The sequence below is a fragment of the Psychrobacter sp. YGAH215 genome (genome assembly GCF_007280595.1).
In the GTDB taxonomy this organism is placed as follows: Bacteria; Pseudomonadota; Gammaproteobacteria; order Pseudomonadales; family Moraxellaceae; genus Psychrobacter; species Psychrobacter faecalis.
On sequence record NZ_VKLR01000022.1, the window covers coordinates 1 to 55113 of the forward strand.

A 55113-nucleotide genomic window follows, 5' to 3' on the forward strand; every position below is an offset into this window, starting at 1 on the left:
CAGAGGTGATTGCGGCTACGGTTGCGATAGCGGCGGTTAATGTTGTTTTACCGTGGTCAACGTGTCCGATGGTACCGACGTTGACGTGTGGCTTGCTGCGTTCAAACTTGGCCTTTGCCATGGGTATTTCCTCTTTATTTGGGGTCAAATATCTAACTGCTAAGAAATACGCAAGCTAAATAATACGGACCACATTAAGATAAGTGTTAAAAGGTTGCACATACTAATGTGCAGATATTATAAGAAAATCGCGACCAATAACAAGTCTTTTAACAAGTTATTGGCGGATTCTTCACTGACAATATAAAGATATGCTTTATATTGTCATTTTATGAGCGCTATTTACTCGTCGTCATCTTTAGAGTTGTACTTAGAGATGATGGTTTCTGCAACTGATTTTGGAATCTCAGCGTATTTTTGGAATTCCATAGAATACGTTGCACGGCCTTGCGACATTGAACGCATCTGTGTGGCATAACCAAACATTTCTGCTAATGGTACTTCTGCACGAATCTGCTTAGTGCCACCAGGAAGATCTTCCATGCCTTGAACCATACCACGGCGGCGGTTTAAATCGCCCATGATATCGCCCATGTAGTCTTCAGGCGTTTCAACTTCTACTTTCATAATAGGTTCAAGTAGCGCTGGGTTTGCTGCCATGAAGCCTTTTCTGAAAGCGATAGAACCAGCCATTTTAAATGATAACTCATCCGAGTCAACATCATGGTAAGAACCATCATACAAGGTTGCTTTAACGCCAACCACTGGGTAGCCTGCAAGTACGCCGTTTTTCATGCGCTCTTGGATACCTTTGTCAACTGCGCCATGATACTCTTTTGGTACCACACCACCGACAACCTCTTCAGCGAACTCGTACATAACGTCGCCTGCTGGATCAAGAGGCTCAAGACGTAACCAAACGTGACCAAATTTACCACGACCACCGGTCTGACGAACGAATTTACCTTCTTGCTCAACCACGTTACGGATGGTTTCACGATAAGCAACCTGCGGCGCACCGATGTTCGCTTCAACGTTAAACTCACGCTTCATACGGTCAACAAGAATCTCTAGATGCAGCTCACCCATACCACTGATGATGGTCTGGCCAGACTCTTCGTCAGTATGAACACGGAACGATGGATCTTCTTTTGCCAAACGGCCTAAAGCAATTGACATTTTTTCTTGGTCAGCTTTAGTCTTAGGCTCAACCGCTAGACTGATGACTGGATCTGGGAATTCCATGCGCTCTAGGGTGATGACGTTGTTTTCGTCACATAGCGTATCACCAGTAGTGACGTCTTTCATACCAACTAGGGCGGCGATATCACCAGTACGAATTTCTTCAAGCTCTTGCTGAGAATCCGCCATCATCTGTACGATACGGCCAACACGCTCACGCTTCATTTTAACTGGATTATAAACGCTGCTGCCTTGTTTGATCACGCCTGAATAAACACGAACGAAGGTTAAGTTACCAACGAATTTGTCATTCATGATTTTGAATGCTAGTGCCGAGAATGGTTCGTCATCAGACGCTTCGCGCTTACCTTCAGTTTCGTCTTTGTCGTCAAGGATACCGCGGATAGCAGGTACGTCCATTGGCGCAGGTAGATACTGAATAACCGCATCCAACATCTTTTGTACACCTTTGTTTTTAAAGGCAGTACCACAAAGTAGTGGAATGATTTCGTTGTCGATGGTCAATTGACGAAGCGCGCCATGAATCTGCTCTACGGTCAATTCGCCATTTTCAAGATACTCATTCATGAGCTCTTCTGATGCTTCAGCCGCGTTTTCTACTAGGTACTCACGGTACTCTTCCGCTTTTTCTTGTAGTTCAGTTGGGATGTCGCGCTCTTCATATTGCATACCCTGAGACGCTTCGTCCCAATAGATAGCTTTCATAGACACAAGATCCACAACGCCTTCAAAGTCGTCTTCTTTACCAATTGGGATAACCAACGGTACTGGCTTACCGCCTAGACGGGTTTTGATTTGGTCGATAACGCGATAAAAGTCAGCGCCAACGCGGTCCATTTTGTTTACGAAGGCAAGACGCGGTACTTTATATTTGTTTGCCTGACGCCATACGGTTTCAGACTGTGGCTGAACGCCGCCCACTGCACAGTAAACCATGCAAGCGCCATCAAGTACACGCATAGAACGTTCAACTTCAATGGTGAAGTCAACGTGCCCTGGGGTGTCAATGATGTTGATACGGTGTTCGTCGAACTGCTTTGCCATACCTGACCAAAAACAAGTCGTCGCCGCTGAGGTGATAGTAATACCACGCTCTTGTTCTTGCTCCATCCAGTCCATAGTGGCTGAGCCATCATGGGTTTCGCCAAGCTTGTGGCTAACACCGGTATAGAACAAAACACGCTCAGTAGTGGTCGTCTTACCAGCATCAATGTGCGCTGAGATACCAATATTGCGATAGCGCTTTAGGGGAGTTTTACGAGCCATAGTGTTTTCCTAGGGAAATTCGTGTATATATTAATGTGTTGTATCTCTACCTCATACTCTATGACAAAGCCATGAGACCATGAACTTTGTTATATAACTTACTGTTTATTGGGCCAAATACGGACAAAAAAAGAGCAAATATTAAGAATAGTGCGGTATCAAATTTAGGAGACTTTTTTAAGCGGTGCATATTTTTTGCAGGCTTTATGAAAAAGCATCCCTTACAAAACAGCATCTTGACAGATGTCCGCCATCTAAATTGTTTAATACATTCTCAGCTTTTGAGGAAAAATTAAACAACCCAATAATGATGACGGCAATCAATAGAATAAATCAACAATATTAGGATTAACTGTTCGAAACCGTTAATCCTAAGCATTTAAACCAGTTTAAAAAAACCAGCTTAGAAGCGGTAATGAGAGAATGCTTTGTTGGCATCTGCCATGCGGTGAACTTCGTCACGCTTTTTCATAGCATTACCTTTACCGTCAGCAGCATCATTCAATTCGCCTGCAAGACGCAAAGCCATTGATTTTTCAGAACGCTTAGCAGCAGCTTCAGCTAACCAACGCATAGCCAAGGCAGTACGACGGGAGGGACGTACTTCCATTGGTACTTGATAAGTTGCACCACCAACACGGCGAGCTTTTACTTCGACCATTGGGCGGACATTTTCTAAAACTTCTTCAAAGAAAACGACTGGATCTTCGATGTTGCGCTTCTGGCCTACTGTCTCAAGAGCACCATAAACGATACGCTCAGCAGTAGATTTTTTACCATGACTCATGACATGGTTGATGAATTTTGCAACAGTTTGGCTACCAAACTTAGGATCCGGTAGGATCTCACGGGCAGCAACGACGCGACGTCTTGGCATAATAATAATCCTTTTCTTCAGGAGTGTCTGACATTCACAACCTCGCACCAATTACATATTGGATGGCGTTATATCGAGTTGTCAGTCAGCCTTACTGCATGGCGGTATGTTATAGTGTCAATTAATAACTTAAAAATACAGCTAACACCAGTCCCATGCACAGTTAATGGGTGATACAAATCAGCTTATTTAATAGCAATTAGCTATTAAACCTTAGGCTTCTTCGCACCATATTTAGAACGACCTTGCTTACGGTCTTTTACGCCTGCGCAGTCAAGTGCACCGCGGACGGTGTGATAACGTACACCTGGTAGATCTTTCACACGACCACCACGGATAAGAACAACACTGTGCTCTTGTAGGTTATGACCTTCACCACCGATGTAGCTTGATACTTCATAGCCTGAAGTCAAACGTACACGACATACTTTACGCATGGCTGAGTTAGGTTTTTTAGGGGTAGTAGTATATACGCGAGTACATACACCACGGCGTTGTGGGCACGCTTCCAACGCAGGAACTTTTGACTTTTCCTTGATGGTTTTGCGACCTTTACGAATCAATTGGTTAGTTGTTGCCATAAGGCATCCTTCTCCCGTTTGGTATAAAACAAAAAAATGGGCTAATGCGCCAGCAATCTGACATTAACGACAGATTTCGGAACACCCATTTTTAGGACAGTGTATTATAAAGAGTTGTTGCTGCTATTTCAACCACTTATGAGCGGTTGTCCTTTACAACATTCGATAGATGTGCATGAGCAAAGATTGTAGCAGACTTAACGGTAAGCAACAGATTTTAAGATGAGCAATTGTTTCATTGCAAGATGGTAAAATCGATGTTTCCTATTAATGGAGTTGGTTGTTTATTTTTCAAGGCAAAATTTGAATTTTAGATACTTTTTTAGCCTTAAAACCCCTTCACAAAAAACACTTACTTATAAAAAAGGCATAAGCCGATTTATATCAGCTTATGCCTTCATACAGTGAATTATAGTTAAACCGCTATAGACTAAAACGTTAATCTTTTTTACCTGTCTGAGCTTTTTTGTAGTTTTCATCTACTGATTCTTCATCGGTGATTTTTGACACCGGCTCTGAGGCGGCTTCTATTTCGCTTTCTGTTTGGTCAGCTTTAGATTTATCGTCGTCAGTCTTAGATTTGTTGTTTTCAGCTTTGGTCTTATTGTCTTTAGCCTTATCTGTGTCTTTTTTTGCATTGTCAGATTTAGGGCTTTGCTCCTCATTCTTACTGTCGGTGTTCTTCTTCACCTGCGCTTCGCTACTGCTATCGTCAGTAATGGCGCGGTTAGCAAGTTTGGCTTCTGGTGCAAATGTCGCTTGTGCCACGCCGATCACCTCATCAATCAGCTGGCTGTTGTAGCGCATACCAACGATGACGGCAGTGGCTGGTAAAAAGCGGCGTACCCATGATAAGTTGATATTATCTAAGTTAATGCCAACTTGGCTGGCAATATTATCTACTTGTTCGGCATAAAAATTGACGTTTTTATTTTTCAGACCAAGGTTTTTAAGCTCATTATGCAAACCATTGCTTTGCGCATTATCAAGCAAGCCTTTACCAATACCGATACCAGCTAATAAAGCCTGCTTTTCTTGCATTTTGCTCAAATCGGCACTTGCCAGTAATTCATAAGCCATTTTGACGCCTTGCTTACCAGTCAATGGCTTATTATAAATAGCGCCTAACTGATAAACAGTACGTAATGAGACAAGTAATAACCACAAAGTATCAGCAAGTAAGCCTGGTAGGCCTGCTAACCCTGTCAAGCCGCCCAATGTCGCCAAAGCACGGTTTTGATTGGCGATATCCGTTGCTAGAGCATAACGCTGCTCATTATCTAAGTTTGCAATATTGGCGAAGCGATGCTGATTTGGCAGGTCAATCTGACTCCAATTGGACGCAAGCTTAGCAATCTGCGCAAAAGCACCATCGACCGTCGAATCAAACAAGCTGTTTGGCACTATTTTCTTGGCATACTTGCCATAAGTAGCAAAACGCGTACCCAATAACTGCTGAGTGGCTTTTAAGGTTTGTTCGCGAAACAAATCCTGCTGATAGTCTTCATCGCCGAGATTTACTGCTTTAAATTGGCGCGGTTTGCCGCTTTTGGCATTGACGCTATCAATCATTGCGCCCATACGTTCCAAATTACCACGAGTAAAAGAACCAACGCTGCTGATGCCTTTAAATAGTGTGCTAGGCTTTGCCATCTTTATATCCTTAATGTGATGAGTGTTTGTTATTAATATTATTTATAAGAGCTATTTAACAGAACTTTGCAAATTGACTGCTATTTTAGCCAACGCTTACGATAAATGTCAGTGCCAACAATGTTATCACTATCGTCAATTTTGTATCAAAAAGTATCGCTTATCTTAAACCATACATGGCGTCAGCATATATTAAATGCGTCTTAGCTGAAAATAATTTTTACTATGTTAACGGAAATTCTACTGCCATTGCTGCTTTAACACGGCCAAAAACTTTATCTGCTTTGATAATAAGTTCATTTAAAAATAAAGACCATTTTGGCGTTATTTTACACTTACGCCAAGATTTTAAATCGTCGATACGTTATTATATGCCATCACTCAAAGTACAGTTGTACTTTTATTTATCGAACAGCATTTAAGCAGCCTATTGTAGGTTTTGCGCACTAAAATGACTGTCAAATAAGCATTTAAAAGCGATTGTTAAAGGTCATTATCAAAAAATCGTTACTCATAAGGAATAGAATATGCGCCGCGTTGTTATCACTGGAGCAGGGATTGTCTCTTGTATCGGACATGATTTGGCGACTGTCACCGATGCTCTTAAACAAGGGCGCTCAGGTATTACGTTCAATGAATCGTATGCTGAGCACAACTTTAAATCACAGGTTAGCGGTAGTATTGATCAAGCAGAACTTGATACCTCGGGCATTGACCGTAAATTGAAGCGTTTTTTTAGTGATGCCAGCCTTTATGCTTATGTCAGCGCGTTAAACGCCATTGAGCAATCAGGCTTGCCCCTTGAGACTATTAACAATAACCCGCGCGTGGGTGTGGTCGCAAGCTCGGGCGGTGCGTCAACTGAAAACATCGTCAATGCCGTCGATGCAATGCGTGAAAAAGGTTTGCGCGGTGTCGGTGCGATGGCAGTACCAAAAACCATGGGCAGCTCGGTATCAGCGGCGCTTGCAACAGGGTTAAAAATCCAAGGGATTTCTTATTCATTGAGCTCTGCGTGCGCAACATCGACGCATTGTATTGGTCATGCCGCCGAGCTTATCCAGCTAGGCAAAGCCGATGTCATACTTGCGGGCGGTAGTGAAGCGGAGCATTGGACGCAGTCGTGTATGTTTGATGCGATGGGTGCGGTTAGTACGCAGTATAATGACACGCCAGCCCTTGCTTCTAGAGCCTACGATAAAAACCGCGATGGCTTTGTGATTGCCGCAGGCGGCGCGATGGTGGTGGTTGAAAGTCTTGAGCACGCCCAAGCGCGCGGTGCCAATATATTAGCCGAAATCGTCGGTTATGGCGCAAGCTCCGATGGTGCTGAAATGGTCGCTCCAAGTGGTGAAGGCGCTGTTCGCTGTATGCAGCTTGCCCTTGCCGAAGCAGGTTTAGAGAGCGTTGACTACATCAATAGCCACGGCACCAGTACGCCGCTAGGAGATGTGACTGAGCTTAAAGCTATTGCCAAAGTGTTTGGTGATGATGTCAGTCAAGTCCCTGCTATCAGCTCAACCAAATCAATGACCGGTCATAGCTTGGGTGCCGTCGGCGCGCAAGAATTGATTTATTGCTTACTGATGCTACAAGAAGGCTTTATTGCCCCAAGTATCAATATTACAGAATTGGACCCTGCTGCCAAAGGCTTTGATATTGTCACTGAAAAGCGTGACGTTGCGCTTAAAACGCTTATGAGCAATAGCTTTGGCTTTGGTGGTACTAACGCCACTCTTATTATTAAAAAGTTTGATGCTTAACTATGCCTCTAGCACCGCCTGTTAAAACTGAGCAGACAGCATCTGTCCCATCGCCAGCTACTCAACCTAGCTGGCGTTTTGGTGGGCTAACTGTTGCCGAATTAATGCCCCATCTACAGCGTTACTTATATGTACAAAATCCTAACGCAAACTGGCAACTGGTTTGGCTGAATAACGATGGCCGACCCATAATTGGTGTATTACCAAAAATGAGCTGGTCGGTTTATCCTCTTTCTAATGATGCAGCAAACTCTAATAAGCCAGCGCCTATTTATAAAGTTGTACAAACTTACCGTGATGGTTTAGATAGCCATGATAAAAACGATCAAGCGATTACTAGCGCCTATATGAGTTATAGCGACTGGCAAGAGGATTTAATTGCTTATAGTCAAGCTTATGACATAGATGATACTTGTGATAACAATTGCTCCTCGACTACAGAAATCGAGCAGCAGCCAAGTTATCAGCATGGCTTGATAGGCTTTATTGGTTATGATATTGCCGCTTATGAGCTTAGCCCAAACGCGCGAATAGAGCTAGCAGCGCAGCCTTGTGCCGCCTTAGGACATTATGATATTTATCTAACGCCAAATGCTGAGCAAACGAGCTGGCAGCTCACTATAAAAGACAGCGTCACTGATACTGATAACGAACACAAAGGCGTACTGGTTAAAATGCTTATCTCATATTTAGATATATTGGATAAGGAATTATCTAACCAAGCTTTAGAAAAACCAGCACTTGAAACGTCCTATAAAACCACGCCTTTATTATTAAAAGCACAATGGAGTAAGCGAGATTATCAGCAAGCCTTTGATAAAACGCAAACCTATCTACAACAAGGTGATTGCTATCAAATCAATCTCACCCAAGCGTGGCAAGGTTCTTTTAATACTCTCAGTACTAATGGTAGCGTGACAAAACTGATTGATTACTTACCTGCTTTGAATCGTAATACCCAAGCGCCGTTTGCAGGGTATTTAGCGGTTAATGATTTTGATAGTGAAATAAGCGCTGATACGCAAGAATATCAATTTGAATTGTTAAGCTGCTCGCCTGAACTGTTTTTTACCTTTGATAAAGACGATACTACTGGCAAACACCATATACGCACCAAGCCTATTAAAGGGACGATGCCGCGTGGGTTAAACACTGCACAAGACAACGCTTATAAACAGCAGCTTATCGATAGCGAAAAAGATCGTGCCGAAAATGTCATGATTGTCGATTTATTACGTAATGATTTGGGTAAATATGCCAAGTTCGGTAGCGTCAAAGTGCCGCAATTATTTGCGATTGAAAGCTTTAGCAATGTACATCATATGGTCAGCACCATTACCGCTGAGCTAAAGACAGATAGTCATCCGCTCAAAGTATTGTTTGGCAGTTTGCCCGCCGGTTCCATCACAGGAACGCCAAAAAAACGCGCCGTTGAAATCATCTCAGAGGTAGAAGGTGCCGCGCGCGGTGCGTATTGCGGTACCCTGGGCTATATGAACTTTGATGGTAGCGGTCAATGGAATGTATTAATTCGTACTTTGCAAGCCGATACCTTATCGAATGATAAGTCAGAACAAGAAAGACATGTCAGCCTATGGGCAGGCGGTGGTATCACGGTTGCTTCTGATTGCAATGCTGAATATCAAGAATGTTTGGATAAAGTTGGCAACTTATTAGGCGTTTTAGCTCAAAACAATATAAAGTAATAAACTTACGCTTTATCTAAAAGGTAAATTAAAAACCAATAAAAAGCCTGCTTAACATAACGTTAGCAGGCTCTTTTATTTATATAACTTGTTATTTTGGCTTCATATTATTAAGGTGTAAATCTTAAACAAGGTATTACTCAACAACATCACTCAGTAACGCTTTCAGCCTCCGTTTGTAGCGATTTTAAGGCATCAATCAAACGCTTATTCTGCGCTGCCGTACCAACGGTGATACGCAAGTACTCATTGATGCGCGGTTTATCAAAATGACGCACAATGATACCTTGCTCGCGTAAATCAGCTGCCACACCTTTGGCATCGCCGTTTTTTGGACGCGCAAAGACAAAGTTGGCGTGCGATGGTAACACCTCATAATCGAGCGCTATAAGATCAGCGCTGAGCGCTTGGCGTAAATCAATGACTTGCTGACAGGTCTGGGTAAAATATTCGACATCTAAGACACTTGCGGTTGCTCCTGCTTGCGCCAACTTATCGAGCGGATAGCTATTAAAGCTATTTTTCATACGCGTCAGTGCTTCGATTAACGAGGCATTACCAAACGCCATACCGACCCGTAAACCGGCAAGCGAGCGTGATTTTGAAAAAGTTTGCGTGACAAGGATGTTATCGCAGTCATTGATTAGGCTAATCGCCGACACTTCTGCATCTGAATCATTTTCTTGTTTCTGCGCAAAATCGATATAAGCTTCGTCAATCACAACCACTGAGTTTGAATGCTCGCCAGCAAGTTTACGAATATCAGCAAGCGATAACAGCATACCCGTTGGCGCATTTGGGTTAGCAATAATGATACCGCTACAAGGCTGACGATAAGCATCAGGGCTGATACTAAAATCGGCTTCTAGGGCGATTTGTACCAACTCAATACCAAAGGTATGAGCGTAAACCGGATAAAAACTATAGCTAATATCAGGCGCTAAAATAGGGCGCTCTTTTAAGAAAAAGCTGGCAAATACCAATGCCAATACTTCATCTGAGCCATTACCGACAAACACTTGATTGATATCAAGGTTATATAACTCTGCTAATGCGGCACGCAAATCATCCGATTCAGGCGCAGGATATAAACGCAGCTCATCGGCTTGCTGCGCTAAGACTTTTGCGATGGCCTCGCCGACTTTTGGTGACGGCGGAAATGGGTTTTCATTGGTATTTAATTTGCACAAATTTTCATGCTGAGGCTGCTCGCCAGGGACGTAAGGTGACAGATTTCGCGCTTTAGATGACCAAAGTCTGGTGTCTATCTTTAACTCACTCATAAGTTATCCTACTCATTAGCCACATAAATGATTAAACGTAAATATTAAAATTAGCTTATTAAAACTCAACTACCTAACTGGATTATTAACTATCTTTTTGGTAGCGATAGCGGGCTGAGCGCGCATGGGCTTCTAAGTCCTCGCGCTGCGCTAAAATATCCGCCGTCGCAGCCAGTGGTTTACTACCCGCCTCACTACAATAAATAATCGAGGATTTCTTTTGGAAGTCATAAACACCGAGCGGAGAAGAAAAGCGCGCGGTACCAGAGGTCGGCAACACATGGTTGGGACCGGCACAGTAATCGCCAATCGCTTCAGGTGTATGACGACCCATAAAGATAGCGCCCGCATGACGAACCTCATTTAGCAGTGCATCAGGATTATCTACAGACAGCTCTAAATGCTCAGGGGCAACGCGATTAATCACCGCCATACCTTCCGCACGGTCTTTGACCAAAATCAGCGCGCCGCGGTTTTTTAGTGAATCACGGGCGATATCAGCTTTTGGCAATTCTGCTAAGGCTTTTTCAATCTCCGCCGCCACTTCTGCAAGCTGCTGTTCACTTGTCGTGACAAAGATAGCTTGGGCAATACGGTCATGCTCCGCTTGCGATAACAAATCCATCGCCAACCAATCGGCGCGATCTTGCGCCTCGCCTTCTGCATAGACCAATACTTCAGAAGGGCCGGCAATCATATCAATCCCAACTTGACCAAATACCGCCCGCTTTGCCGCAGCGACATATTTATTACCAGGACCAGTGATTTTATCTACGGCTGGTATGGTCTCGGTACCGTATGCCAAGGCCGCAACCGCTTGTGCTCCGCCAATGGTAAAAACGCGGTCAACTTGTGCCAAATGCGCCGCTGCCAACACTAATGGATTGAGCACGCCCTTTGGCGCTGGCACCACCATGACTACCTCGGCAACACCAGCCACTTTGGCAGGAATCGCATTCATCAATACTGAAGATGGATAAGAGGCCAAACCGCCGGGTACATAAATGCCGACACGATCAAGCGGCGTGACTTTTTGACCTAAACGATTGCCAAGCTCATCTTCATATTGCCAAGTTTCTTGCACTTGGCGCTCATGGAATGTTTGCACGCGTGTCGCTGCTGTCATTAACGCCTTTTTTACCTCATCATCAAGATTGGCAAACGCGTCAGCAAGCGCTTGTTTAGACAGCTCTAACTCTTGTATCGCCTTCGCTGGATGCTGATCAAACTCTTGAGTCAACGCCAGTACCACACTATCGCCACCACGACGTACCTTTGCAATGATATCGTCAACGGTTTTTAATAATTCAACATCGTTGACGGTTTCAAAAGCAAGCAGTTGGGTCAGTTGACTGTCAAAATCAGCATCTTGAGTACTTAGTTGGCGCATGACTTAATCCTATAGTTGAGCATGAAATACGGCTATAAAGAATAGATGGGATAAAAGGGCAATTGGGAAAATAAAAAAGGCTGGTATCCCAGCGTATTTATGGATGGCTGACTCAGATTATACTGAGCTTTTATTTTCTGGCAAGCAGATACAACAAAACCAGTTTAGCACGCTATATCTATCCTAGAGCGCCAAACTGGTTAAAAATTTTGTATAACCGTGCTTGATATTATCAATGATTGCTAGCGTTTAATAACAGTGTTTTATCAAAATTAAATAAACGCTCATTTAAGAAGCGCTAGCAATACTATTTTTAAAACTGTCTAAAATCGGCTCAAGCAGAGCAAATTTACGTTTGTAGCTGACTTGATTAACAATAAGGCGTGACGACACATCACAAATATGGTCGCGCGCTTCCAGTCCATTGGCGCGCAGCGTATTGCCGGTATCGACGACGTCAACAATCAAATCGCCCAGACCAACCAATGGCGCAAGCTCCATCGAACCATACAGCTTAATCACATCAACTTGCTGTCCTTGGCTGGCAAAGTAAGCGCGGGCAACATTGACGTATTTGGTCGCGATACGCAGACGACGATTTGGCAGCGGCGCACCTTTAACCCCAGCGGTCATCAGCTTACACTGGGCAATCTGTAAATCGAGCAATTCATAAACGTGATTGGCGCCATGCTCAAGCAGCACGTCTTTACCCGCCACGCCAAAATCAGCAGCGCCGTGTTCAACATAGGTTGGTACGTCACTGGCGCGTAAAATTAATACGCGTACATTTGGGTTAGAAGTTGGGAAAATAAGCTTGCGCGACGCTTCAGGGTCTTCTAACAATTCAACACCAGCAGCGCGCAGTAAAGGCATCGTCTCTTCTAAGATACGACCCTTTGATAGCGCCAGTGTCAAACCTGAAAACGCCTCATTTACTTCGTTTAATAAACCATCATTTGGTAAGCTGTTACTTGCTTCAGTCATAATGACTCGTGTCCGTGTACAGTTAGCTGCCTTAGTTAACAGGCATTATTAATTTGTTATATGTCCATACTAATAACAATGGTTAGTGAATCAATTTAGTCATTGGTATTAATACGCTCGATATTGACCCCAAGCGCGCGCAGTTTTTCTTCGACGTGCTCATAGCCACGATCAATATGGTAAATACGATCAATCAAGCTCTCGCCTTCAGCAGAAGCCGCCGCCATGACCAGTGACATCGACGCGCGCAAATCTGTTGCCATCACTGGGGCCGCAGTAAAATGCTCGACGCCTTTAACCACAGCTGTATGACCGTCTACTTGAATGGAGGCGCCCAAGCGGTTGAGTTCTGGCACATGCATATAGCGATTTTCAAAGATATTTTCGATAAAGGTGCTGGTACCGTCAGCGAGGCAGGCAATCGCCATGACCTGCGCTTGCATATCGGTTGGAAAACCTGGATGTGGCTGGGTACGAATATTGACTGGTAGTGGGCGACCTTGCATTTGCGCGCGAATCCAATCATCGCCTGTAGTGATAATCGCTCCCATGTCTTCAAATTTTTCTAACACAGGCGCCAATAAAAGTGCCGAAGTGTTTTTGGTCAGCACATCACCGCGCGTCATCAAAGCACCGGCAAGATAGGAGCCGGTTTCGATACGATCGGGTACGACTGAATATTCACAGCCATGCAAGCGCTCAACGCCTTCGATGGTCATAGTTGCCGTACCAATACCGCTGATTTTAGCACCCATCGCTACCAGCATATTGGCCAAATCGACCACTTCTGGCTCAAGCGCACAGTTACCGAGTACGGTCGTGCCTTTTGCCAATGCCGCGGCCATAATAACGTTTTCCGTACCGCCAACCGTCACCATATCAAATGAAAAATTACAACCGATAAGCTTACCGCCTTTTGGCGCTTGCGCTTTGACATAGCCATTTTCGACGCTTATCTCAGCACCCATGGCTTCAAAGGCTTTTAGATGCTGGTCGACAGGACGTGAGCCGATGGCACAGCCGCCCGGCAAAGACACTTCGGCTTCGCCAAAACGCGCCAGCAAAGGGCCTAAAACCAAAATCGAGGCGCGCATGGTTTTGACCAAATCATACGGCGCATAAAAATTGTCGATATTCTTGGTATCGCAAACGACAGTGTCACCCTGCTTTTGAATATCAATGCCCATGCCAGCGATCAATTCAATCAAGGTGCGCACATCTTGTAGCGATGGCACATTATGTAACGTCGTTGGGGTCTCGGCTAAAATCATAGCAGCGAGTAACGGCAGAGCGGCATTTTTGGCGCCTGAGATGGTGACTTCCCCTGCGATACGACTGCTACCGGTGATTAAAAATTGATCCATAAAGGTGACAACCTAGCGATAAATATAAAAAATATGAAAAACCAGAAATGATAAAACCAGCAATATCCATTGCCGGTGCGACAAATTCTAGTCATAAAAAAGCCTAGCCTTGCGATTGAACTTCCCATTCGGCAGGCGTTAACGCTTGAATATTGAGCGCATGAATATCACCGCTGGCAATTTTGTCATTGACCAATGCGTAAACGGACTGCTGGCGTTGTACTGCGCGTTTACCTTCAAAACTGGCATCAACTACCCGTACATCAAACTTAGTACCTTGATTGGCAGCTTGAATAAAAGCATCAGGAAAGTGAGTTTGTAAAAATGCAATCAAATCGTCAGCGTTCATGCTCATAGAATATTCTGCCTTAAAGGTTTAATAGGTGGATATAAAGTTAGCCATTATAACAAGAGTTTGACCATCTTACAGTACTGTCTTCTACAACTGCCTTTAACTATTGCAGCGTTAACTATTACAGCGTTTTATCCAAATAGCTGAGCACTTGCGCACGTACATTATTGACCCAGCGTAAAGGTGGCGCCATCGCCCCAATACTGGTGGCATGGCTAGCACCTTTAATTTCGCCTGTTTCAACCTTAACGCCCGCCGCTTTTAACGCCTGTGTCATTTTAACAGTGTTGCTTATATGGACGACTTTGTCTTTTTCAGCAGTCAATAATAAATATGGCGGCTGTGCGCCTTTGATATTGCGGTCTGGCATGATGTTATCGGGCGTGGCGTTTGCCCCAAAAGCGCTGGCACTACTGAATTTACGAAAGTCATAACTATAAGGCCCTGCGATGCCAATCACAGCGCTAATATCGTTTGGTTTTACCCCATACGGCGCTAAAAAATCTTCATTAGCGACGGCAGCAACCGCGTTAAATGCGCCAGCAGAATGCCCTATCACCGCCAAGCGCTTGGGGTCAGCATGTAAACTTTCGGCATTCTTATAACTCCAAGCGATGGCCTGCGCGGCATCTTGCACGTAATCAGGATAAACGTGCTCAGGTGCTTTACGATAATTAATCACTGCCGTGACATAGCCTGCTTGTGCCAAACTCTGGCCAACAAAGGCGTATTCGTCCTTGTTTCCACTTTCCCACGAGCCGCCATGGACGAAAACCACCATCGGATAGCTGTCGTTAATAGCGTTATCAGCAGTCGCTTTTTTTGACTGCATGGCTTTTGCTAAAGGTTTGGGATAATAAATATCTAAATCCTGCAAAGGTTTGTCGCCATACAAGATATTTTTACTGACACCAACGCCGCCATTTAAGGTGATACTATTCACAACAGCCAGTGCTGATAATGCTTGTGCTTGTGCTTGCTGAGTCGCGAGCGCAATACCGCCGACAGCCAATGCTGCTGTCACACCTACGCTGATAGGTTTAGGTAGGCGATTTTTTCTTGGTGCAGGCTGTACGGTTGCTTTACTTAAATCCTTCATCGCCAGTATTCCTATTATAAGCTTGTCGTTGGGTCATGGTTGATTAAAACTCAATAGTAGAGTCACGGCTTTTTCATGTTTTATTATTTTAATTAGCGCGTTTTTGGCTAAAGCCACACTTCTACTTTTTACGTTTTATATCTTACTGGCAGACTGGGGGTTTATCGTTCTGTTCCTGTTATGAGTGTTTAGGTTTCTTGTGTTTATTAGCGAGACAAGACTTTTGATAAAGGTAAACATAGCAACTTGATAATGGCAACTTAATAACGGCTAATTAACGGGCGCGCCATTCTCGTCGACGATAATCGGAGTAGCATTGATGGCTGGTGGCTCTACCGCACTTGTAACCTCAGGTACTGCCCGACTATTGAACGCTGGCCCTCTGGTAGGATTGGCCAAATTCTCTTCATACATGATATCGTCCTCGCCTATCTTCACCCCTCTATCGTCAACGACGGTGGTCAGCAGCACCAGCTCTGTGATGCCGACGGTATTATTGGCAATATCAATCAGGTGGCTTTGCTGCGTCGGCGTCATGCGACCCATAATATAAACCACGCCATCATTGGTGACCGCCTTTATTTGCGAGGCTTTCACACCGTTACTAGAGGCTATTTTTGCCAGTAGTTTGGAGGTAATATAACCATCGTGAACGGTTGAGCTATAGCCCCTTGAGGCGCTCACATTAAGCTCATTATAAACATGACGAACATCTGGCATAGAGCCAACCACTTTTTCAATTTCTGTCTTAATTTCTTGCGTTGGCACCTCACCGGTGAGCAGCACCTCACTATTAAAACTATCAATGCTCATACGGCTGATTTGCTGCAAATTTTCTTGCAGACCATAGACGTTAATCTTGACGGTATGCTCGATACTGCGGTCGAGCAGGCGCTGCGGAATGGTGCGCTCGGTCATCGGTACGCCATACGTTCCTTCTGTGCTATTGGTCAGATAGTTGGTGGTACAACCTGTGGCGACGATGCTGGTCAATAGCATAACGCCAATCGCCTTACGGCGTGATGAACCAAAAATAGCAGTGCACAAATGCATCCGTGTCATGATTTACCTCTTAGAACATGATGTAGTGATTAACTGGTGAGTAGCTGGTAATTAATAGTGTGACGCTTGATAATAATGGTGATAGCTTTATGTAGTTAATGACTTTTTAATGGCGCTACTTTACTGAATATTTACCCGAGGCGTTTAGGCTTTTGGTAACGGTAACTTGATACGCTTATTTATTTTACTTTTTTAGCTGAGTTATCGGGCTTAATTTTTTAAAATACTCACGCTAAAAAAACCTATTACCAAGCCGAGGCAATAAAAGCCCCTTGCAGCCATTCTGGTTGAGTGTTTTTTGACGTCGTTTCTTTAACGTCCCTGCTGTTATTTTTAGTATTGGTATCATAAGCTATCACATCAAACCGGCACTCATAATCATTATATTCAGGATGCTGCTGCAAAAAATAGCGGGCTGCTTTGATAATTTTATACTGCTTACTTTTCGTCACGCTAAGCGCCGCATTACCAAATCCTGAACGCTGCCGCTGCCGCACTTCAATAAATACCAGTATCGACCATGCCTGCCCTTTTTCTAGCATAATTAGATCGAGCTCACCCACTTTTGGTTGTTGCCAATTTTGCGCAATCAATATCAAGCCTTGCGCTTGTAAAAACGCACACGCCTGCTGCTCAAAACGGCTGCCTTGACGCTGGGTCGGCGAAGTCAGGGTTAGAGGTTTGTCATTTACCATCACGGGCTTTTATTATCATGGCTATCGATCAGCGGAACATTTGAGAATTATCATAGCACATCATGCTAAACTAACCACTTTCGCGTTTTCATAATCGCTTTTCATATGCGTTTTTAATGTTCTTTCTTAAGATAATTTCTTAATACTCCGAGGTTTTCATGTCTAGCCCTACCGCGATGCCAGCTTGTCTTTATATCGTTGCCACGCCGATTGGTAATTTAAGCGACATGACACCGCACGCAATCGATGTTTTAAAGCAAGTTGCCATCATTGCCTGTGAAGACACCCGCACCTCAGGCAAACTGTTATCGCATTTTGGCATTAATACCAAAGCCAATAAGGTTGAAGATAGCGAAGAAGGAACGGCTTATTATAATAGACATGACGCCGAAAACGAGTCTGATGGCGCTGCCAAACAAAAAGGTCATCATAAGCTTTGGGCGTATCATGAACACAATAGTGCCATTCAAACGCCCAAAATCATTGAGATGATTCAGCAAGGTCATTCGGTTGCGCTGATTAGTGATGCTGGTACGCCGCTGATTAGCGATCCCGGTTATCAATTGGTGCAAGCCGCCCATGCCGCTGGCGTTCGCGTCTCCCCTATTATTGGTGCCTCTGCTGCCATTGCCGCGCTATCGGTTGCAGGATTGCCATCAGACCGCTTTAGCTTTATTGGTTTTTTAGCGTCCAAAACCCACGGGCGCCAAAAACACTTAACGGCTCTCCATTCACGTACCGAAACTTTGATATTTTATGAAGCGCCGCATCGTATTGTCGCTAGCTTAGAAGATATGGCGGCTATATTTGGGGCAGAGCGTGAAGTGACGTTTTGCCGTGAATTGACCAAAACCTTTGAAACCGTGCATAAAAGCACGCTTGGCGAATTGGTCGAATTTGTCAAAGCCGATGACAATCAGCAACGCGGTGAAATCGTCGTGGTCGTCGCCGGGGTAAATATGGCGCAGGACGATGATGATATCAGTATCCACGATAAATTATTGCAACGTTTATTAGAGGACTTATCGGTTAAAAAAGCCGCCGCTTTGGCCGCTGATATCACAGGCGTCAAAAAGAACGCACTTTATCAACGCCTACTTGAACTGCAAGCAGAATAATTTTCAGCTAAAAATATAGGTTAAAAACTGATAAATTCATTGAGGAGAAAAACAGTATGTACGATGTGATGGCGATAGGTAATGCCTTGGTTGACCACGAATATCTGCTGTCAGATGCAGCGCTAGAAGAAACTGACCTGACCAAAGGCAATATGACGCTAGCAGGAATCGAAGAGCAGCAGCAGTTATTGGCATATTTTAAATTGGCAGAGATTAAGCCATCAAAACAAGCGGGCGGCGGCTCAGCGGCCAATGCAATGTATGCCTTTGCAAGCTTAGGCGGCAAACCTTTTTATGCTTGCCGCGTCGGCGATGACAAGCAAGGCGAGTTTTACCTAAAAGACTTGCACGAAGCGGGCGTCGCCACATCCCCGCAGTCGATTCATGCAGGCGGTGTGACTGGCTCATGTGTGGTAGCAGTGACCGAAGATGGCGAGCGTACCATGCAAACATTCCTTGGTACCTCAAGCGATATTACTGCGGATAACGTCGATTTTGAAGCATTAACGCAAGCAGGCTGGTTATATTTAGAAGGTTATTTGGCGATGTCCGAAGGGATTCAGCCTGCGATGACCAAACTACGCCAACAAGCTGGTATCCATGGTGCCAAAATTGCCGTCAGCTTTGCTGATCCTGCGGTCGTAAAGTTTGCCAAAGAAGGCTTACTCAACATGCTTGGCAATAAAGTCGCGGTGATATTTTGTAATAGTGAAGAAGCAAAATTATTCACCGATAAAAAACAGCATAAGGCAGCAGCGCGTGCCCTACTTGAGCATTGCCAAACGGCGGTGGTTACCGATGGTCCCAATGGCGCTATCATCGCCCATAAGCCAAATGATGAGTCTGATATTGAGATTTATGAGATTCCGACGCCAGTTGTTACTAATGTTATTGATACCAATGGTGCCGGCGATAACTATTCTGGCGCGTTTTTATATGCTTTATCACAGCATTATAGCTTGCCAGAATGCGGACGACTTGCCAGCGAAATCGCTGCCCAAGTGATTCAGCAATTCGGCCCACGTTTATCATCGCAAGAGTATCAAGATATCTCGCGCCGCGTTTTAACGGTTTAGTGGCTGGATTATTTGATTACTAAAGCGCTAAAATCTAAGTTTCTAAGTGTCTGAGATGGCGTTTCTAGTTTACTCCTAATAAAAGATAGTGCTGCTGGGATAAATTTTGCGCAGCCTCTGGAGCGACGAAGTCGCACAGCAAGCAAGGAAAATTTGTACCAGTAGCACTTTATAATATTTTCGCGCTTTTATTTAGGATTGCCTACAAAACTTTAGCATCTAATAAGCAAAAGCCCATGTCATCGGATATGGGCTTTTTAGTATTCATTTATAAAACAAAATAATCGCTCAATTAAACAGCGGCAAGTGCTTGCTCTAAATCAGCTTTGATATCTTCAATGTGCTCAATCCCAATTGACAGACGCACCATATCCGCACTAACACCCGCGTTCTCTAGCTCTTGCTCGTTAAGCTGACGATGGGTCGTGGTCGCTGGATGACAAGCGAGCGACTTAGCATCACCGATATTGACCAAGCGCGTAATCATTTGCAGCGCATCAATAAAGCGCGCGCCTGCTTCGAGGCCACCTTTTACTCCAAAGGTTAAAATAGCGGATGGCGTGCCTTTCATATATTTTTTAGCAAGCTCATGCTCAGGATGGTCTGGCAAACCAGCATATTTTACCCAGGCGACTTTGTCATGGTCGCGTAGATATTCAGCAACTGCTTGGGCGTTTTGGACATGACGCTCCATACGTAAACTTAACGTCTCCATACCTTGCATGATACCGAAGGCATTGAGCGGGCTGATTGCCGCGCCGGTATTACGCAGTGGCGCGACACGAGCACGGGCAATAAATGCCGCTGCGCCGACGTCTTTGACAAAGTTTACGCCGTGATAGCTTTCATCTGGGGTGTTTAATAATGGGAAGCGCTCAGGATAATCGCCCCAAGGGAAAGTTCCGCTATCAACAATCGCGCCACCAATCGAAGTACCAGTACCGCTCATATATTTGGTCAATGAATGAATGACGATATCAGCGCCAAACTCAAATGGACGGCACAGCGCTGGCGTCGCAACCGTACTATCAATCACCACTGGCACGCCATATTCATGGGCGATGTCACTCAGAGCTTGGATATCGACGATATTACCCAGTGGATTACCGATACTTTCTGCAAAGACCATTTTGGTTTTATCATCAATTAAATCACGAATCGCTTCAGGGTTTTTATGGTCAAAAAAACGGACTTCGATACCTTGACGCGGCAGCGCATGGGCGAATAAATTATAAGTGCCGCCGTATAGCGTTGATACGGCGACGATATTATCACCTGCTTCACAAATGGTTTGAATCGCATAAGTAATAGCCGCCATACCTGAGGCAACCGCTAACGCCCCGATACCGCCTTCAAGTGCTGCAACGCGCTCCTCTAACACCGCCGTCGTCGGATTCATGATACGGGTGTAAATGTTGCCAGCAACTTTTAAATCAAATAAATCGGCGCCATGCTGGGTATTATCAAAGGCATACGAGCTGGTATGATAAATAGGCACGGCGACCGCTTTGGTGGTTGGCTCGACGCTATAGCCAGCGTGAATGGCTAAGGTTTCAAGGCGCTGAGTATTCTGCTTGGCTGGTTGTCCGTCACTCATAAGGTGCTCCTAAAATTTTATGGGATATTTACAGGGGTATTAATAGGTTATTAAACCCATATTTTTTTATCAAAATTAGTTATAACAAAAAGTCATAAAAAAAGCTGAGTTAATCATAACCCAGCTTCTTTATTAAAAGAATAGCAAATTTTTCATCTCTTAATGACAAATATTCATAAGCAATTTTTATAAACAAAGAAACTAATAAGCATATTCTTAGATGATATCGGCACTATTTTTTATAACGACTTGTCATTTTCTATTTATAATAAGCGTTTTCTGTACGTGTATGGTCGGTTTCATCGATGACTTGCGTCAGCTCTGGAATTTGTTGTTTCAGCTGCACTTCAACACCTTGACGTAAGGTCATATCAACCGCTGAACAGCCTTGGCAACCACCACCGAATTTCAGTATAGCAGTCAGACCAACGCCTTCTTCTTCAACCAATTCAAGCAGCTGGACATCACCGCCGTGAGCGGCCAAGCTTGGATTAATCTCCGACTGTAAGACATAATTGATACGTTCTTCGACACTGGCATCGGCACCAACTTTTGGCACTTTTGAGTTTGGCGCACGGAACGTCAACTGCCCACCAAAACGGTCTTTATTATAATCAATCACCGCATCTTCTAAATAAGGCACGGACGCCGCTTCAATAAATGCCGAAAAATCGTCATAAGTCAGTTTTAAATCAGCGCTGTCTTCTTCGCCCGGCTGGTTATAAGCCATACAGCATTCGGCACGCGGTGTACCTGGATGTTCGACGAAAATACGCACGCCGATACCATCGGTATCTTGCTTCGCCAGTAAATCTGCCAAATACCCTTGCGCCGCTTCAGTGATGGTAATGTTACTTTTAGCTTCGGTTTGCTCAGTATCTAATGCTGACTCGTAATCGGCAGTAGGGTCTACTTGAGTATCAGTTGGATTGTGTTCACTCATAATGCTTCCTATGTGTTATGACACAAGCGTTATATTGTCCACGTCTACTGTGTCGTCTATGTGAGGTTGGGACTAATGAAATCACCATCATTTTGGCTTATCGTTTTAATGCTTTGACCGTGATGAAAATTTCTTTATGGCTCTTTATGGTGTCTATTATAGCGCACTTAACGCATAATTCCGACTAGGCTAGTGTGAATTGGTAGTAGCGGTTTTTAAGCGCTGAGGTTTTAAGCGATGGCTATTTTTAATAAGGCTTACCTATAGTAAGCTGCCTTTATCTTCATAGTATATAAAGACGGCGTGCAGACTTATCAAGTCTAGCGGGCGTAGAATGCACTAAAGAGCTTATGAAAATTTTAAAAGAATAAATATCAGAATCTTAACTATTTTGAGAGAGCAGTATGTTGACTGAGAATCTAAATTTTGTGACCACCAAAGATGCCGTACAAATCGCTATTTGGGAAGTTTTTGATAATGAAAAAAGCCATCAATTATCTATCGTTAATGCGCATCAAGGACAAAATATCTTCTTAACCCATGGCACTTTTTCAGACAAAAAAACCTGCTTAAGAATCGCTGAATACTTAGCTGAGCTTGGACATCATTGCTATATCATGGAATGGCGCGCTCATGGCGCAAGCTCAAACCCCACAGACCAATTCAATTTCGAAACCGTCGCCACCTATGATTTTGCCGCCACTTTTGATTATTTATTTAACGAATTAAAGCTCAGCAATTTACACTGCGTCACCCATAGTGGCGGCGGCGCTTGCTTAACGATGTTTCTCATTCAAAATCCGCAGTATATCAATAAAATAAATAGCATCAGCATGTTTGCTTGCCAAGTGTACGGCGCCATCGTCAATCTGAAGAACTATTTTAAAATAGTCGCCGCCAAGATGTTTACCCGTCTATTTGGCTATATACCCGCCAGAAAACTCAAACTGGGACCCATCAATGAAAACCATCACACCATGAATCAATGGTATGAGTGGAATTTGCATAAAAACTTCCACAGCAGTTTTATTAAACAAAGTGATATAAATGCGAATGGTATTCAGAAAAGTACTTTTGATAGCCACACTCGCCAGCAAAATACTCCTGAAAGTGCGATTTTTGATTATCGGCAGTATATGCCGAATATTACCGTACCCATTTATGCTATCAGCGCCAAGGGTGATAAATTCATCTCGCCAACTCGAGGTTGCCTGTCACTTTTTAACGACTTTAATCGCTCGCTCAACAAAAACTCTGCTAACGTTTTTCGTGAATACGCGCGAAGTCATGGTGACTTGGATGATTATACCCATAGCCGCATTTTAAACAGTCGTACGGCTGCCAAAGAGATCTGGCCAACGGTGGCGGCATGGATTGAGCAACATGCAGGATGACGCATGCAAGATAAAGTTTGCATGATAATGCTACATCTCCTAAAACTAACTTCACATAACATAACTGACTTGGCCAGATCGGCTGTTTAGACTGGATTGAACGCCATAACAAATTCAAAAGAGTAATTTATGCAGTTATATGTCATACCAGGAACTTGCGCCGTTGTACCGCACACCGCCCTCGAATGGACGGGCGCAGATTACGAGCTCAAGCTATTAGATCATGATTCGGTTAAATCAGAAGAATATCTACGTATCAATCCGCAAGGCGCGGTACCAGCTATCGTCGATGGCGACACTATCATCACCCAAAACATTGCCACCCAAGTCTATATCGATGCCAGCTATCCAGATGCCAATATCTTTGGCTCAGATACCTCACCGGCTGGTAAAGGTGAAATAATGCATTGGCTAGGGTTTTTGAATGCGGATCTGCATAAAGTCTTTGCCCCGCTCTTTGGCCCTGATGGCTTCGTTGAAGGCAATGCTGCACAAGAAAACTTAAAGCAAAAAGCCAAAGAAAAAATCGCCCATTTGCTTAGACTGCCCAACGAGCAGCTCGGTAAAACTGATTATCTAACAGGCAGTAAAACCACGGCTGATATTTACTTATACATCACCCTAACGTGGGCGAAAAAGTTTGAGATCGATCTATCAATCTAACGAAAGAGGACTCCACCCGACGCTAGGGTGGAGGTGAATTTCGTATAGCCTAACTCTGCTGATTTTGAATGTATTGCTTAATAATCTCCAACGGCGCTCCGCCACATGAGCCGGCAAAGTAAGAGCGTGACCACAAAACAGGCTTATTATAAGCCGCCCTTAAGTCAATGAAGTTGGCTCTCATGCGCCGGCTTGTGACCGACTTTAGATTATTAACCATCTTACTTAGTTGTACCGTTGGTGGGTATTGAATCAGCATGTGAACATGATCGCCTTCACCGTTACATTCCTTGAGTTCCGCACCAAAATCCTTGCATATCTCAGCAACAACTTCTTTAAAGTATTGACGATGATTATCAGCTAAAACCTTTTTGCGATACTTAGTGATGAATACCAAATGCACATGCAGATTATAAGCAGAATGACGGTTTTTATATATCTCACTCATTATAATAAATACCCTTTATTGTTTATGTTATATAGTATAACATGGTATAAATAACGAACACACTGACCAATAAAGCATCCATTATGAAAATTAATAAAGCGTACAAATTTAGGCTTGAGCCTAATGCAGAGCAAGAGGTTGTCTTGAACAATCTTGTTGGTTCTGCACGTTTTGTTTGGAATCAAATGCTTGCGATATCGTTTGAGATGTTTGCTAAAAATGAGTTTATTAATGCAACCAATTTGGTTAATAAAATCATGGATATTAAAGCAAATCCTGAGTTTGCCTTCTTAAAAACAAGCTCTAACGCGGTGTCTTTACAACAAAAAATTCGTGATCTCGCTTCTGCTTGGTCACGCTTTTTTGACTCTAAAGTTCATGCAAGACTGAAAGAGAATAAGAAAAAACCTAAAAAGCCTAAGTTCTTCAAGCTTGCTGATGGCACAGAAATCCAATTACGCCCGCTTATGCCGCGCTTCAAGCGCAAATCAGATGGGTGTGATTCAATACGCTTGGTACAGTTTGATAAATATTGCCGTGTTGAAGGCAATCGTGTCAAACTACCGAATGGTGTAGGTTTTGTAAAGTTTAGAAAATCTCAAGACATTCTTGGGATAATTAAAAACGTCACCATCAGCAAGAAATCCGGTCATTGGTACGTGTCGTTTGGCACTGAGCGAGAGTTGGAACAGAACCCAATTCACCCTTCTAAAACCGCCATTGGTATTGATTTAGGTGTCAGTAAATTAGTTACCGGCTCAAACGGTCAGTGCTTTAAACCTAAGAGCAGCTTTAAAGCCAATCAAGGCAAACTAGCAAAGCTACAGCGCCAATTAAGTCGTAAGGTCTTATTTAGCCAAAATTGGAAAAAGCAAAACCGTAAAATCCAAAAGCTTCACCATCACATTGCCAATATTCGCCATGACTACTTGCATAAAATCAGCACTGACATCAGCAAAAACCACGCCATGATTGTCTGTGAGGATTTAAAAGTAGTTAATATGTCGGGATCTGCAAGCGGGACTCTTGAAAATAAAGGTCGCAATGTCAAAGCCAAGTCAGGATTGAACAAATCAATTCTTGATCAAGGATGGGGCATGATGATTGATATGCTTGAGTACAAGCAGCACTGGCACGGCGGGTTACTCATCAAGGTAGACCCGCGTTATACAAGCCAAACCTGCTTTGAATGCAAGCATGTTGCAAAAGAAAATAGACGTACCCAAGCAAAATTTGAGTGCGTTGAATGTGGTTATATTGCGAATGCAGATGTTAATGCAGCTCGTAATATTCTTGCGGCAGGACATGCCGTTTTGTCTGTCGAGGGAGGATGCAGTAAAGGTCGCCCGTTGAAGCAGAAAACTTGCGACGGTCGTGAGAAAGTCGCCTAAGAGCTTTTGCTTTTAGAATCCCCCGCTTGAGCTTGTCGAAAGTGGCGGGAGTATGTCAACTGACTATAAAAACCTTGATACCTTTGTCAAACGTATTGAAGAAGATAAAGGTTTGACCGCCGTCATTGAGCAGCAAGGCTTAGAAAAAATCAAAACACTTGAGATTTGATATTATTAATGCTTTGAGCGTTTGCAAAAACCTTTCTAACCTTAACCTTTCTAGCCTTTAGAAGGGTTTTTGCTTTTATATCTATAAAAACATTATCCTTTAAAATAACATTCATGGCGCAAAAACCAAGCGCTAAAATTCGTTAAAGCGATAAAGTCACGGCACTAAACATCTTTATACTTGTCAGCCAGATATAGGCTGTGTCAGTATTAGCCTCTTTGAGACATTTTAAATTGATAATTAATAGCAGTAAGTTAGGAGTTGGCCGTTATGAGTGAATCAGCAGAGCAAGGTTCGGATAAAAGCTCGGATAAAAATAACAGTAAAGACTACCGTTATTTGGTGTTTATTGGACGTTTCCAGCCGTTTCACTGCGGGCATAAGGCAGTGGTCGATGAAGCATTAAAACGTGCCGATAACGTCATTATGCTGATCGGTTCTGCCAACCTGCCGCGCAGTCTGCGTAATCCATTTAGTGTCGATGAACGGGCGGCGATGATCAAGAACGCCTACTCGCCAGCAGAAGCGGCGCGAATTCATTGCGTCGGTCTCGACGATGCGCTCTACAATGACACGCGTTGGCTGCAATATGTGCAGACGGGCGTCAAATCCGTCACCGGCGACTTACAGGCTGATATTGGGCTGATTGGTCATTCAAAAGACAGCTCATCTTATTATTTATCCTTATTCCCAAATTGGGCGTCGGTTTCTGTGCCCAATTATCACAATTTATCCGCCACCCCTATTCGTGACAGCTACCTGATGGGTGCCACGCCAACGCCTGAGCGCACCCCTGAGTCGACCCGCAACGTCCTCAATGACTTTAAAAAGACCGATATTTATCAAAACCTGCATGAAGAAGCGGATTTTGTCGATAAATATAAAAGACAATGGGAATCTGCGCCTTATCCACCGACCTTTATGACCGCTGATGCGCTCGTCGTACAATCAGGGCATATTTTATTGGTTGAACGCCGCAGTATGCCAGGACGCGGGCTATGGGCATTACCGGGTGGTTTTTTGAATCCAAAAGAAACACTCTTTGATGCCTGTATCCGCGAGCTACGCGAAGAGACGCGCTTAAAAGTGCCTGAACCGGTGCTACGCGGCTCTTGTCATAGTCAGCATACCTTTGACGACCCGTATCGCTCAGCGCGTGGGCGTACGATTACCCAAGCCTTTTATTTTCAGCTAAAAAACGACCCAAAAGGGTTGCCAAAAGTCAAAGGTGGCGACGATGCAGCCAAAGCGTTTTGGCTGCCACTCGCTGAGCTTGATGCCACCATGATGTTTGAAGACCATTATGCGATTATCGCTAAAATGGTTGGTTTGTAGGCTTTTATCAGGCGACTGTGCAATTTTTATTAACCTTTTTTCACGCCAGCGCCGATAGACGGCAATGGCTCACCGCCGCAGCGGTTATTAAAAAACAGCTGTGGCATCTCAAAGCAGAGGAGTTCTGTGATGTACACCAGCAATTTAAACAATTTAATCTTAAATAGCGACAGCTATAAAACCTCCCATTGGGTGCAATATCCAAAAGGTAGCGAGTATCTATCAAGCTATATCGAAGCGCGTAAAGGTGACTACGATGTGGTATTTTTTGGCTTGCAAGCCTTTATCAAAGAATACCTTAGCACGCCGATTACCCATCAAGATATCGATGAAGCCGAAACGGTCATTCAAGCCCATGGCTTAACCTTTAACCGTGCTGGCTGGGAGCTGTTAGTCGATAAGTATGGCGGCTATCTGCCACTGCGCATCGAAGCCATTCCTGAAGGCAGCGTCGTTCCAGCATCCAATGTGGTCTGCCAAATTATTAATACTGACCCTGAGTTCTATTGGCTACCAAGCTATATCGAAACGGCATTGCTACGGGCGATTTGGTATCCCTCAACCGTCGCTAGCGTCTCGCACTATTGCAAAGGCATCATTCGTCAGGCACTAGAAAAATCTGCCGACAATACCGAGTCGCTGATTTTCCGTTTGCATGATTTTGGTTCGCGCGGTGCGTCTAGTCAAGAATCTGTCGCCCTTGGTAGTCTTGCGCATTTGGTGAACTTTGCTGGTACCGACTCGATGACGGCCTTGGTTGCCGCCAGCCGCTGGTATCACATGGACAAAGAAATAGCTGCTTTTTCTATCCCTGCTGCTGAGCATAGCACCATGACGGCGTGGGGTCGCGACGGAGAAACTGCCGCCTTTGCCAATATGATTGAACAATTTGGCGGCGCTGGTAAAAGTTTTTCTGTGGTATCTGACAGCTATGATTTATGGAATGCCATTGATAATATTTGGGGCGGTAGCCTAAAAGACGACGTCAAAAATATGGGCGGAACTTTGGTTATCCGTCCAGATAGCGGCGATCCGGCAAAAGTGGTGCGCGAAGCCTTAGAGCGCTTGGCGGTAAAATTTGGCACCACCATAAATAGCAAAGGCTATAAAGTGCTGCCCGACTATGTACGCATTATCCAAGGCGATGGTATCAGCCCGCAAAGCTTAGGCAAAATTATCGATGTGGTCTTAAACGCAGGTTTTAGTGCCGACAATATCACCTTTGGCATGGGCGGCGGGCTACTACAGCAAGTCAATCGCGATACCATGAGTTGGGCGATGAAAGCCAGTGCCATCTCTATCGATGGCGTATGGAAAGATATCTATAAAGACCCTGTCACTAGCCGCTCAAAACGCTCAAAAAAAGGCCGTTTGGCACTCATAAAAAATAGCAAAGGCAACATAGAAACCATTAAAGCGGATGATTTAACGACAGCTGAAGATAACCTATTACGCGATGTATATATCGATGGTAAATTACTTATTGAAGATAACCTCACTACGATTCGGGAGCGTGCAGGATGGTAGCTACTAAAAAAATGCAAAATAAAATAGCCGCTGCTGCCAAGGACGTGCTGCTTGCTCCTGTTTACCTTTATCAAGGGCACAAAATCAAGCGTGATACTGTACGCCTACCTGAGCCAAATGGCGAGCGTCATGGACAGGTTCAGCTCAATAACTCGCCTATTACCTCAAAGGGTAAAAGCAACAATATATTGAACCTGATGGTCGTTGGTGATTCGGCAGCGGCTGGCGTCGGTAGTCAGACCCAACAAGAGGCGCTGGTCGGTCATTTGATACCTATTTTGACTGAGCAGGCAGCTATCCAAAGCGCTTTTGATACCTTAAACTGGTCGTTACAAGCGACCACGGGTTATACCAGCTTTGATATTTTGCGCAGGCTTTATGTGTTGCCTGCACCGAGCCAACCTATTGATGTGATGGTATTAAGTGTCGGCGTTAATGATACTACCTCCAAAGTCTCTGCGGCTCAATGGCAACAGCAGGTTGAAAATATCATTGCTATCGCCCAGCGTAAATTCGGCGTACGCGAGCTGGTTTTTTTAAGCTTACCGCCGATGGCTCAAATGCCTGCGATACCTGCGCCATTGAATAACTTCGTTGGTGCCAAAGCCGCTATCCTTGATAATAGCTTGCAGCAAATTTGTGCCGCTCATGACAATGTCACTTACATGGCAACGAACTTTGCACGCATGATAGAAGAACACTCTAACGGCACGCCGATCGATATCAGAGTGATGTTTGCCAGCGACGGCTTTCATCCAAGCAGTTTGATGTATGGTTATTGGGCGCAGCAAGTGGCAGAATTGATTGTGAAGTTGCTAGATTCGTCGACTACTAAGTTAAGTAGCTGAGTAGTGCAAATACTGAACATTAAAATTTAGATAAAAAAAACCGCTGAATAATCAGCGGTTTTTTTATGGCTTAGCAAAAGACTGCTTCGCGACATATATTTATACCATAAGTATAAATTATTCAGCAGAATCAGCAGCTTTCTTGCTACGGCCACCAAACGCACCAAAGCGTTTGTTGAAGCTTGCAACACGGCCTTCAGTAGACGTTTTGCGTTGTTCGCCAGTATAGAATGGATGCGACGCACTTGAAATATCAAGTGGGTAGTATGGGTATTCTTTACCTTCGTATTCACGAGTAGCTTTGGTATTAACGGTTGAGCGAGTTAAGAAAAACACGTCAGCGTTGGTATCATGGAACAAAACTTCTTGGTAATTAGGATGGATATCTTTACGCATAATAAACTCTCTATGTCCGATGTATGGTAAGCATTTTGATTAATAGCCTCTTTAGCTATTAAGCACGCTCACATACGTAACTGAGGCACTAAGGACATCTGTCAGTCTGGCAATTACGTCACTGGCTTATTCCAGCACCCAACACCACACCGCTGCTCACTTAGCCTTTCCCCAGCGGGAAAATCAAACCGCGATTTTAACGGTTTTTGTTGCTCGATGCAAGCCGCTTCTACGATAAAACCACGCCATGAACTCGACTTAACGCCATTATGCTGAGTCGAAAAACCCCATAAATAATCATAAAAAAGCAGCCACGCTAGCTGCCTTTTTTATAGAAAACTTATTTTTGGAAAACTTACTTTTGGAAAAATGGAAACTTATTTGGTTTTTACGATATGCCAAACGCCAAGTTTGTTATCACCATCTTTATCGCCAACCTTGGTATCATTGGCATAAAAGTATAACGGCTTACCATTCATCGCCCATTGATATTTGCCATCTTCACGTTTAAAGGCGGCAAACTGCCCTGACGCTTTGGCATTGCTTGGTGCCAAAAACGCTGGCCAAGCAACCAGACAAGCTGAGCCACATTCTGATTTATTCATAGAGTCTTTATCAAAAGTATATAAGGTCATATGATTGGTTGCATCGACCAACATGCCATTTTTACTGGCAACTGGCGCGGTATTTTTAGTGGTCGCTTGCACCTCATGCATGCCAGAATCGTCCTTTCCCAGCATGTTGTTAAACGTAGAACAGCCGCTAAGCGCTAATGCACCAGAAATGACAGATAACATAAGTATGTGTTTCATAGTAACGTCCTTGTTAATAGTGATTTCTTTAATTGCTTCTTTTATATGGTTTTTTGTGGTCTGCAAACCTATACCTTAAAGCAAAAAACGGCTTAAAGCTGACCATAAGTATTTTTACTATAGCACAGACATAAAATCAGTTATTTTTCGCACCATATAAATTTACAGAAGCGTATAAAGTTTACAAATTAAATAAAGTTTGCTCTTCGATTTTCTAAAAATGCTTTTATAAAGCTGTGTTTTAGTCGCTCCTTGTTTGCCATCCTTTGACAAAACTTATGCATCTACTTACGTTTTTGCCATGCTAATTTGAGTAATTTTTTCGTAGAATAATCCATCTAAATTAAGAACTACTACACAATAAGAAATATGACTATAGCGGTTTAAAATGACTGTTGAACTTAGGGTTCGCTGTACGCATATCGGTAGCCTTGCATGAAAAAACACGCATTAGAAAAACATGTTATTTAACATATAAGCGCGGCGAATATAGAAAACTTAAGAGAAGAAACTTAGCAACGAATTACTTCACAAAGACGCCGAGCCATTCCTACTAATTGAAGATAGGAATGCGACTAAGGATATAACAACGACAATGACTCATTCTGTTATGAACAATCAAGTGCCTGCTAGCAAACGGGTTGGTATTCTCGGTGGCGGTACAGCGGGTGCAACCATCGCGATTCGCCTTGCGGCATTGGGCCTTGAAACGTATTTATTTGAAAAAAATACCTCGCTAATTGACGGGCCGCCGATGTGTCATTTGCATGCCGGTGGCAACCTATATCGTGAAATACCTGATGAAGATTGCGTTGCCCTGCTCAAACAATGCATAGATATTTTGCGCCTTTATCCTTATACCATTGATGTACGCCCGACGGTATTTGCGGTGCCGACGCGCGATGAAGGTTTGCCTGAGGATTTATTGCCACGCTTAGATATCTTGACTGACGCTTATCGTGAGCTTATCGCCGAAGACGCCAATAATAAAGTGCTTGGCGAACCTGAAAACTACTATCAGCTCTACAGCCATGAGCAACTGATTGCCTTATCTGAGCGCGAGCAAGTCGCGGTGCCGCGCACGGTTGATGAATGGATGATACCAGTTGCTAAGTATTTGGATTTAAACAAGGTCAAATTTCCGCTGATTGTCGTACAAGAATACGGCTGGAATATCTTCCGTTTGGCAGCGTCTGCACAATTGGCTTTAGAAGGCTATGAGCACGCGCATGTCTTTACCGATACGCAGGTAAAGCAAGTGATGCCAGTCGATTGTGAAAACTGCTCAAATGCTGACCATCATGTGACCAAATGGCGCATTGATTATCAACAAGCAGCGAGCTCTGATACTGATACTGAAGCCAAAACCGATTCTATCGAAGTTGATTATTTAATCAACGCTTGTGGTTTTCGTACCGGCATTATCGATGATATGGTCGGTGTCAAAGTCACGCGTATGGTCGAGTTTAAATCGTCTTATATCACTCATTGGGGCGATACTGGCGGTCAAATACCAGAAATTATCGTTTACGGTGAGCGCGGCACACCGGAAGGCATGGCGCAGCTAACGCCCTACCCTGATGGTTATTTTCAGATACATGGCATGAGTAAATTTATTACCCTATTTGATGATGGTTTGGTTGCTTCTAACAAAAATAGCGCCCAACCGAAATTGCCGTCGCAATACCTGCATTATATCGAAGACGGCTGGGATAAAGCGCCACTACAAGCGCGCAGCCAGCAAGCGATTGATTACGTGGCTGAATTCGTCCCGACCTTTCATAGCGCGCGAACAGTTGGCAATGCACTCTATGGCGGGCAGCAAATACCTGGGCAAGACGATACGCTGCGCGTTGCCGATGTGAGCTTATACTCTAATATTCGCTATGCGCGGGCAGAAAACGTCAAAGCCTCATCGACGCTGATTGCTGCCGATCAAATCGTTGATGAATTGACGACGCTTGGTTTGGTTGCTGATGAAGCGCCAGAAAACCATCAGCGTTATGCGCATGAATGGGCGTATTTGGCACAAAATGATAGCGTGGCGATTGATAAAATTGCGCGTTATTTAGCGCAAGAACGCGGCTTTCCAATGGCAATGGCGGGCGTAAATCATGGTATTTGTGAAACGAGTTAAAATGATTTAAATGTTAATAAAGTCAAAGCAAAAAAGAGAGCAAGGCTTAATGTTAGCCTTGCTCTCTTTTTTATTTAAAGTTATTGATAAAGATAACCGCTGCTAGTTTCCCGCCATTTTCTCAGTATCAACGGCGTCATCTATTTTTACGACGGTCTTTAGCATATCAATCGCTTCGCCAATGGTATTACAAACGACCAAACGCTCAAGGTCTTGTTGCTTCATAAAGCCTTGCTCAGCGGTGTATTGTAAATGTTCAATCATACAGTCATAAAAACCATTGATATTAAGAATAATCATCGGTTTTTCATGCTGATATAGCTGACGCCAGGTGGCAATTTCCATAATTTCCTCTAGCGTCCCAAGCCCGCCCGGCAACGTAATAAAGGCATCGGCGTACTCTGCCATCACCGTTTTACGGGTATGCATGGTATCGGTCAAATGCAGGCGCGTCAGCTGCTCATGAGCAATTTCATGCTTGAGCATAAAGGTTGGAATCACGCCGACCGCTTGTGCGCCACCTCGGATGACCTCATCAGCGACTGCGCCCATCAGCCCGATGCTCGCTCCGCCATAGACCAAACCCATGCCATTATCAGCAAGCGCACTGCCAAGCTCACGCGCCGCCTGCTCATAAACGTCATTATTGCCCAAACGTGAGCCACAATAAACCGCTACCAGTGGCATGGTGAGCGCTGATTTATCCACGGCTTTTTCAATATTGGTAATGTCTTGACTGGTAATGACTTCATAAGTGTCATTGTTAATTTTCATTTGCATAGAGTTTCCTTAATTTTATATACATTGTTCTTATTAAATACTTAACTATTAAAACATGATTAGTTATAGATGTTGTTTTTTTGATGTAGGTTAATTGCTCAAAATATACAACGTCGAGCTTGCTCATAGAACTTAGAAGTCATTTTTGCCTGCCTTCCTCACTAAGATTTATTTTACCATAAGCAGTGTTACTGCAAAGTCATCATGCGGTGATCACCCAGCTAAGCTATAAAGTAAGCAACCAATCACGGCTTAATGACTGCACGCTTAATATTGATTATTAAACGCTGTGCGCCTAGCAAGCGTTTTTATTTACCCAAAGTCTTTACTTATAAGAAAACTCTTACTCATAAAAATGACAAAAATACATGAAGGTTAAACCATGGAAAATCCGCACAATCAAACAGATATTTATGCCCTAAGCATCATGACTGAGCGCAATCGAGCATTGGCAGCGACCGTTTATCGCCCTAGAGACGAAGTAAAAGCCGCAGTCATGATCGCGCCGGCTACTGGTATCAAACGCCAGTTTTATCATAATTTTGCCACTTATTTAGCAGCAAGCGGCTTTGGGGTCATAACCTTTGATAATGAAGGTATCGGTGAATCGCTATCGTCTGATTTGACGAAATGCGATGCTTCTTTAATCAGTTGGGGTCGTCATGACATGCCAGCCGTCCTTGATGCCTTACAAGACGAATTTGCCGATGCCACTTATCATTTGATTGGACATAGCGCCGGCGGTCAGCTGATAGGTTTGATGCCAAATTATAAGGCGCTTACTTCAGTATTTAATGTTGCTTGTTCATCAGGGCAAATCAAAAATATGGACATGCCTTACAAGCTCAAAGCGATGGGTTTTATGGACGTCTTTATTCCGCTCACCAACTTAACGCTAGGCTATACGCCAGCGGATAAAATCGGCATGGGCGAGCCACTACCACGCGGCGTCACTCGTCAATGGCGCGAGTGGTGCAATGGCGCAGGCTATATTAAAACCGCGTTTGGCAAAAGTATTCATACCCATTTTTATGATGAGATTGATATACCTGCGTTGTGGCTCGGCTTTAGCGATGATGAAATTGCCAATAGCAAAAATATCGATGATATGATTCGCGTCTTTAGCAAAATGCCAGTCGAAAAACGCTATTTTGACCCCGAAGAATTTGGCTTAAATAGTATCGGTCATATGCGCTATTTTAGCAGCAAAACCAATGCTAAAGCCCCGCAGCTTTGGCAAATGGCAATCGATTGGCTAGCCAAGCAGTAATAAGCTTTGTTTAGTGCAGCTATTCAAGCGCATGCCATTCAAGCGCAACTGTATTTAGTCTTGCGTGATTTTTGCTGCTTGTTCTGCTTGCACACGCTTGGTCAACGCAGAATACAGCGACGGCTGCATATTATGAATGTTGCCTAGCATCCATTTTACGTAGCTAATTGGCACGTCTTTAATCAACGTACCCTTATGTTTGCCAAAGGGCATTTTGCTCAGTGGATTGGCTTTATTGGCGATAGCGTGCGCTGCTGCAAAATCTGTCGGCGCAATCTCTAGGCGCTCGCAGCAGGCCTGATATAGCAGATAACACATGCGCGCATCGCCCAGCGCATCATGAGCAGCAATCGTCATTTTACCTGCCTCGCCTTTACCTAATAATTGCTCGATACATTTCGACTGCCCATAGGCGCTCCATTCTGGAAAGGCCACGCGCGCCAGCCGCACCGTACATATTAGCTTAGCAGACGGACTGCCAATCACCCGCCAATCAAAGCGCACATTATGCCCAATCAAATACTGCGGCAACTCAAATTGCTCAAGCTCAAAGCGCTCAAGACCGGCAACATCGTCATCGGTGATACCATGGATTCTAATCACGACGGGCGATATCGGGCGCCCACTATTAAAGTATTTCATCCACTCAAATCCTGTCGCCACATTAATAGTCGCCACTTGAATCGGACGCGGATCACGACCTTGGTCGGTTTCGGTATCGATAATCAGCGCAGTGTCGGTCATAAAGATTTGGCCATCATTATTTGAAAATAGGTAGCAATATCAGTTTTCTATATATACCTAAAAAATAGGTGATTTTTAAAAACTACGTTATATTTATGGGGATAAAAGCTAAAGATAACAATGGTATACAAAGAGTAGAGATATTAACTCTTATACTACCCATTAGAGTTAACTCAAAAAAAATAAAGAGATATCGATGTTAGCAGATGGTAATAAGCTTCCGCCAAATCCAAATTCAAAACCAACCTTTTTACGCCGTGTAATAAGTATATTCATCAAGGCGGCGGTATTACTGATGCTGTTATTTGTCTTTGACAAGCTCTTACCGAGTATCAGCAAGCAAACTCAGTCGTTTGTACTGGCAAAATGGCAACAGCTCAGTTTATTACAACAAGCATTACCGACAGAAAATAGCTTACCTAGCCCACTGCCCGAACAACACTTAACGGATACATGGGGCGCGGCGCGTAGCCAAGGTCGTTCTCACGAAGGCATCGATATATTTGCCAAGCGAGGTACGCCGATTCAGGCAACGACGCAAGGTATCGTCAGTAAAGTCGGCGAAAACAGCTTAGGCGGTCGCGTGGTGTTCATCATTGGACCGGGCGGCGCAGGACATTATTATGCGCATCTAGAGGATTACGCTGATATTAGCCCAAACGACTGGGTCAATGCTGGCGATATCATCGGTTACGTCGGCGACAGTGGGAATGCCAAAGGCACGCCGCCGCACGTCCATTATGGGATTTATATCAATGGCAGCGCGGTCAACCCTTATCCACTTTTGCAAAAGCCTGAAAGCTAGCGTTTGAGTTTTTGGCCTTTAAAACCTGACCCCTTTAAAAATAAGACCTTAAACTTCCAATATAAAATTTAACGGCCCATCATTGATACTTGCCACTTGCATATCAGCGCCAAACTCACCAGTTGCTACAAGGGGATGTTGGGTTTTGGCATAAGTAATTAGTTGCTCGAACAATACCTCTGCAGCATCGGGTGCCATCGCGCCGCCAAAGTCAGGACGGCGACCTTTATCGGTTTTTGCCATTAAGGTAAATTGTGACACCAATAATAAACCGCCGCCTACCTGCTGGACATTTTTATCCAATTTACCAAACTTAGCAGGATCATCGTCATTCTCAAAAATGCGATAAGTGAGGATTTTATCAATCATACGCTGCGCACTTTGCAAGTTATCCTCATGACCCAAGCCAATATAAGCCAAGATTCCATGCTCAATCGCACCAACGCAGTGCGCATCGACAGTGACGCTGGCGCGCTGCACCCTTTGTATCAGTGCTCTCATTTACAGCCTTCCTTATTTATAAATCGCTTACAGTTTATGGTCATACAATCATACCCTGACCATGATAAAATACCGCCATTAACTTGCCTATTAATAATTACATCGAACCCTATTTTGGTAACCTTATTATGAATTTATTTGCCACCCTTCAACAATTTGTACCGCAGCAGCAGCTGAGTAAAGTCGCTGGACGTCTGGCCGCCAGTCGCCACCCTTATGTCAAGCGTGCGTTTATCCGCAGCTTTGCCAAAGCTTACAATGTCAGCTTAGATGAATACGAGCGCCAAAGTTTCAATGCTTATGAAAGCTTTAATGACTTTTTTACCCGTGAGCTAAAAGACGACGCGCGGCTCATTGATAGCCGCGCAAATGGAATTGTCAGTCCTGCCGATGGTGTTATCTCGCAGTTAGGGCAAATCCGCGACCATAAATTACTGCAAGCCAAAGGTCGTCATTATGACATCGGTCAACTACTCGCTGATAGCGAAGATGGCAGTTATTTTGCTGATGGTAGCTTTGCCACTGTATATCTCGCGCCGAGTAACTATCACCGCGTGCACATGCCATTTGCTGGTACCTTGACCAAGACCCGTTATATACCGGGTACCCTATTTTCTGTCAATAATGTCACGGCGGCAAACGTGCCGGATTTATTTGCCCGTAATGAGCGTTTGGTCTGTTTATTTGATACAGAGTACGGCAAAGCGGCGGTGGTCATGGTTGGCGCTATGATTGTCGCTGGTATCGAAACCGTCGCGACGGGGAAAATCAGCCGCACTGAGGATATCCAAGAAATGGTTCACAATATGAGCTTTGCCAAAGGCGATGAGCTTGGACGCTTTTATTTAGGTTCAACGGCGATTGTCGTTCTACCAAAAGGCGCAAAAGCCGATTGGCAAGACAGCTTACAAGCCAACAGTATGGTAAAAATGGGACAGCTATTGGGTGTTGCGAATAAATAGCAGTTTTATAAAGACTCTAGAAACTTCTACGTATAAGCCTAGTTAAGCCACTCAGCTTAGCTAGGTTTTTTATTAGACGTATTCAATCTAGTACCGAAAGTGCTTGTGAATAGGATACGCAAATAAGATGTTTTCTTCTTGCGTTCCGCGTCCGATATTATGAATAATCAACGGCGAGCCATCAGCGGCGACTTTATTAGAAACGATGCCCATATGCGGTAAATTGCCGTTCGGCAGCCGCCACGTCACTATATCACCGGCTTGAAAGCTAGATTTATCAGTGATAGATAATGTTTGACCATGACGGCTAAAAAACACCTCAAGATTCGGCACACGGCGGTGATCGATATTTTTATCGGTTGATTTTAGTCCCCACGTCTTTGGATAGGCCGACCAATTGGACTTCATATCTTGATTGACCAACTGCTGTAAATCGATATTTTGCAGACGGTATGCCCGTACGACAACATCGGTACAAACGCCGGTTTCTATCGGTACATCGCCACGCGGAAAATCCAGCTGACGATAGGTAGGGTCATAGCTAGTGGTCACACCTATCTGTTTTTTGGCATCATAGGCCAATTTATCGCCCTTACCAACAGACTCGGTCGCCTGCGCCAATTGCGCCAAACTTAGTACGCCAAGAAAAACCAGTGATTTCGCGGATGTTTTATAAGTACCAGCTATTTTCATGTGACCGTCTCTTTGCGTGATTGTCCCTAATATAAAGGCTTTAGTGCAGGAAGATAATGAGTAATTTGTAAACAGCTGACAGGCAAAAAAAACTTTTAACCACTTATCTATCAATCAGCCAGCCTTGCTCGGTCGCATACTCAACCTGTTCCAATAGCCATTGATGAATACTCGGAAAGCTGTCTTTAATAAACCTTAGGACGCCAGTCACTTGCGAGCGTGTCACCTCATGATCACTCCATGTTTTCCCGCCTGTATTTAAATTTAACAAAAATGGCAAAATTCGATCAATCACTCTCAGCAGCTCAGCCTCTTTGCTCCTGCCCGTTTCTTGCGCTTCCCAAATCTCACTTAAGTTTTTGATACCATTGCCGCGCTCAGCTCGTAATCGAGCGATGCCCTCGCGCTCTCCAGCGTGAGCGTCAGCTCTACTATTGGCAAATAAAAATGTATCACCGGCATCAACTTCACCCAAGTCATGTATTAATGCCATCTTCAGCAATTTTTCATGATTAACATCAATCTCAAACTGTTCAGCAATTGACCAACAAGCCATCGCCAAATGCCAAGAGTGCTCGGCAGAATTCTCCAACCGATTTGTTTTCGTCACATAACTGCGCCGATTGACGCGTTTTAGCGCATCCAACTCTAATAAAAAATGCGTTACATCGTCAATATCAATATTTGCAGCAGTCGCAGGGTCGGTCAACGGTGTATGGTTGACACCATTAGAATAGGGTAACGTCATGATTCTCTCTAAATAACTGATAAATTTGAGCGCTGTCTTTTCACGCAAAGGCAGATATTATAGTAAATATTTAAGCACTGCGGCATTGATAGCCGTTATAAAAACCGTAAACAACTTGCTTCAATATAATTTTTCGATAAAAAAATAGCGCCGATAGTATTGAGCGCTATTTTATTTTTGAGAGTTATTAAGAAACTATTTTTAATAATTAAATTTGCTTAAGCATGATGCTTAATTAGGCTACTTAATCAAATTACTAATGGTCTTAAAAGCAGGGTCTTTACTACTGCGACATAATTCAAAAAGAATGGATTCTACCGTACTAATCACGCCACCAGCGCGGCGGATACGGCGAATCGCTTGCTTCTTATCATAAGGAAAGCGCGAGCCAACCGCATCACCAATAATCACTGGCTGCATGCCATTATCGAGCAAATCAAGCGCCGTTTGCATGACACAGACATGCGCCTCCATCCCAAATAATAGAACAATGCTACGATTTTGTTGGGCTAGATAATGCCACGAATCGTCATTATCACAAGCGCTAAAAGTGACTTTCTCAAAGCTTTTGGCATTATCACCTTCTAGCACATCACGTATCTCAGGCAGGGTATCGCCAAGTCCTTTTTTGTACTGCTCATTGAGCATAATAGGAATATCAAGCGCTTGCAGCCCTTTGATTAGCGTGACGGTCTTTTTGACAATATTTTCATGGTCATAGATATGCGGCGTTAAGCGTTCTTGAACATCGATAATCATCGCTTGGGTATTTTCACGGGCGATACGATAAGTGCGATCGGTAATCATGGTAGACATAGTACACTCCTTGTACGACAGATATTAATAGGTAAAGGCGACGCTATATTTGGCCTCTATATCATTATTATTAAACCTAGCTCTTATTTAGTCATAGTTTGCTGAGGGCGTCAATGGAGATAATTTTTATTAACAACTTATGAACGTTGCGTCATAGATACCTCGTTATTGTTTATAAATAAAAAAGCCACCAATCGCTTGATTGGAGGCTCTTTTTAAAATGCTAAAATATTGCAAAGCTAATACAGTCTAAAAATTACACACGCTCAATAATCGTCGCGATACCTTGACCAAGACCGATACACATGGTTGCTAGACCAATTTCAGTATCTGACTGCTCCATGGCGTTTAACAAGGTAACGGTGATACGAGCACCTGAACAGCCTAGTGGATGACCTAGTGCAATCGCGCCACCATTGATATTGACGATGTCTTGCTTGTCCGACAAGTTCAAGGCTTTAAGTACTGACAAGCCTTGCGCTGCAAACGCTTCGTTTAGCTCGATGGTTTGCATATCATCGATGCTCATGCCAGCGCGCTTAAGTGCTTTTTGGGTAGCAGGTACAGGACCGTAACCCATGATAGCGGCATCACAACCAGCAACAGCCATGCTACGAATACGAGCACGAGGCTTAAGACCTAAGTCTTTGGCTTTTTGTGCGCTCATGACTAACATTGCTGACGCACCGTCAGATAATGCAGATGAGGTCGCAGCAGTGACCGTACCGCCTTTAGGATCAAAGGCTGGACGTAACTTTTGCATTTGCTCCATCGTTGCATCTGGACGAATCACTTCATCAACGGTACATAGTTGCAAGCGACCAGCAGCATCATGACCTTCGATACCGATGATTTCATTGTCAAAACGACCTTCAGTCGTTGCAGCCCATGCGCGGCGATGTGACTCAAGACCGAAAGCATCTTGCTCTTCACGAGTGATATTGTTCATACGACCTAGCATTTCAGCGGTCAAGCCCATCATGTTTGAGGCTTTTGCATAGTGCTTTGACGCTTCAGGGTTGAGATCAACGCCATGCATCATGCCAACGTGACCCATGTGCTCTACACCACCGATGATGAAAACTTCACCTTGGTTGGTCATGATTTGCGCGGCAGCAGTGTGTAGCGCCTGCATAGATGAACCACATAGACGGTTAACAGTTTGGCCGCCAGCAGTCTTTGGAATACCAGCCAGCAGACCGATATTACGACCGATATTCAAACCTTGCTCTAAAGTCTGGTTTACACAGCCCCAGATGATGTCTTCGACGTCGCGTGGGTCAAAGTCGTTACGCTCAACTAAGGCACGGACCAATTCAGCAGAAATGCTATCAGCGCGAACGTGGCGGAACATACCGTTTTTAGATTTACCCATTGCTGAGCGTACGCCATCTACGATGACCACGTCTTTTGGACTTAAAGTTGTCATACTATCTTCCTTTTCAATTTTTATTGTCAGTGGCAATACCTTAATGCTCGTCATATTTGATGTAAAAGATTATTGATAATAAATAAACCATCAATAACCTTATCAAGCATGGGTACAGCACTTCATCCTAGTAATGACCGACCATTACGCAGTGGCGTAAAAAGTCTCGCCTGCGGCTGCCATATCGCGAATCTTTTGCGGCGCTTCATAGGCTTTACCAAGGTGCGCATATTTTTCGCATAGCGCCAAATAGTTATCTAGACCCATTTGGTCGATATAACGGCAAGGGCCACCACGGAACGGCGGGAAACCAACGCCCATAATCATCGCCATATCGGCTTCAGATGGTGTGCTGACGATGTTGTCTTCTAGGCAACGTACGGTTTCATTACAGAACGCCAGCATAGTGCGGTCGATGATGGTTTGATCATCGAAGGTTTGCTTATCGCTATCCGTTGTGGTTTTTAGTAGCTCATAAGTCGCTTCATCCGCCACTTTCTTTGGCTTACCGCGTTTGTCAGTCTCATACTTATAGAAACCAACGCCGTTTTTCTGACCTAAACGATTGTTTTCATATAAATGCTCAATCGCGCCTTTATAATCAGGCTTCATGCGGTCAGGGAAACCTTCTGCCATCACTTCTGCGCCGTGTACGCCCGTATCTAAACCAACCACGTCGATTAGATAAGCAGGACCCATTGGCCAGCCGAATTTTTCCATGACTTTATCGACATGAGCAAAATCCGCACCTTGCTTAAGCAGCAAGTCAAAAGCACCAAAGTATGGAAACAACACACGGTTGACCAAGAAACCTGGGCAGTCATTGACGACAACCGGCACTTTGCCCATTTTAGACGCTAGCGCAACTGTAGTTGCAATCGCTTCTTCTGATGATTTTTCACCGCGGATAACTTCGACGAGTGGCATACGATGTACTGGGTTAAAGAAATGCATACCGACGAAGTTTTCTGGACGCTCAAGTGCTTCTGCTAAATAAGTAATAGAAATCGTCGAGGTGTTTGACGCTAGGATACAATCGTCTTTAACCAAACCTTCAACTTCTTTAAGTACCGCACGCTTCACGTTTGGATTTTCTACGACTGCTTCGATAACGATATCAGTCTCTGCAAAATCACCATAGTTCAAAGTTGGACGGATACGGCTTAAGGTTTCACCCATTTTCGCTGGGGTCATCTTTTTGCGTTCGACCATTTTACCAAGTAGCTTGCTAGCTTCGCCCATACCAAGGTCTAATTGCTCAGACTTGATATCTTTCATGATGATTGGCAAGCCTTTGCTCGCTGCCTGATACGCGATACCGCCGCCCATGATACCGGCGCCTAGTACGGCTGCTTCAGTAATTTCATGTGCTTTTTTGCTGTGCTGCTTGGCAAGTTTTTTGACCAATTGATCGTTTAAGAACAGACCGACCAAGCTTTCTGCTTGTGGGGTTTTCGCCGCTTTGGCAAAACCAGCCGCTTCGACTTCGATTGCTTTATCACGTGGCAAATTGACGTGTTTTTCAATGGTTTCGATAGCGATTGCTGGCGCTGGGTACTGCTTAGGATTGGCTTTGGCAAAGATCATACCTTTGGCACTGTTAAACGCCATCGCTTGCTCAAGCTGGTTTAGCTTTACAGGATTCAGCTTCTCTTCACGCTTCGCTTGCCAATCAAGCTCACCTGAGATACATTTTTTGACTAGGTCAATGGCGGCATCTTGCAAGTCATCGGCAGGAACAGTCGCATCGACTAGGCCTAATTTTAGCGCATCAAGTGGTTTTTTTGGCGTACCAGTGGCAATCAATTCAAGCGCATTGTCGATACCAATCACACGCGTACTACGCACCGTACCACCAAAACCTGGGAAGATACCGAGCTGGGTTTCTGGTAGACCGATAATGGCTTTGTCGCTCATGACACGGTATTCACAAACCAAGGTCATCTCACAACCACCGCCAAGCGCTGCGCCATTGATGGCCGCTACTTTTGGAAATGGCAGGTCTTCAAAGCGGTTGAAAGCGTCATTGATATTAACGACCCAATCTTTGATTTCGTTTTCTGGATTCTTAAATGAACCGACGAATTCTGTTATGTCCGCCCCAGCGATAAATACACCTTTGCTTGAGGTGACGATTAAGCCTTTCACGTCATCCGCTTTTTCTAGCGCTGTCACAACTTCAGCAAATTGCTTATTGGTTTCAGCATCAAACTTGTTCACGCTCTCATTTTCGGCGTTGTATTGCATGTTGGCGATGCCATCCTCTAGCATTGTCACCGTAATGCGATTTCCTTGGTATACCATTTGAAACTCCTTGCTATATAACGAAAGCTACGTTTTAAAATTAAAAGCTTTAAAATTAAAGGTCATAGTCAGTTATTGTTAGTAAAACGAGTAATAACACTGCCAACATACTGCTTTAAAAGTCAGTATATGAGCAGTGCAGATGTCTTTATTATCCAGCGCTCATGTTTGTATTCATTTTTTGCAACGCTATCAGGTAATAGCAAATATGAATACGGCGCTTCATTTATATACGTTTGTTACCGGTACTGATGTTATAAACACTGACTGAACATTGAGATGATCAGTCACTTAAATCAGGCTAAAAACCTATGCGCTAAGTGCCAGACCATTTTCACGCCAATTAGTGTAGGGGATTATGCCCCCGACTGTCACAAGCTAATACCATACTCGCAAGTCACTCTTAAGTCGACACCAACCCTTTACCTTGCGGCCAAGGTGCTTTAGGTGTCCGCCTGTATACTGAGATTTAAGATAAGAATTAGCCTTTATTATCAAAACACATCTAACCGTCAAGTTAAATCAATAATAGGTAACAAGGGTTTGTTGCATATTACACCTATTCAACGGGCTTTTTTACGCCAATTTTTAACATTAAACCGCCAAAAATATGTCATTGATAATACTCGTAGCATAAGGAATATAATCTATCATGCTACACTAGCGCTATTTTTATTATTCACCTGATTAATGGTTGGATTATGACTGTTTCCCCTGCTTCTACTTCTATGCCAAGCCCTATGTCTTCAACAACGGCTTCAAACACTGTTTCAACAACGGTACCTTTTGCGAGCTTTAATAATAATACTGAGCAATTTCATAGCGCCGTGCGCGCGCAACTGGCGCAAGATATCGAGATGCTATTTGCTTACGCTGAGCTGCCAAGTCCGCTGCTTGATGCCTGCCGTTATGTGATGACAGGTACTGGTAAATTGGTACGGCCGTTATTGGTCGCCAGCGCCTTTGATAGTGTCAATCGAAGCAATGCGAATGACGACGTTAATAAGGCTGATGAATATGTTGATAAAAGCACGGATAAAGAAGCTAAGCAAATTCAGCAAAATAGCGATTTAGAATCACTACTAGAAAACGACTCCGATTATGATATGGCGCGCCGTGCAGCATTGGCGGTAGAGCTGTTGCATACCTATTCATTGGTGCATGATGACTTGCCATGTATGGACGACGATGAGCTGCGCCGTGGTCAGCCAACTGCCCATATCGTCTTTGCAGAATCGACCGCCCTGCTCGCCGGTGACGTGCTACAAACGCTTGCTTTTGAAGTACTAACCGCTGATCTGCCAACCTTTGCGCCCTATGACTCTGCTATCGCAAGCCAGCTGATCGCGATATTCGCGCCGCGTGCCAGACGCATGGTTGCTGGGCAAATGCTCGACCTCAATGCCGAAGCCAGCACTGATATCACGCAAAGTGATTTAGAAGCCATCCACCGTGACAAAACAGGTGCGTTGATTGAAGCGGCGATGCTCATGGGCGGCATCTGTGCAGGTGCGACGGCGCCGCAGCGTATTGCTTTGCAAGATTGCGCCCAGCATATTGGTCTGGCTTTTCAAGTCCAAGACGATATCTTAGATGTGACCACCAGCACCGATACCCTCGGCAAACCTGCGGGCAGCGATGAAAAGTTAGACAAATCTACCTATGTGAAACTGATGGGCGTCGAGCAAGCGACCCACTATGCGCAATCGCTATTTAATGACGGCCGCGCAGCGCTTAATCGTGAATTAAATAGTCGTGAGTTAAGCGCTAATAAGGACACCAACGCCTTATTGGCACTCATTGAATGGCTATGGTCACGTAAAAAATAAGCTCAGCAATAAACATTAAAAACGATAAAGGGTGGTCAACATGGAAAGTACCCCTACTCAGCGTATCTACCTCGGCACGGGCGGCTATAGCGATACCGATCTGCTTGGTACGCTGTACCCAACTGGCACCAAAAAGACCGACTTCTTACGCGAATACGCCAAGCAATACGGCGCGGTCGAGATTAATAGCACTTTTTACGCACCCATCGGACAAAAAGCCTTTGCTGGTATGGTTGATAAAGCCTACGTGCAAGCAGACAGTGAATTGAAATTTGCCGTCAAGCTGCATCAAGACTTTACTCATGCACGCAAGGGCACAAGCGAGCATGCGCAAGCTTTTATTACTGCCCTTACACCACTTATCGAAGCCAATGCTCTCGCGCCATTACTACTGCAATTCCCACACGGCTTTGATCGTACTCGCGAGCATCGTCTTTATTTAGCAAATCTTGTGAGTTGGTTTAAAGACTATCCGTTAGCGGTTGAGTTTCGTCATAATGGCTGGCACACGCCGCAAGTGGTCGATAGCTTTATCGAGCAAGGGCTAATTTGGTGTAGCGTCGATTATCCTAAAGTCAGCGGCCTACCGCCGTCACGGCTGATATTTACCGAGCGCACAGGCTATCTGCGCATGCATGGTAATAATCTAAACTGGTGGGATGCGATGAGTGCCAGCGATCGGCATGATTATCGCTACTCTGAGGCTGAAATGAACGATTGGGCGCAAGCGATTGCCAATCAGCGTCAGCACTTTGATACGCTTTATATCTTCTTTCAAAATACCGTCAACGCGCATGCTTTTTATAATATTGCGATGTTACGTGAAGCGTTAGGTAAGTTTGGGTTTGAGGTGATCTGAACAAGTTGAATGTTAAAACGTGGCGTGTCCCCTACATACCAACGATTGTTTTAACCTTTGTTTTATATGAATAGCAGAAGGCCCTTAAGATATAGGGTATTTAGTTTGAGAATTTGCTTTTATAAATGGTGCGCAGGGCACACCCTACAGAAACTAATTTTTGATAACAGTAAACCAAAAAAAGGACGCCTCTCAGCGTCCCCTTTTCTACTTATAAAGTAAATCAAATACTTAATGACTACAGATTATTTCTCAACACCCGCATCTTGACCTTTATATTTTGCATTTGCGTAGTCCCAGTTTACGAGCTTGTCTAGGAACGTATCTACATAGTCAGGACGACGGTTACGATAATCGATGTAGTAAGCGTGCTCCCATACGTCACAAGTCAATACCGCGACTTGGTCATGTGCAAGTGGCGTATCAGCGTTAGCTGTTTTGGCGATAGACAATTTGCCACCGACTTTATCAGCCACTAGCCATGCCCAACCTGAACCGAACTGAGTCAATGCTGCGTTTTTGAACTCTTCGCGGAACTTGTCATAGCTACCAAAATCTTCTTCGATTTTCGCTTTCAAATCACCAGTAGGTTCGCCGCCACCATTGTCAGGCGTCATGCAGTTCCAATAGAACGTATGGTTCCATACTTGCGCTGCTTGGTTAAACATGGTTTTTTTGCTGTCATCTTTCGCAGTCGCTACGATGATTTCTGGCAATGTTTTGTCTTCTAGACCAGAACCCGGTAGCAATTCATTTAGCTTATTTACATAAGCGGCATGGTGCTTATCATGATGGTATTCTAGCGTCTCAGCACTGATATGTGGCTCGAGCGCGTCTTTTGCATAAGGTAGGTCTGGTAAAGTAATATTTGACATAGTTATTTTATCCTTGCTGGTTTAGCCATTAGTATTAGGTATAGCTTAAATCAACGCTATAAATTATCGGACTAAATTGGCTTAGTTTATTGTTAGTGAAAGTCATTACTCAATATGCTGTACATATTGCGGTAAACCTAAAAGGCTTGCATGCTAAAATTATCTTAAGCGCGCATCACTTATTAGTTAATGTACTTATAAATATATAATGGGCAAAAACCATGATAGATATTTATAAGAATTATTAACTAAAAGTTCACAAGCTATAAGATATAATTCACTGTAGCTTGTCGCCTATTATAGCAAGAGTGGTGACAAATATCAGTTACCAAATGTTATGAATCAACGATTCGTTATGCTAATTGGTAATTTAGCTCATGCTAGCCTAGAATATAGCAGTATCAGTGAATCAATGACGGACAGAGAATATGACACAAGCCAGCAGCGCAAACCTGACTCTACAAGAGCATTTAACGCAAACAAAGCTTGCCAATCAATGGATGCTTGCCAGTAATAATAAAGGCAAACTTGCGGAGTTTAAACGCTTATTTGCAGCGGCAGATTTGGCTGTGACGATTGTGCCGCAAGGTCAGCTTGATATCGATGATGCCATCGAGGACGGTTTAAGCTTCGTTGAGAATGCCATTATCAAAGCGCGGCATGCCAGCCGAGCAAGTGGCCTACCGGCGATTGCGGATGATTCAGGACTTTGTGTGCCCGTATTGGGCAATGCGCCCGGTATCTACTCTGCCCGCTATGCCGGCGAGCATGGCAATGACGCCAAAAATAACGCCAAGCTTATCGCTGATCTGCAGCCTATTCGTGCAGCCAAGCCAGATAGCCCTATCAAAGGCATGTTTGTGTGTATACTCGCCATGGTACGCCATGCCGATGACCCACTACCGATTATCGCTCAAGGTTTATGGCACGGCGAGATTTTAGATGCGCCGCATGGTGATGGTGGTTTTGGTTACGATCCGCTATTTTGGTTGCCAGAATTACAAAGGACGGCGGCAAGTCTCAGCGCTGCGGACAAAAACAGCATCAGTCATCGTGGTCAGGCCATTGAGCAGTTATTGGCGCAATTGCCGCTATAAGCGTATTTATAATAAGTAGGCTATTACAATGATAGCTAAACCTATAAATCCTCGACGGGGCGATTAAACAGATAATTTTTACTTTAATAAACAGATAGATTATACTGTTCTACTTTTAAAATTTTGTTGAAAGCCGTTATTTGTCTGTATAATTGAGCAAAAAGCGTTATTATGCGGGCGATTAGCAGTTAATATTGATATCTGAGAGCGTTTATTTAGAATAAAGCGTTTCATATTTTTGTGTCGGCAGCGATTGCTACGCTCACAGATTGCGAAATCGCGCGCTAGCAATATCCCCTATTTATTCCAACGGCAACCAGTAGCACACGCGTATTTTGCAGCCTGGTTGTCTATTTCTATTTAATCCTAAAGGTGTAACGAACATGGCTACAGATTTACAAGTCACAACCAACAAGCTGTCTAACAAAGAAACTCAGCTAACGGTTAAAGTACCCGTTGAAAAAATTCAAAACAAAGTTGAAGGCCGTATCAGCCAAGTGGCGAAAACCGCCAAGATTGACGGTTTCCGTAAAGGTAAAGTACCGATGTCGCATATCCGTTCACAGTACGGTGCCGGCATTCAGCAAGAAGTCATCAACGATGTGATCCGTGATACCGTATTTGAAGCGATCAAATCTGAAGATATCCGTGCTGTTGGCATGCCAAACATCGACGACGTCAAACTTGAAGACGACTTCTTGGTTTATCAAGCGACTGTTGAAATCTTCCCAGAAATCGATGTCCAAGGTATCGATGAAATCGAAGTTGAGCGTCACACAGCGACCGTCAGCGACGAAGACGTTGACACCATGATCGAAAACTTACAAAAGCAGCGTCAAGAGTTCGTTGAGAAAAAAGGTAAAGCGGCCAAAGACAACCAAGTGACCTTTGACTTTGAAGGTTCAATCGACGGCGAAAAATTCGAAGGCGGCTCTGCTGAAGACTTCAAGTTGGTTATCGGTAGCAATCAGATGATTCCAGGCTTTGAAGATGGTATCAAAGGTATGAAAGCGGGCGAAGAAAAAGTCATCGACGTCACCTTCCCAGAAGATTACCAAGCTGAGAACTTGGCTGGCAAAGAAGCACAATTTAAAATCAACGTAAAATTGGTTGAAAAATCAAAACTCCCTGAAATCGACGACGAGTTCCTTGAGCTATTCGGCGTGAAAGAAGGCGGCGTTGAGAAATTAAAAGAAGACGTACGTAAAAACATGGAACGCGAAATCAAAAATGCCGCGCGTAGCCAAGTAAAACAAGCGACCTTTGACGCACTATTAGAAAAGAACGAGTTTGACGTACCAAACGCCATGCTAGAGCAAGAAATCGATCGTCAACGCAACATGATGATGCAACGTTTTTCTCAGCAGTTCGGCGCCAATGCAGATAGCTTCGATAAAGACATGCTGCCAAATGAGCTGTTTGAAGAGCAAGCGCTACGTGCTGCCCGTCTTGGCATCATCGTTGCTCGCGTTATCGACACCAAAGGCTTAGAAGTCGACCAAGAGCGTGTTGAAAGCTTTATCAAAGAAGCCGCTGAAAACTACGAAGACCCAGCGGAAGTCATCGAATACTACACCAATGACAAGCAGCAACGCGCTAACATTGAGTCAGTAGTGCTAGAAGACCAAGTGGTTGATTATCTAATCGAGCAAGGCAAAGTAACGGACAAAGAAGTGAGCTACCAAGACCTACTAGCCGCTCAGCAGCAACAAGCCATGTAATCATGTAATCTAGCGCTTTGCCAGTCAATACGGACTGGTTTAATACCTAGCATTACCAAAAATGCCCTGACACCTTTGTTAGGGCATTTTTATTGCCCGTTTATAAACTACTGTCTTAATATAGTGAGTGAAAAGTAATACTGATACATCACACACTGCTGATATCAATTTTTCTTGCTTGCTGTGCCTGCGCAGACAGAGGCTACAAAAAATTTATATCAGCAATACCGTAGCGTGTTTAGAATATTTTGAATATAGCATTTTTTATAAACAGATTATTCATGCTGCCCTTGATAAGTGCGCACAGACGCCTTATTAATAGGGAGTCGTTTATCATTTGTCACATTAAAGCGTTATTATTGCTGTGATAAAAAAGTTACCATTGGCTCACTTATTTCTAGCGGCGACCATTATTTATTAGCCACTATTTTAGCAGGCAGAGCCAATCTGCTTGATTGAGTATATTTTGGCGCCGGATTAATTTAATAAAATAAAATGTATGCGCGAATAGGTTTTATTTTCTAGTAGGTTTTATTACCAAGCGATAATGTTTACAATGATAATCATCAATAACAATGTAGCCAACAGCTAGCTTCTATTTTTTATTTTATGGACTTATAAACAGGACATCTTTATGACAGATTATGATCGCATCATTGCTAACCCGCATTTTGATATGTTGATGAGTGCGCATGACAATGTACAAAGCACGACTCAAGCCGCATTGGTTCCAATGGTGGTTGAGCAATCAGCGCGCGGTGAACGCTCGTTTGATATTTTCTCACGCCTATTACGTGAGCGCGTTATCTTTTTGACCGGTCAAGTTGAAGACCACATGGCCAATCTTATCGTCGCCCAGCTATTATTTTTAGAAGCCGAAAACCCTGATAAAGACATTCATTTATATATCAACTCGCCAGGCGGTTCAGTGAGTGCTGGTTTGGCTATTTTTGATACCATGAACTTTATCAAACCTGAAGTCTCAACCATTTGTATGGGCGGCGCGTATAGCATGGGCTCATTCTTACTGGCAGCGGGCGAAAAAGGCAAACGTTATGCCCTAGCCAACTCGCGCGTGATGATTCACCAGCCTTCAGGTGGTGCGCAAGGTCAAGCAACCGATATCGAAATCAATGCGCGTGAAATTCTAAAAACCCGTGCTCGTTTGAACGAGATTTTAGCTGAGCGTACCGGTCAACCGGTTGAAAAAATCGAAAAAGACGTTGAGCGTGACTATTGGTTAGATGCTAAAGAGGCCAAAGAATACGGCTTGGTTGACGAAGTATTAGAGCGTCGCCCTGATTCTTTATAAGCTTTAATTTCTTTATAAGCTTTGATAATAGACGTTTAAAGGACTTTAAAACATCAGTGGCCTAAATGCGCTAAGATAAGTGAGAATATATCCATTGCCCTACGCTTTGGCGCTGATGTCCATAATCAAAACATTGATAAGCATTAAATTTTAGGAGTGCCTGTATATGGCAGAAGATAACACCCCGCATTGTTCGTTTTGCGGCAAAGAAAAAAGTGAAGTAAAGCAGCTGATTGCCGCTGACGACGCCAATATCTGTAATGAATGTATCGAGCTATGTACGGACCTGATTGCTGATAGCGCCGAAGATGGCGACGACGACAGTGACATTGATACCTCTTGGGTCAATAAAAAACTACCAACGCCAAAAGAGCTGCGTGCCAAGCTTGATGAATATGTCATCGGCCAAGATGCGGCGAAAAAAGCCTTAGCGGTCGCAGTTTATAACCATTATAAACGCCTAAAAGTCAGCCAAACGTTGGCTAGAGATAGCAAAAAAGCCAAAATCGGTGCTGATGACGCCATGGTTGAGTTGGCAAAAAGTAATATCTTGCTGATTGGCCCAACGGGTTCTGGTAAAACCTTGCTTGCGCAAACACTCGCACGCTTACTTGATGTGCCGTTTGCGATGGCAGATGCGACGACGTTAACGGAAGCCGGTTATGTCGGTGAAGATGTTGAAAACATCGTGCAAAAGCTCTTGCAAGCCTCCGACTATGATGTTAGCAAAGCTGAGCAAGGCATCATCTATATTGATGAGATTGATAAAATTAGTAAAAAAGGCGACAACCCTTCTATCACTCGCGACGTGTCGGGCGAAGGCGTACAGCAAGCGTTGCTGAAACTTATCGAAGGCACGGTTGCCGCTATCCCGCCACATGGTGGTCGTAAGCATCCACAGCAAGAGCTGATCCAAGTCGATACCAGCAATATCTTGATTATCGTTGGCGGTGCGTTTGCCGGTCTTGATAAAGTCATTCAGCAGCGTACGGAAAAAGGCGGTATTGGTTTTAACGCCGATGTCAGCTCAAAAGATGACAGCCGCCGCAGCTCAGATTTGCTGCAGCAAGTTGAGCCAGAAGATTTAATCAAATTTGGTCTCATTCCTGAATTGATTGGTCGTCTGCCTGTACTTGCAGCGCTACAAGAGCTTGATGAAGAAGCTTTGGTACAGATTTTGACAGAACCGAAAAACGCCTTGGTAAAACAGTATAAATATCTGTTTGAAATGGAAGGTGCTGAGATTGAGTTTACCAAAGAAGCGCTTGATGCGATTGCCAAAAAAGCCATGGAGCGTAAAACTGGTGCCCGTGGTCTGCGCTCTATCGTCGAAAACGCTCTGCTTGAAACCATGTACGAGCTGCCATCGATGAAAAATGCCAAAACGGTATTGGTTGACGAGCAAGTGATTAACGAAGGCAAAACCCCTAAAATTGCATAAGTGATGATTGGGTAAAAGCGCTTCATCAAGTTTGACGGGCTATATGCTTAACAGGCTATTGATTTAAAAAGCGTCTGATAGTTATTCAGGCGCTTTTTTATGTCTGTGTTTTATCATTATAATCTGTTTAAAAATGACAGCTGCGTTTATCAATCGATAGCAGCCACAGGGACAAATCATGCTAAGGTAAAGCGACTTTTATACGTTATCCTTATCGACCAACAAACTCTTCAAATCAATGATACAAAGGACTGTTTATCATGCTTAACCACGTTTCTAGCAATGTCTCAACTATAGCGAATTCACTGCGCCAATATCTACCTTTTACCTCGCAGCAAGACCACGATATTACCCCTTATTATGCCAATCATGTCGCCGCTATCACTGGCGCAGGTTCTGGCATGGGGCGCGAGCTTGCCCTGCATTTAGCAAAAATGGGCTGCCATCTGGCGTTATCGGATATCAATCCTGAACAATTGGCGCAGACCAAGGAGCTACTGGTCGGCTATGATGTCAAAGTTACCACTACCGTACTCGACGTCTCGGACAATAAAGCTGTCGAAGCGTGGGCGGACAGCGTGATGGCGGAACATGGTAAAGTGAATTTTATCTTTAATAATGCAGGCGTGGCGCTCTACTCAACGGTAGAAGGCAGCAGTATTGGCGAGCTTGAATGGGTAATGGATATCAATTTTTGGGGCGTGGTTTATGGCACCAAGGCGTTTTTACCTTTGATTAAAAACAGTGTCAAAGAAAGTGAAATTGATACTGGTAAAAAAGACAGCAAAGCACGCCATTTTAACGAGCATGGTCATATCATTAATATCTCAAGCCTGTTTGGTTTGACCGCGCAGCCGTCCCAATCTGCCTATAACGCCAGTAAATTTGCGGTGCGCGGCTTTACCGAAAGCTTGCGCCAAGAGCTAGACATTCAGCGCTGCGGCGTGTCGGCAACTTCTGTGCATCCCGGCGGTATCAAAACCAATATTGCCAATAGCGCACGCGGTAACGACAGTATCAGCGACCTCGGTATGCGTAGCGGTAGCAAAGCCATTCGTAGCTTTAATAAATTCTTAAAATTCGATGCCAGTAAAGCGGCTTGGATTATTTTACATGCCGCCGCCACCAACCAGCCACGCTGTTTAATTGGCAACGATGCCAAAATGATGGATGCCGTCCAGCGCGTATTCCCGTCTCGTTATGGTCAGGTACTCAATAATATCAACAAATTATCACGTAAATTAAAAGGCAAAAAACGCGCGAAAAGTGCCAACCGTAAAGCGGTATCTACTCATTAATATAGTGGCAAATACACGACGATAAGTTAAATTATTAAAGAAACATTCTTAGCAAAAAGCGCGTGAATACTTCGCTATTCACGCGCTTTTTTAGTAGAAAACAACATATAGTCAAAATATCCTAAAAACGCGACGGTATTGCTGATATATCGATATTACTTCCCACTCACTATAGATACTTTGGTTTGCGCTTCAGCTTTCTTTAACTTGGTTTGTCACGTTATGTTTTATTTTCAATTTAAAATAACTTTACGTATTTGTATTTGATACCATCATGTTACTGATTGATTACCCCGTAGTTTTTGATGAACAAAGTGGAGCGTATACGCAAAGTCATGCTGTCGTTTTTATCTAAACCACATCATAAGTGCTGCCATCATTGCTGCTAAATTGACACATCGATAGATTTTTATATATTATACCCCACTCTCAACTTCGAAAGTGATTGAAAAAAGAAGAGCACCTCACTAATCTATTGTTTTCGACCAAGAATACAA

The 55113-nt window shown here is 44.0% G+C and carries 48 protein-coding genes; 21 read left to right on the forward strand and 27 right to left on the reverse strand.

Annotated elements, in window-relative coordinates; all coding sequences use genetic code 11:
- From FOR85_RS09655 to FOR85_RS09675, 5 genes are all read right to left on the reverse strand, one after another.
- Positions 1 to 121 (reverse strand): GTP-binding protein (locus FOR85_RS09655; RefSeq protein WP_010200604.1); only part of this gene is annotated, 121 nt, incomplete at its 3' end.
- Positions 122 to 342: 221 nt separating this feature from the next.
- A complete protein-coding gene (gene fusA, locus FOR85_RS09660) occupies positions 343 to 2469 on the reverse strand; it encodes an elongation factor G (protein WP_144297763.1) in 2127 nt (708 codons plus the stop codon).
- Positions 2470 to 2872: 403 nt separating this feature from the next.
- Entirely contained in the window at positions 2873 to 3346 is a 474-nt protein-coding gene (gene rpsG / locus FOR85_RS09665; RefSeq protein ID WP_144297764.1) for a 30S ribosomal protein S7, read from the reverse strand.
- A gap of 206 nt (positions 3347 to 3552) precedes the next feature.
- Entirely contained in the window at positions 3553 to 3927 is a 375-nt protein-coding gene (gene rpsL / locus FOR85_RS09670) for a 30S ribosomal protein S12 (protein ID WP_011281154.1), read from the reverse strand.
- Between the two features lie 438 nt (positions 3928 to 4365).
- Positions 4366 to 5580 (reverse strand): EcsC family protein, encoded by a 1215-nt coding sequence (locus FOR85_RS09675; RefSeq protein ID WP_223808601.1) that lies wholly within the window; start codon positions 5578 to 5580, stop codon positions 4366 to 4368.
- Positions 5581 to 6107: 527 nt separating this feature from the next.
- Between FOR85_RS09675 and FOR85_RS09680 the strand changes: the two genes are divergently transcribed.
- Positions 6108 to 7343: a beta-ketoacyl-ACP synthase II gene (locus FOR85_RS09680; RefSeq protein ID WP_144297765.1), complete on the forward strand. Its 1236-nt coding sequence runs from the start codon at positions 6108 to 6110 to the stop codon at positions 7341 to 7343.
- A gap of 2 nt (positions 7344 to 7345) precedes the next feature.
- The gene (locus FOR85_RS09685; RefSeq protein WP_144297766.1) at positions 7346 to 9049 is read left to right on the forward strand and encodes an anthranilate synthase component I family protein; all 1704 of its coding nucleotides are present in this window, start codon (positions 7346 to 7348) and stop codon (positions 9047 to 9049) included.
- Positions 9050 to 9198: 149 nt separating this feature from the next.
- Here the strand turns inward: FOR85_RS09685 and hisC are convergent, their stop codons facing one another.
- From hisC to FOR85_RS09725, 8 genes are all read right to left on the reverse strand, one after another.
- Positions 9199 to 10332, reverse strand: coding sequence for a histidinol-phosphate transaminase (hisC, locus tag FOR85_RS09690; RefSeq protein WP_144297767.1), 1134 nt, complete (start codon positions 10330 to 10332; stop codon positions 9199 to 9201).
- Positions 10333 to 10417: 85 nt separating this feature from the next.
- Positions 10418 to 11722, reverse strand: a complete 1305-nt coding sequence (hisD, locus tag FOR85_RS09695) for a histidinol dehydrogenase (protein ID WP_144297768.1) — start codon at positions 11720 to 11722, stop codon at positions 10418 to 10420.
- Between the two features lie 288 nt (positions 11723 to 12010).
- A complete protein-coding gene (hisG, locus tag FOR85_RS09700) occupies positions 12011 to 12706 on the reverse strand; it encodes an ATP phosphoribosyltransferase (RefSeq protein ID WP_102077686.1) in 696 nt (231 codons plus the stop codon).
- A 95-nt stretch (positions 12707 to 12801) separates the two neighbouring features.
- Positions 12802 to 14070, reverse strand: coding sequence for a UDP-N-acetylglucosamine 1-carboxyvinyltransferase (gene murA / locus FOR85_RS09705; RefSeq protein ID WP_144297769.1), 1269 nt, complete (start codon positions 14068 to 14070; stop codon positions 12802 to 12804).
- Positions 14071 to 14173: 103 nt separating this feature from the next.
- Positions 14174 to 14425 (reverse strand): BolA family protein, encoded by a 252-nt coding sequence (locus FOR85_RS09710; RefSeq protein ID WP_082894293.1) that lies wholly within the window; start codon positions 14423 to 14425, stop codon positions 14174 to 14176.
- A 118-nt stretch (positions 14426 to 14543) separates the two neighbouring features.
- Positions 14544 to 15521: an alpha/beta hydrolase gene (locus tag FOR85_RS09715; RefSeq protein ID WP_144297770.1), complete on the reverse strand. Its 978-nt coding sequence runs from the start codon at positions 15519 to 15521 to the stop codon at positions 14544 to 14546.
- 270 nt (positions 15522 to 15791) lie between these two features.
- Complete coding sequence (locus FOR85_RS09720) at positions 15792 to 16583, reverse strand: BON domain-containing protein (protein ID WP_144297771.1); 792 nt, start codon at positions 16581 to 16583, stop codon at positions 15792 to 15794.
- Between the two features lie 245 nt (positions 16584 to 16828).
- Entirely contained in the window at positions 16829 to 17278 is a 450-nt protein-coding gene (locus tag FOR85_RS09725) for a YraN family protein (protein ID WP_190295542.1), read from the reverse strand.
- Between the two features lie 158 nt (positions 17279 to 17436).
- Here FOR85_RS09725 and rsmI point away from each other — a divergent pair, with 158 nt between their 5' ends.
- Positions 17437 to 18396 carry a 16S rRNA (cytidine(1402)-2'-O)-methyltransferase gene (rsmI, locus tag FOR85_RS09730; protein WP_144297772.1) on the forward strand — a complete coding sequence of 320 codons (960 nt, stop codon included), beginning with the start codon at positions 17437 to 17439 and terminating at the stop codon, positions 18394 to 18396.
- A gap of 56 nt (positions 18397 to 18452) precedes the next feature.
- The gene (locus tag FOR85_RS09735; RefSeq protein ID WP_144297773.1) at positions 18453 to 19472 is read left to right on the forward strand and encodes an adenosine kinase; all 1020 of its coding nucleotides are present in this window, start codon (positions 18453 to 18455) and stop codon (positions 19470 to 19472) included.
- A gap of 292 nt (positions 19473 to 19764) precedes the next feature.
- Here FOR85_RS09735 and FOR85_RS09740 read toward each other — a convergent pair whose 3' ends face one another.
- Together FOR85_RS09740 and nfuA are read right to left on the reverse strand one after the other, a co-directional pair.
- Positions 19765 to 21069, reverse strand: coding sequence for an O-acetylhomoserine aminocarboxypropyltransferase/cysteine synthase family protein (locus tag FOR85_RS09740; RefSeq protein ID WP_144297774.1), 1305 nt, complete (start codon positions 21067 to 21069; stop codon positions 19765 to 19767).
- 259 nt (positions 21070 to 21328) lie between these two features.
- A complete protein-coding gene (gene nfuA, locus FOR85_RS09745; RefSeq protein ID WP_068405139.1) occupies positions 21329 to 22012 on the reverse strand; it encodes a Fe-S biogenesis protein NfuA in 684 nt (227 codons plus the stop codon).
- Positions 22013 to 22416: 404 nt separating this feature from the next.
- Here nfuA and FOR85_RS09750 point away from each other — a divergent pair, with 404 nt between their 5' ends.
- Both FOR85_RS09750 and FOR85_RS09755 read left to right on the forward strand, forming a co-directional pair.
- Positions 22417 to 23406, forward strand: coding sequence for an alpha/beta fold hydrolase (locus tag FOR85_RS09750; protein ID WP_144297775.1), 990 nt, complete (start codon positions 22417 to 22419; stop codon positions 23404 to 23406).
- A gap of 129 nt (positions 23407 to 23535) precedes the next feature.
- Entirely contained in the window at positions 23536 to 24069 is a 534-nt protein-coding gene (locus tag FOR85_RS09755; protein ID WP_144297776.1) for a glutathione S-transferase family protein, read from the forward strand.
- A gap of 49 nt (positions 24070 to 24118) precedes the next feature.
- Here the strand turns inward: FOR85_RS09755 and tnpA are convergent, their stop codons facing one another.
- A complete protein-coding gene (tnpA, locus tag FOR85_RS09760) occupies positions 24119 to 24517 on the reverse strand; it encodes an IS200/IS605 family transposase (RefSeq protein WP_068405507.1) in 399 nt (132 codons plus the stop codon).
- A gap of 83 nt (positions 24518 to 24600) precedes the next feature.
- On the opposite strand from tnpA, the gene FOR85_RS09765 reads away from it, so the two are divergent.
- The 4 genes from FOR85_RS09765 (at position 24601) to FOR85_RS09780 (ending at position 29787) form a co-directional block, all read left to right on the forward strand.
- Positions 24601 to 25908, forward strand: a complete 1308-nt coding sequence (locus FOR85_RS09765; protein WP_144297777.1) for an RNA-guided endonuclease TnpB family protein — start codon at positions 24601 to 24603, stop codon at positions 25906 to 25908.
- A 439-nt stretch (positions 25909 to 26347) separates the two neighbouring features.
- Complete coding sequence (locus FOR85_RS09770; protein WP_144297778.1) at positions 26348 to 27412, forward strand: bifunctional nicotinamide-nucleotide adenylyltransferase/Nudix hydroxylase; 1065 nt, start codon at positions 26348 to 26350, stop codon at positions 27410 to 27412.
- Between the two features lie 129 nt (positions 27413 to 27541).
- A complete protein-coding gene (locus FOR85_RS09775; protein ID WP_144297779.1) occupies positions 27542 to 28939 on the forward strand; it encodes a nicotinate phosphoribosyltransferase in 1398 nt (465 codons plus the stop codon).
- Entirely contained in the window at positions 28933 to 29787 is an 855-nt protein-coding gene (locus tag FOR85_RS09780) for an SGNH/GDSL hydrolase family protein (protein WP_144297780.1), read from the forward strand. The genes FOR85_RS09775 and FOR85_RS09780 overlap by 7 nt, the downstream gene beginning before the upstream one ends.
- Before the next feature lie 117 nt (positions 29788 to 29904).
- Here FOR85_RS09780 and FOR85_RS09785 read toward each other — a convergent pair whose 3' ends face one another.
- Entirely contained in the window at positions 29905 to 30183 is a 279-nt protein-coding gene (locus FOR85_RS09785) for a type B 50S ribosomal protein L31 (RefSeq protein ID WP_068405148.1), read from the reverse strand.
- Between the two features lie 377 nt (positions 30184 to 30560).
- Positions 30561 to 30995, reverse strand: coding sequence for a hypothetical protein (locus tag FOR85_RS09790; RefSeq protein ID WP_068405150.1), 435 nt, complete (start codon positions 30993 to 30995; stop codon positions 30561 to 30563).
- Between the two features lie 595 nt (positions 30996 to 31590).
- Here FOR85_RS09790 and FOR85_RS09795 point away from each other — a divergent pair.
- Positions 31591 to 33132, forward strand: a complete 1542-nt coding sequence (locus FOR85_RS09795) for an FAD-dependent oxidoreductase (protein ID WP_144297781.1) — start codon at positions 31591 to 31593, stop codon at positions 33130 to 33132.
- Positions 33133 to 33234: 102 nt separating this feature from the next.
- On the opposite strand, the gene FOR85_RS09800 is transcribed toward FOR85_RS09795, so the two are convergent.
- The gene (locus tag FOR85_RS09800) at positions 33235 to 33912 is read right to left on the reverse strand and encodes a TIGR00730 family Rossman fold protein (protein ID WP_144297782.1); all 678 of its coding nucleotides are present in this window, start codon (positions 33910 to 33912) and stop codon (positions 33235 to 33237) included.
- A 382-nt stretch (positions 33913 to 34294) separates the two neighbouring features.
- On the opposite strand from FOR85_RS09800, the gene FOR85_RS09805 reads away from it, so the two are divergent.
- Positions 34295 to 35182 (forward strand): alpha/beta fold hydrolase, encoded by an 888-nt coding sequence (locus FOR85_RS09805; protein WP_144297783.1) that lies wholly within the window; start codon positions 34295 to 34297, stop codon positions 35180 to 35182.
- Positions 35183 to 35236: 54 nt separating this feature from the next.
- On the opposite strand, the gene FOR85_RS09810 is transcribed toward FOR85_RS09805, so the two are convergent.
- Entirely contained in the window at positions 35237 to 35926 is a 690-nt protein-coding gene (locus FOR85_RS09810; RefSeq protein WP_144297784.1) for a putative quorum-sensing-regulated virulence factor, read from the reverse strand.
- Between the two features lie 196 nt (positions 35927 to 36122).
- Between FOR85_RS09810 and FOR85_RS09815 the strand changes: the two genes are divergently transcribed.
- Positions 36123 to 36731 carry a M23 family metallopeptidase gene (locus tag FOR85_RS09815; RefSeq protein ID WP_144297785.1) on the forward strand — a complete coding sequence of 203 codons (609 nt, stop codon included), beginning with the start codon at positions 36123 to 36125 and terminating at the stop codon, positions 36729 to 36731.
- Positions 36732 to 36779: 48 nt separating this feature from the next.
- On the opposite strand, the gene dtd is transcribed toward FOR85_RS09815, so the two are convergent.
- On the reverse strand, positions 36780 to 37232 hold the full coding sequence (gene dtd, locus FOR85_RS09820) for a D-aminoacyl-tRNA deacylase (protein ID WP_144297786.1): 453 nt from the start codon (positions 37230 to 37232) through the stop codon (positions 36780 to 36782).
- 128 nt (positions 37233 to 37360) lie between these two features.
- Here dtd and asd point away from each other — a divergent pair, with 128 nt between their 5' ends.
- The gene (asd, locus tag FOR85_RS09825) at positions 37361 to 38194 is read left to right on the forward strand and encodes an archaetidylserine decarboxylase (protein ID WP_144297787.1); all 834 of its coding nucleotides are present in this window, start codon (positions 37361 to 37363) and stop codon (positions 38192 to 38194) included.
- A gap of 87 nt (positions 38195 to 38281) precedes the next feature.
- Here asd and FOR85_RS09830 read toward each other — a convergent pair whose 3' ends face one another.
- The 5 genes from FOR85_RS09830 to fadB form a co-directional block, all read right to left on the reverse strand.
- A complete protein-coding gene (locus tag FOR85_RS09830; RefSeq protein ID WP_144297788.1) occupies positions 38282 to 38887 on the reverse strand; it encodes a DUF1287 domain-containing protein in 606 nt (201 codons plus the stop codon).
- 103 nt (positions 38888 to 38990) lie between these two features.
- Positions 38991 to 39635, reverse strand: coding sequence for an HD family hydrolase (locus FOR85_RS09835; RefSeq protein ID WP_144297789.1), 645 nt, complete (start codon positions 39633 to 39635; stop codon positions 38991 to 38993).
- 240 nt (positions 39636 to 39875) lie between these two features.
- On the reverse strand, positions 39876 to 40451 hold the full coding sequence (locus tag FOR85_RS09840; protein ID WP_144297790.1) for an isochorismatase family protein: 576 nt from the start codon (positions 40449 to 40451) through the stop codon (positions 39876 to 39878).
- Positions 40452 to 40707: 256 nt separating this feature from the next.
- Positions 40708 to 41880: an acetyl-CoA C-acyltransferase FadA gene (fadA, locus tag FOR85_RS09845; RefSeq protein ID WP_144297791.1), complete on the reverse strand. Its 1173-nt coding sequence runs from the start codon at positions 41878 to 41880 to the stop codon at positions 40708 to 40710.
- Between the two features lie 144 nt (positions 41881 to 42024).
- A complete protein-coding gene (fadB, locus tag FOR85_RS09850; RefSeq protein WP_144297792.1) occupies positions 42025 to 44184 on the reverse strand; it encodes a fatty acid oxidation complex subunit alpha FadB in 2160 nt (719 codons plus the stop codon).
- Positions 44185 to 44885: 701 nt separating this feature from the next.
- On the opposite strand from fadB, the gene FOR85_RS09855 reads away from it, so the two are divergent.
- Together FOR85_RS09855 and FOR85_RS09860 are read left to right on the forward strand one after the other, a co-directional pair.
- On the forward strand, positions 44886 to 46013 hold the full coding sequence (locus tag FOR85_RS09855) for a polyprenyl synthetase family protein (RefSeq protein WP_373681953.1): 1128 nt from the start codon (positions 44886 to 44888) through the stop codon (positions 46011 to 46013).
- Between the two features lie 40 nt (positions 46014 to 46053).
- Positions 46054 to 46872, forward strand: coding sequence for a DUF72 domain-containing protein (locus tag FOR85_RS09860; RefSeq protein ID WP_144297793.1), 819 nt, complete (start codon positions 46054 to 46056; stop codon positions 46870 to 46872).
- 245 nt (positions 46873 to 47117) lie between these two features.
- On the opposite strand, the gene FOR85_RS09865 is transcribed toward FOR85_RS09860, so the two are convergent.
- Entirely contained in the window at positions 47118 to 47747 is a 630-nt protein-coding gene (locus FOR85_RS09865; RefSeq protein WP_144297794.1) for a superoxide dismutase, read from the reverse strand.
- A gap of 500 nt (positions 47748 to 48247) precedes the next feature.
- Between FOR85_RS09865 and rdgB the strand changes: the two genes are divergently transcribed.
- The 5 genes from rdgB to FOR85_RS09890 all read left to right on the forward strand — a co-directional run bounded on the left by rdgB (position 48248) and on the right by FOR85_RS09890 (position 54616).
- Positions 48248 to 48844 carry an RdgB/HAM1 family non-canonical purine NTP pyrophosphatase gene (rdgB, locus tag FOR85_RS09870; protein WP_223808602.1) on the forward strand — a complete coding sequence of 199 codons (597 nt, stop codon included), beginning with the start codon at positions 48248 to 48250 and terminating at the stop codon, positions 48842 to 48844.
- A 383-nt stretch (positions 48845 to 49227) separates the two neighbouring features.
- Positions 49228 to 50565 carry a trigger factor gene (tig, locus tag FOR85_RS09875; protein WP_144297796.1) on the forward strand — a complete coding sequence of 446 codons (1338 nt, stop codon included), beginning with the start codon at positions 49228 to 49230 and terminating at the stop codon, positions 50563 to 50565.
- 634 nt (positions 50566 to 51199) lie between these two features.
- Positions 51200 to 51877 carry an ATP-dependent Clp endopeptidase proteolytic subunit ClpP gene (gene clpP / locus FOR85_RS09880; RefSeq protein WP_102076664.1) on the forward strand — a complete coding sequence of 226 codons (678 nt, stop codon included), beginning with the start codon at positions 51200 to 51202 and terminating at the stop codon, positions 51875 to 51877.
- A 166-nt stretch (positions 51878 to 52043) separates the two neighbouring features.
- Positions 52044 to 53318 carry an ATP-dependent protease ATP-binding subunit ClpX gene (clpX, locus tag FOR85_RS09885; RefSeq protein WP_068407781.1) on the forward strand — a complete coding sequence of 425 codons (1275 nt, stop codon included), beginning with the start codon at positions 52044 to 52046 and terminating at the stop codon, positions 53316 to 53318.
- 260 nt (positions 53319 to 53578) lie between these two features.
- The gene (locus FOR85_RS09890) at positions 53579 to 54616 is read left to right on the forward strand and encodes an SDR family oxidoreductase (protein ID WP_144297797.1); all 1038 of its coding nucleotides are present in this window, start codon (positions 53579 to 53581) and stop codon (positions 54614 to 54616) included.
- Positions 54617 to 55113: the final 497 nt, after the last annotated feature.

Coding starts and splice junctions, on each gene's coding strand:
- fusA (WP_144297763.1), bottom strand. CDS start 2,469: ATGGCTCGTAAAACTCCCCTAAAGCGCTATCGCAATATTGGTATCTCA.
- rpsG (WP_144297764.1), bottom strand. CDS start 3,346: ATGCCAAGACGTCGCGTCGTTGCTGCCCGTGAGATCCTACCGGATCCT.
- rpsL (WP_011281154.1), bottom strand. CDS start 3,927: ATGGCAACAACTAACCAATTGATTCGTAAAGGTCGCAAAACCATCAAG.
- FOR85_RS09675 (WP_223808601.1), bottom strand. CDS start 5,580: ATGGCAAAGCCTAGCACACTATTTAAAGGCATCAGCAGCGTTGGTTCT.
- FOR85_RS09680 (WP_144297765.1), top strand. CDS start 6,108: ATGCGCCGCGTTGTTATCACTGGAGCAGGGATTGTCTCTTGTATCGGA.
- FOR85_RS09685 (WP_144297766.1), top strand. CDS start 7,346: ATGCCTCTAGCACCGCCTGTTAAAACTGAGCAGACAGCATCTGTCCCA.
- hisC (WP_144297767.1), bottom strand. CDS start 10,332: ATGAGTGAGTTAAAGATAGACACCAGACTTTGGTCATCTAAAGCGCGA.
- hisD (WP_144297768.1), bottom strand. CDS start 11,722: ATGCGCCAACTAAGTACTCAAGATGCTGATTTTGACAGTCAACTGACC.
- hisG (WP_102077686.1), bottom strand. CDS start 12,706: ATGACTGAAGCAAGTAACAGCTTACCAAATGATGGTTTATTAAACGAA.
- murA (WP_144297769.1), bottom strand. CDS start 14,070: ATGGATCAATTTTTAATCACCGGTAGCAGTCGTATCGCAGGGGAAGTC.
- FOR85_RS09710 (WP_082894293.1), bottom strand. CDS start 14,425: ATGAGCATGAACGCTGACGATTTGATTGCATTTTTACAAACTCACTTT.
- FOR85_RS09715 (WP_144297770.1), bottom strand. CDS start 15,521: ATGAAGGATTTAAGTAAAGCAACCGTACAGCCTGCACCAAGAAAAAAT.
- FOR85_RS09720 (WP_144297771.1), bottom strand. CDS start 16,583: ATGACACGGATGCATTTGTGCACTGCTATTTTTGGTTCATCACGCCGT.
- FOR85_RS09725 (WP_190295542.1), bottom strand. CDS start 17,278: ATGGTAAATGACAAACCTCTAACCCTGACTTCGCCGACCCAGCGTCAA.
- rsmI (WP_144297772.1), top strand. CDS start 17,437: ATGTCTAGCCCTACCGCGATGCCAGCTTGTCTTTATATCGTTGCCACG.
- FOR85_RS09735 (WP_144297773.1), top strand. CDS start 18,453: ATGTACGATGTGATGGCGATAGGTAATGCCTTGGTTGACCACGAATAT.
- FOR85_RS09740 (WP_144297774.1), bottom strand. CDS start 21,069: ATGAGTGACGGACAACCAGCCAAGCAGAATACTCAGCGCCTTGAAACC.
- nfuA (WP_068405139.1), bottom strand. CDS start 22,012: ATGAGTGAACACAATCCAACTGATACTCAAGTAGACCCTACTGCCGAT.
- FOR85_RS09750 (WP_144297775.1), top strand. CDS start 22,417: ATGTTGACTGAGAATCTAAATTTTGTGACCACCAAAGATGCCGTACAA.
- FOR85_RS09755 (WP_144297776.1), top strand. CDS start 23,536: ATGCAGTTATATGTCATACCAGGAACTTGCGCCGTTGTACCGCACACC.
- tnpA (WP_068405507.1), bottom strand. CDS start 24,517: ATGAGTGAGATATATAAAAACCGTCATTCTGCTTATAATCTGCATGTG.
- FOR85_RS09765 (WP_144297777.1), top strand. CDS start 24,601: ATGAAAATTAATAAAGCGTACAAATTTAGGCTTGAGCCTAATGCAGAG.
- FOR85_RS09770 (WP_144297778.1), top strand. CDS start 26,348: ATGAGTGAATCAGCAGAGCAAGGTTCGGATAAAAGCTCGGATAAAAAT.
- FOR85_RS09775 (WP_144297779.1), top strand. CDS start 27,542: ATGTACACCAGCAATTTAAACAATTTAATCTTAAATAGCGACAGCTAT.
- FOR85_RS09780 (WP_144297780.1), top strand. CDS start 28,933: ATGGTAGCTACTAAAAAAATGCAAAATAAAATAGCCGCTGCTGCCAAG.
- FOR85_RS09785 (WP_068405148.1), bottom strand. CDS start 30,183: ATGCGTAAAGATATCCATCCTAATTACCAAGAAGTTTTGTTCCATGAT.
- FOR85_RS09790 (WP_068405150.1), bottom strand. CDS start 30,995: ATGAAACACATACTTATGTTATCTGTCATTTCTGGTGCATTAGCGCTT.
- FOR85_RS09795 (WP_144297781.1), top strand. CDS start 31,591: ATGACTCATTCTGTTATGAACAATCAAGTGCCTGCTAGCAAACGGGTT.
- FOR85_RS09800 (WP_144297782.1), bottom strand. CDS start 33,912: ATGCAAATGAAAATTAACAATGACACTTATGAAGTCATTACCAGTCAA.
- FOR85_RS09805 (WP_144297783.1), top strand. CDS start 34,295: ATGGAAAATCCGCACAATCAAACAGATATTTATGCCCTAAGCATCATG.
- FOR85_RS09810 (WP_144297784.1), bottom strand. CDS start 35,926: ATGACCGACACTGCGCTGATTATCGATACCGAAACCGACCAAGGTCGT.
- FOR85_RS09815 (WP_144297785.1), top strand. CDS start 36,123: ATGTTAGCAGATGGTAATAAGCTTCCGCCAAATCCAAATTCAAAACCA.
- dtd (WP_144297786.1), bottom strand. CDS start 37,232: ATGAGAGCACTGATACAAAGGGTGCAGCGCGCCAGCGTCACTGTCGAT.
- asd (WP_144297787.1), top strand. CDS start 37,361: ATGAATTTATTTGCCACCCTTCAACAATTTGTACCGCAGCAGCAGCTG.
- FOR85_RS09830 (WP_144297788.1), bottom strand. CDS start 38,887: ATGAAAATAGCTGGTACTTATAAAACATCCGCGAAATCACTGGTTTTT.
- FOR85_RS09835 (WP_144297789.1), bottom strand. CDS start 39,635: ATGACGTTACCCTATTCTAATGGTGTCAACCATACACCGTTGACCGAC.
- FOR85_RS09840 (WP_144297790.1), bottom strand. CDS start 40,451: ATGTCTACCATGATTACCGATCGCACTTATCGTATCGCCCGTGAAAAT.
- fadA (WP_144297791.1), bottom strand. CDS start 41,880: ATGACAACTTTAAGTCCAAAAGACGTGGTCATCGTAGATGGCGTACGC.
- fadB (WP_144297792.1), bottom strand. CDS start 44,184: ATGGTATACCAAGGAAATCGCATTACGGTGACAATGCTAGAGGATGGC.
- FOR85_RS09855 (WP_373681953.1), top strand. CDS start 44,886: ATGACTGTTTCCCCTGCTTCTACTTCTATGCCAAGCCCTATGTCTTCA.
- FOR85_RS09860 (WP_144297793.1), top strand. CDS start 46,054: ATGGAAAGTACCCCTACTCAGCGTATCTACCTCGGCACGGGCGGCTAT.
- FOR85_RS09865 (WP_144297794.1), bottom strand. CDS start 47,747: ATGTCAAATATTACTTTACCAGACCTACCTTATGCAAAAGACGCGCTC.
- rdgB (WP_223808602.1), top strand. CDS start 48,248: ATGCTTGCCAGTAATAATAAAGGCAAACTTGCGGAGTTTAAACGCTTA.
- tig (WP_144297796.1), top strand. CDS start 49,228: ATGGCTACAGATTTACAAGTCACAACCAACAAGCTGTCTAACAAAGAA.
- clpP (WP_102076664.1), top strand. CDS start 51,200: ATGACAGATTATGATCGCATCATTGCTAACCCGCATTTTGATATGTTG.
- clpX (WP_068407781.1), top strand. CDS start 52,044: ATGGCAGAAGATAACACCCCGCATTGTTCGTTTTGCGGCAAAGAAAAA.
- FOR85_RS09890 (WP_144297797.1), top strand. CDS start 53,579: ATGCTTAACCACGTTTCTAGCAATGTCTCAACTATAGCGAATTCACTG.